47 protein-coding genes and 1 pseudogene are annotated in these 57,671 nt (G+C 64.9%); 20 read left to right on the top strand and 28 right to left on the bottom strand.

Annotated elements, in window-relative coordinates; all coding sequences use genetic code 11:
• The first annotated feature begins 243 nt into the window (after positions 1–243).
• Positions 244–504 carry a hypothetical protein gene (locus BST42_RS17400; protein WP_083120571.1) on the top strand — a complete coding sequence of 87 codons (261 nt, stop codon included), beginning with the start codon at positions 244–246 and terminating at the stop codon, positions 502–504.
• A gap of 6 nt (positions 505–510) precedes the next feature.
• On the opposite strand, the gene BST42_RS17395 is transcribed toward BST42_RS17400, so the two are convergent.
• From BST42_RS17395 to BST42_RS17360, 8 genes are all read right to left on the bottom strand, one after another.
• On the bottom strand, positions 511–1,758 hold the full coding sequence (locus BST42_RS17395) for an arginine deiminase (RefSeq protein ID WP_083120745.1): 1,248 nt from the start codon (positions 1,756–1,758) through the stop codon (positions 511–513).
• An 89-nt stretch (positions 1,759–1,847) separates the two neighbouring features.
• Entirely contained in the window at positions 1,848–2,702 is an 855-nt protein-coding gene (locus BST42_RS17390; RefSeq protein WP_083120570.1) for an SHOCT domain-containing protein, read from the bottom strand.
• Positions 2,703–2,808: 106 nt separating this feature from the next.
• On the bottom strand, positions 2,809–3,108 hold the full coding sequence (locus BST42_RS17385) for a hypothetical protein (protein WP_083120569.1): 300 nt from the start codon (positions 3,106–3,108) through the stop codon (positions 2,809–2,811).
• A gap of 114 nt (positions 3,109–3,222) precedes the next feature.
• Positions 3,223–4,413, bottom strand: a complete 1,191-nt coding sequence (tuf, locus tag BST42_RS17380; RefSeq protein WP_036343471.1) for an elongation factor Tu — start codon at positions 4,411–4,413, stop codon at positions 3,223–3,225.
• A gap of 123 nt (positions 4,414–4,536) precedes the next feature.
• Positions 4,537–6,639 (bottom strand): elongation factor G, encoded by a 2,103-nt coding sequence (fusA, locus tag BST42_RS17375; RefSeq protein ID WP_083120568.1) that lies wholly within the window; start codon positions 6,637–6,639, stop codon positions 4,537–4,539.
• Positions 6,640–6,721: 82 nt separating this feature from the next.
• On the bottom strand, positions 6,722–7,192 hold the full coding sequence (rpsG, locus tag BST42_RS17370; RefSeq protein WP_036343469.1) for a 30S ribosomal protein S7: 471 nt from the start codon (positions 7,190–7,192) through the stop codon (positions 6,722–6,724).
• Positions 7,192–7,566 carry a 30S ribosomal protein S12 gene (gene rpsL, locus BST42_RS17365; protein WP_036343468.1) on the bottom strand — a complete coding sequence of 125 codons (375 nt, stop codon included), beginning with the start codon at positions 7,564–7,566 and terminating at the stop codon, positions 7,192–7,194. Before rpsL ends, rpsG begins: the two co-directional genes overlap by 1 nt.
• A gap of 320 nt (positions 7,567–7,886) precedes the next feature.
• A complete protein-coding gene (locus BST42_RS17360) occupies positions 7,887–8,525 on the bottom strand; it encodes a TetR/AcrR family transcriptional regulator (protein ID WP_083120567.1) in 639 nt (212 codons plus the stop codon).
• A gap of 196 nt (positions 8,526–8,721) precedes the next feature.
• Between BST42_RS17360 and BST42_RS17355 the strand changes: the two genes are divergently transcribed.
• The gene (locus BST42_RS17355; RefSeq protein WP_165760873.1) at positions 8,722–8,832 is read left to right on the top strand and encodes a DUF3060 domain-containing protein; all 111 of its coding nucleotides are present in this window, start codon (positions 8,722–8,724) and stop codon (positions 8,830–8,832) included.
• A 58-nt stretch (positions 8,833–8,890) separates the two neighbouring features.
• Complete coding sequence (locus BST42_RS17350; protein WP_083120744.1) at positions 8,891–9,289, top strand: DUF3060 domain-containing protein; 399 nt, start codon at positions 8,891–8,893, stop codon at positions 9,287–9,289.
• On the opposite strand, the gene BST42_RS17345 is transcribed toward BST42_RS17350, so the two are convergent.
• From BST42_RS17345 to BST42_RS17330, 4 genes are all read right to left on the bottom strand, one after another.
• Complete coding sequence (locus tag BST42_RS17345) at positions 9,286–10,059, bottom strand: crotonase/enoyl-CoA hydratase family protein (RefSeq protein ID WP_083120566.1); 774 nt, start codon at positions 10,057–10,059, stop codon at positions 9,286–9,288. The two genes, BST42_RS17350 and BST42_RS17345, sit on opposite strands and share 4 nt — an antisense overlap.
• Entirely contained in the window at positions 10,056–10,769 is a 714-nt protein-coding gene (locus BST42_RS17340; RefSeq protein WP_083120743.1) for a PaaX family transcriptional regulator C-terminal domain-containing protein, read from the bottom strand. The genes BST42_RS17345 and BST42_RS17340 overlap by 4 nt, the downstream gene beginning before the upstream one ends.
• Before the next feature lie 25 nt (positions 10,770–10,794).
• A complete protein-coding gene (locus BST42_RS17335; RefSeq protein ID WP_237159493.1) occupies positions 10,795–11,685 on the bottom strand; it encodes a crotonase/enoyl-CoA hydratase family protein in 891 nt (296 codons plus the stop codon).
• Between the two features lie 100 nt (positions 11,686–11,785).
• A complete protein-coding gene (locus BST42_RS17330) occupies positions 11,786–13,414 on the bottom strand; it encodes an acyl-CoA dehydrogenase family protein (protein ID WP_083120564.1) in 1,629 nt (542 codons plus the stop codon).
• A gap of 62 nt (positions 13,415–13,476) precedes the next feature.
• Between BST42_RS17330 and BST42_RS17325 the strand changes: the two genes are divergently transcribed.
• Positions 13,477–13,812, top strand: coding sequence for a cupin domain-containing protein (locus BST42_RS17325; RefSeq protein WP_083120563.1), 336 nt, complete (start codon positions 13,477–13,479; stop codon positions 13,810–13,812).
• Positions 13,813–13,845: 33 nt separating this feature from the next.
• On the opposite strand, the pseudogene BST42_RS17320 reads toward BST42_RS17325, so the two are convergent.
• From BST42_RS17320 to BST42_RS17290, 7 genes and pseudogenes are all read right to left on the bottom strand, one after another.
• Positions 13,846–14,684, bottom strand: a pseudogene (locus BST42_RS17320) (extracellular catalytic domain type 1 short-chain-length polyhydroxyalkanoate depolymerase).
• Between the two features lie 2 nt (positions 14,685–14,686).
• A complete protein-coding gene (locus tag BST42_RS17315) occupies positions 14,687–15,439 on the bottom strand; it encodes a deoxyribonuclease IV (protein WP_083120562.1) in 753 nt (250 codons plus the stop codon).
• Between the two features lie 41 nt (positions 15,440–15,480).
• The gene (locus tag BST42_RS17310; protein WP_083120561.1) at positions 15,481–16,128 is read right to left on the bottom strand and encodes a dihydrofolate reductase family protein; all 648 of its coding nucleotides are present in this window, start codon (positions 16,126–16,128) and stop codon (positions 15,481–15,483) included.
• 103 nt (positions 16,129–16,231) lie between these two features.
• On the bottom strand, positions 16,232–17,047 hold the full coding sequence (locus BST42_RS17305; protein ID WP_237159492.1) for a type IV toxin-antitoxin system AbiEi family antitoxin: 816 nt from the start codon (positions 17,045–17,047) through the stop codon (positions 16,232–16,234).
• A gap of 190 nt (positions 17,048–17,237) precedes the next feature.
• Positions 17,238–21,194 (bottom strand): DNA-directed RNA polymerase subunit beta', encoded by a 3,957-nt coding sequence (locus BST42_RS17300; protein WP_083120559.1) that lies wholly within the window; start codon positions 21,192–21,194, stop codon positions 17,238–17,240.
• 48 nt (positions 21,195–21,242) lie between these two features.
• The gene (rpoB, locus tag BST42_RS17295) at positions 21,243–24,749 is read right to left on the bottom strand and encodes a DNA-directed RNA polymerase subunit beta (RefSeq protein WP_110918653.1); all 3,507 of its coding nucleotides are present in this window, start codon (positions 24,747–24,749) and stop codon (positions 21,243–21,245) included.
• A 366-nt stretch (positions 24,750–25,115) separates the two neighbouring features.
• Positions 25,116–27,602: a lipocalin family protein gene (locus BST42_RS17290; RefSeq protein ID WP_110918652.1), complete on the bottom strand. Its 2,487-nt coding sequence runs from the start codon at positions 27,600–27,602 to the stop codon at positions 25,116–25,118.
• Between BST42_RS17290 and BST42_RS29100 the strand changes: the two genes are divergently transcribed.
• Complete coding sequence (locus BST42_RS29100) at positions 27,595–28,029, top strand: hypothetical protein (protein ID WP_110918651.1); 435 nt, start codon at positions 27,595–27,597, stop codon at positions 28,027–28,029. The two genes, BST42_RS17290 and BST42_RS29100, sit on opposite strands and share 8 nt — an antisense overlap.
• A gap of 114 nt (positions 28,030–28,143) precedes the next feature.
• On the opposite strand, the gene BST42_RS17285 is transcribed toward BST42_RS29100, so the two are convergent.
• The 8 genes from BST42_RS17285 to BST42_RS17250 all read right to left on the bottom strand — a co-directional run bounded on the left by BST42_RS17285 (position 28,144) and on the right by BST42_RS17250 (position 39,676).
• A complete protein-coding gene (locus BST42_RS17285; protein ID WP_083120557.1) occupies positions 28,144–30,561 on the bottom strand; it encodes an alpha/beta hydrolase family protein in 2,418 nt (805 codons plus the stop codon).
• Between the two features lie 186 nt (positions 30,562–30,747).
• Positions 30,748–31,770 carry an ABC transporter ATP-binding protein gene (locus BST42_RS17280; RefSeq protein ID WP_083120556.1) on the bottom strand — a complete coding sequence of 341 codons (1,023 nt, stop codon included), beginning with the start codon at positions 31,768–31,770 and terminating at the stop codon, positions 30,748–30,750.
• Between the two features lie 236 nt (positions 31,771–32,006).
• A complete protein-coding gene (rplL, locus tag BST42_RS17275; protein ID WP_083055505.1) occupies positions 32,007–32,396 on the bottom strand; it encodes a 50S ribosomal protein L7/L12 in 390 nt (129 codons plus the stop codon).
• Between the two features lie 34 nt (positions 32,397–32,430).
• Positions 32,431–32,970, bottom strand: coding sequence for a 50S ribosomal protein L10 (gene rplJ, locus BST42_RS17270; protein ID WP_083120555.1), 540 nt, complete (start codon positions 32,968–32,970; stop codon positions 32,431–32,433).
• A 246-nt stretch (positions 32,971–33,216) separates the two neighbouring features.
• The gene (locus BST42_RS17265; protein ID WP_083120554.1) at positions 33,217–34,116 is read right to left on the bottom strand and encodes an ROK family protein; all 900 of its coding nucleotides are present in this window, start codon (positions 34,114–34,116) and stop codon (positions 33,217–33,219) included.
• Entirely contained in the window at positions 34,116–34,721 is a 606-nt protein-coding gene (locus BST42_RS17260) for a DUF7158 domain-containing protein (RefSeq protein WP_083120741.1), read from the bottom strand. Before BST42_RS17260 ends, BST42_RS17265 begins: the two co-directional genes overlap by 1 nt.
• On the bottom strand, positions 34,718–38,881 hold the full coding sequence (locus BST42_RS17255) for a glycoside hydrolase family 38 N-terminal domain-containing protein (protein ID WP_083120553.1): 4,164 nt from the start codon (positions 38,879–38,881) through the stop codon (positions 34,718–34,720). Before BST42_RS17255 ends, BST42_RS17260 begins: the two co-directional genes overlap by 4 nt.
• Positions 38,882–38,908: 27 nt before the next feature.
• Positions 38,909–39,676, bottom strand: a complete 768-nt coding sequence (locus BST42_RS17250; protein WP_083120552.1) for an endonuclease/exonuclease/phosphatase family protein — start codon at positions 39,674–39,676, stop codon at positions 38,909–38,911.
• A 15-nt stretch (positions 39,677–39,691) separates the two neighbouring features.
• Between BST42_RS17250 and BST42_RS17245 the strand changes: the two genes are divergently transcribed.
• The gene (locus BST42_RS17245; protein ID WP_083120551.1) at positions 39,692–40,243 is read left to right on the top strand and encodes a nucleotidyltransferase family protein; all 552 of its coding nucleotides are present in this window, start codon (positions 39,692–39,694) and stop codon (positions 40,241–40,243) included.
• Here BST42_RS17245 and BST42_RS17240 read toward each other — a convergent pair.
• A complete protein-coding gene (locus BST42_RS17240) occupies positions 40,233–41,186 on the bottom strand; it encodes a helix-turn-helix transcriptional regulator (RefSeq protein ID WP_083120550.1) in 954 nt (317 codons plus the stop codon). The genes BST42_RS17245 and BST42_RS17240 overlap by 11 nt on opposite strands.
• Before the next feature lie 61 nt (positions 41,187–41,247).
• On the opposite strand from BST42_RS17240, the gene BST42_RS17235 reads away from it, so the two are divergent.
• The 14 genes from BST42_RS17235 to BST42_RS17175 all read left to right on the top strand — a co-directional run bounded on the left by BST42_RS17235 (position 41,248) and on the right by BST42_RS17175 (position 57,121).
• Positions 41,248–41,757 (top strand): DinB family protein, encoded by a 510-nt coding sequence (locus BST42_RS17235; RefSeq protein WP_083120549.1) that lies wholly within the window; start codon positions 41,248–41,250, stop codon positions 41,755–41,757.
• A gap of 14 nt (positions 41,758–41,771) precedes the next feature.
• Positions 41,772–42,368: a DinB family protein gene (locus tag BST42_RS17230; protein ID WP_083120548.1), complete on the top strand. Its 597-nt coding sequence runs from the start codon at positions 41,772–41,774 to the stop codon at positions 42,366–42,368.
• Positions 42,369–42,449: 81 nt separating this feature from the next.
• Positions 42,450–43,796 (top strand): ABC1 kinase family protein, encoded by a 1,347-nt coding sequence (locus BST42_RS17225; protein ID WP_083120547.1) that lies wholly within the window; start codon positions 42,450–42,452, stop codon positions 43,794–43,796.
• On the top strand, positions 43,796–44,704 hold the full coding sequence (locus BST42_RS17220; RefSeq protein WP_083120546.1) for an alpha/beta fold hydrolase: 909 nt from the start codon (positions 43,796–43,798) through the stop codon (positions 44,702–44,704). Before BST42_RS17225 ends, BST42_RS17220 begins: the two co-directional genes overlap by 1 nt.
• 138 nt (positions 44,705–44,842) lie before the next feature.
• Entirely contained in the window at positions 44,843–45,727 is an 885-nt protein-coding gene (locus tag BST42_RS17215; protein ID WP_083120545.1) for a cyclopropane mycolic acid synthase family methyltransferase, read from the top strand.
• A gap of 138 nt (positions 45,728–45,865) precedes the next feature.
• Positions 45,866–46,759, top strand: a complete 894-nt coding sequence (locus BST42_RS17210; RefSeq protein ID WP_083120544.1) for a cyclopropane mycolic acid synthase family methyltransferase — start codon at positions 45,866–45,868, stop codon at positions 46,757–46,759.
• Positions 46,760–46,822: 63 nt separating this feature from the next.
• On the top strand, positions 46,823–47,881 hold the full coding sequence (locus BST42_RS17205; protein ID WP_083120543.1) for an alpha/beta hydrolase fold domain-containing protein: 1,059 nt from the start codon (positions 46,823–46,825) through the stop codon (positions 47,879–47,881).
• Between the two features lie 162 nt (positions 47,882–48,043).
• Complete coding sequence (locus BST42_RS17200; RefSeq protein ID WP_083120542.1) at positions 48,044–48,508, top strand: hypothetical protein; 465 nt, start codon at positions 48,044–48,046, stop codon at positions 48,506–48,508.
• A 120-nt stretch (positions 48,509–48,628) separates the two neighbouring features.
• Positions 48,629–50,479, top strand: coding sequence for a DUF4012 domain-containing protein (locus BST42_RS17195; protein WP_083120541.1), 1,851 nt, complete (start codon positions 48,629–48,631; stop codon positions 50,477–50,479).
• 132 nt (positions 50,480–50,611) lie between these two features.
• Positions 50,612–52,072 carry a tyrosine-protein kinase domain-containing protein gene (locus BST42_RS17190; RefSeq protein ID WP_083120540.1) on the top strand — a complete coding sequence of 487 codons (1,461 nt, stop codon included), beginning with the start codon at positions 50,612–50,614 and terminating at the stop codon, positions 52,070–52,072.
• A gap of 250 nt (positions 52,073–52,322) precedes the next feature.
• Entirely contained in the window at positions 52,323–52,889 is a 567-nt protein-coding gene (locus BST42_RS17185) for an FkbM family methyltransferase (RefSeq protein WP_165760870.1), read from the top strand.
• An 84-nt stretch (positions 52,890–52,973) separates the two neighbouring features.
• On the top strand, positions 52,974–54,296 hold the full coding sequence (locus tag BST42_RS17180; RefSeq protein ID WP_133057474.1) for an O-antigen ligase family protein: 1,323 nt from the start codon (positions 52,974–52,976) through the stop codon (positions 54,294–54,296).
• Positions 54,297–54,603: 307 nt separating this feature from the next.
• Positions 54,604–55,902 carry a glycosyltransferase family protein gene (locus BST42_RS29380; protein WP_133057473.1) on the top strand — a complete coding sequence of 433 codons (1,299 nt, stop codon included), beginning with the start codon at positions 54,604–54,606 and terminating at the stop codon, positions 55,900–55,902.
• 247 nt (positions 55,903–56,149) lie between these two features.
• Positions 56,150–57,121 (top strand): class I SAM-dependent methyltransferase, encoded by a 972-nt coding sequence (locus tag BST42_RS17175; RefSeq protein ID WP_083120537.1) that lies wholly within the window; start codon positions 56,150–56,152, stop codon positions 57,119–57,121.
• Positions 57,122–57,671: the final 550 nt, after the last annotated feature.

Below are 57,671 nucleotides of genomic sequence, written 5' to 3'. Positions count from 1 at the left end.
TTTCAGTCAGCCCAGGCCAGGCTAGCAAGAGAGTTGGAACGTGTTCTAAATACTTCCCGGCCAGTGGTCGCAAATGTGACGTCGTGTTTGCCCATGACCTCCTCGGGTATTGCTGCTGGACGGGTTCAGAGGCCTTGATTGCCGAGAGACGCAGCGGAATTCGACCGCACCAGCGCAGACCCGATCCACAGCTAGCCCCTAGCCACGGGGTAGTGACATCCCCTACCAACATCAGGGAGAACCATGCCATTGACGACATTGACCATCCGTCGCATCGCACCCGCACTGCTGACCGGCGCGGCTGCCGCGCTCATCGCCGCCCCCATCGCGGCCGCAGCACCGCAGAATGACTGCACTGTTCCGCAGACGTCGACCTCGATGTGTCAGACGTCCGGCGACGTGGCGACGCCGCCCGATCCCGCCGGTGGTGCCGGCAACGCCAACGACCAGAACGGTGCCTACGGACCCAACGGGAACACTCCCCCGGTGGGCGGCAACAACTGACCCGGCTCAGTAGTCGACCGGGTCGCGGACGATCGGGCAGGTCATGCAGTGGCCACCGCCTCGTCCGCGACCCAGTTCGGCACCGACGATCGTGATGACCTCGACGCCGGCCTTGCGTAACAGCGAGTTGGTGTGGGTGTTGCGGTCGTAGGCGAACACCACACCCGGCTCGACGGCCACCAGATTGTTGCCGCTGTCCCACTGCTGGCGCTCGGAGTCATAGGCGGTGCCACCGGTTTCGACCACCCGCAGTGCGCCGAGGCCAAGGGCGTTCGCCACCACTTCCACGAACGGTTTGGTCTCTTCGATGACGTCCAGCCCCGGCGCCGAATCACTGGGCAGCAGCGTGAAAGTCTGGATGTTGTCGACGATTTCGGGATAGATCGTCACCACATCGCGATCGGCGAAGGTGAACACCGTGTCGAGGTGCATCGCGGCGCGCAGTTTCGGCATCCCCGCCACGACGATCCGTTCGGCCGCGCCGCGTTCGAACAGTGTCGCCGCCACCTGGGTGATCGCCTGTCGTGAGGTGCGTTCGCTCATCCCGATCAACACCACGCCGTTGCCTGGCACCAACACGTCGCCACCCTCGATAGTGGCCATCCCCCAAGACTTTTCGGGGTCACCCCACCACACCGTCGATCCGGCGAAATCCGGATGGAACTCATAGATGGCCTTCATCAACAGCGTCTCGTCGTGCCGGGCCGGCCAGAACAGCGGGTTGAGGGTCACACCGGAGTAGATCCAGCAGGTGGTGTCGCGGGTGTACAGCGTATTGGGCAGCGGCGGCATCAGATACTCGGTGATTCCCGCATGCTCGCGGGCCAGGGCACGGTAGCCCCGACCGAGATCGACGGGTAGGTCGCGGGTCGACAGCCCGCCGATCAGGAACTCGGCGAGTCGACGGGCAGGCAACTCGTCGAGGAACGATCTGGTGTCGTCGACCAGTCCCATACCAACCTCGTTGGCGACGATCTTGCGGTCGAGAAGCCAGGTGCGGCCGTCCGGAATCTCCATCGTCTCGGTCAGCAGGTTGTGCAATTCCACCACCGCCACGCCGCGGTCCCGCATCTTGTCTATGAAGTCGAAGTGGTCCCGGCGAGCGTTCTGCACCCACAGCACGTCGTCGAACAGCAGGTCGTCGCAATTGGTCGGGGTCAGCCGCTCGTGGGCCAGGCCGGGTGAGCACACCAGCACCTTGCGCAGCGTTCCCACCTCGGAATGCACGCCGTACGACGCAGATGCAGACGTCACCACATCACTTCCCTTCCCCCAGAGTGCGATTGCGTGATCAGCGCCCCGAGCACGTCGGCCTGCGTCGGTGCTTCGGTCGAGGCCATCAGCTAGAGGTCGGCCAGGATCTGTTGTCGTTTGGCGGTGTATTCAGCCTCGGTGATCGAGCCGGTTGCCCTCAGGGTCTCGAGCTCTTGAAGACGTTGCGCGGTGGACACTTCCGGCATCGGCGGCGGCACGTATGGCGGAGCGGCGGCGGTGGGTTGCGCAACCGGCGGTGGCGTGGCGGCTACCGGTTGCCCGGTGGCGGCCCGCCGGACGACGGCCATCACCTGTTGGCGCACCGCAGGATTGGACCGGATGTCGATGGTGCCATTCATCGGCACGCCGTTGGCGCGCAAGATCTGCATGATCTCCATCAGCGGGCCGGCCTGCCCTCGCAGGTCGTAGGTCTTGTTGTCCTCGGCGAGCGTGAACTGCGCGGGCACCACGCCGGCGATCAAAGCGCTGGCGTTCCAGTCGATTTCGTACTTCTGCGTGCCCGGCTCGACGAGCGCGACCAACTTGTGGGCGTTGAGGATCTGCATGCGGGTCGGGCTCGACGCCATCGTTTCCTGACTGTCGAAACCCTGATAACCGGGCACCTCGAAGTGGAGGTTCACCTTGATCATCTGCTGGTCGTTGACGAACCACGAGGTATCCGAGATACCGGTGATCTGCGCCAGCACCAGAACGCCGCGTTGATTCAACTCTTCGTGCTTGGCCGCCGACTTCATCCCCGAGTTGGTCAACCACAGGGCGGCGAGCACGTCGCCCGCCGTGATCAGCAGGCCGACCCAGAACATCCACCCGATGTAGGGCCGCGCGAACGGCCCGAGGGCGAAGTAGACGATGAGGAAGATCGGACCGACGAGGCCACCGAACAGCAGCACGGTCAGTTGCGCTTTGAGATACCGCCCGAACATTTGGCACACCCCTTTTCGGCCAGCAATGTCGCGATCAGACTAACTCCGCGACCGCCGCTTGGGATCACTTGTCGTGTGTCTGTGAAGATGCTGCCGACAGCCCTGTTCAGGGGGTTTGCAGTAGCTGGTCCAAGGCCGGCAACTGAGGGACCAGATGACTGACGAACACCTCGAGACTGTTCTGGGCCCCGGGGTCTGCCTGCGGCACGGGCCGGACAGGCGCCGGGGACGCCGGGTGGGCGGCCGGCTGGCTGCGCGGCGCCGGGCGCACGTGGTGCACGTCGACGCTGGCCGCGCTGACCATCAGCACCGACGCGACGAGTCCACCGAGCACCACCAGCAGAGCCGCGCCGCCGAACAGGACCGACGGCGGGTATGCCGGCTGCTGAAAATCGTCGTCGTCCATGGCCCCACCCCGCTGTGGATGCCGAAGCCTAGCACCGGCGCGAGAGTGGTTCACCACAAACGAAAGCGGCGCCCACCCGAAGGTGAGCGCCGCTTCGTGCGACTAGTACCTAGATCACTTGATGATCTTGGTGACCCGGCCGGCGCCGACGGTGCGGCCACCTTCACGGATCGCGAACCGCAGGCCCTCGTCCATGGCCACGGGCTGGATCAGCTTGACGGAGATGTCGGTGTTGTCACCGGGCATCACCATCTCGGTGCCCTCGGGGAGGGTCACCACGCCGGTCACGTCCGTGGTACGGAAGTAGAACTGCGGGCGGTAGTTGTTGAAGAACGGCGTGTGCCGGCCGCCCTCGTCCTTGGACAGGATGTAGACGCTGCCCTCGAACTCGGTGTGCGGGGTGGTGGTGCCGGGCTTCACGACGACCTGGCCGCGCTCGACGTCTTCGCGCTTGACGCCACGAACCAGCAGACCGACGTTGTCGCCGGCCTGGCCCTGGTCGAGCAGCTTGCGGAACATTTCCACACCGGTGACCGTGGTCTTGGTGACGGTCGGCTTGATGCCGACGATCTCGACTTCCTCGTTCACGTTGATCACGCCACGCTCGACACGACCGGTGACCACGGTGCCGCGGCCGGTGATCGTGAAGACGTCCTCGACGGGCATCAGGAACGGCTTGTCGGTGTCGCGGACCGGGTCCGGGATCGACTCGTCGACGGCGTCCATCAGATCCTCGACGCTCTTGACCCACTGCGGGTCACCCTCGAGGGCCTTGAGTGCGGACACCTTGATGACCGGGGCTTCCTCGTCGAATTCCTGGGCGGCCAGCAGTTCGCGGACCTCCAGCTCGACGAGCTCCAGGAGCTCCTCGTCGTCGACCATGTCAGCCTTGTTCAGCGCCACCAGGATGTAGGGGACGCCGACCTGGCGGGCGAGCAGCACGTGCTCGCGGGTCTGCGGCATGGGACCGTCGGTGGCGGCGACCACCAGAATCGCGCCGTCCATCTGGGCGGCACCGGTGATCATGTTCTTGATGTAGTCAGCGTGACCGGGGGCGTCAACGTGCGCGTAGTGACGCTTCTCGGTCTGGTACTCCACGTGGGAGATGTTGATGGTGATACCGCGCTGACGCTCCTCGGGCGCATTGTCGATCTGGTCGAATGCGCGCGATTCGTTCAACTCGGGGTACTTGTCGTGCAGAACCTTGGTGATTGCTGCAGTCAGCGTGGTCTTGCCGTGGTCAACGTGACCGATGGTCCCGATGTTGACGTGCGGCTTCGTCCGCTCGAACTTCGCCTTCGCCACTTCTGTGTCCTCCTGGACTTGTTGGTGCTCTTACTTAAGCAGGGTTGATCTTTGCAGTTGTGGTTCTCCGCAACGGCGGCAGGTCAGATTACTGAACGGTACCGATGGGGCCGTTCACTTCGTTCACTGACCCGTCGCCTTCGCGATGATCTCCTTCGACACGTTCGCCGGAACTTCGGCGTACGAGTCGAACACCATGGAGTAGTTGGCCCGGCCCTGGGTCTTCGACCGAAGGTCGCCGACGTAGCCGAACATCTCCGACAGCGGAACCTGCGCCTTGACGACGCGCGCACCGCTGCGCTCTTCCATGGCCTGGATCTGACCACGGCGGGAGTTCAGGTCGCCGATCACGTCACCCATGTAGTCCTCGGGGGTGGTGACCTCGACGGCCATGATCGGTTCCAGGATGACCGGCTGCGCCATGGCGGCAGCCTTCTTCAGGACCTGGGAGCCGGCGATCTTGAAGGCCATTTCCGACGAGTCGACGTCGTGGTACGCACCGTCGAGCAGCACGACCTTCACGTTGACCAGCGGATAGCCGGCCAACACGCCGTACTGCATGGCATCCTGCGCACCGGCATCCACCGAGGGGATGTACTCACGCGGGATGCGGCCACCGGTGACCTTGTTCTCGAACTCGTAGGTCGCACCATCCTCGCCGGTGAACGGCTCGAGGTTGATGAGGACCTTCGCGAACTGGCCGGAACCACCGGTCTGCTTCTTGTGCGTGAACTCGACGTTGGTGGCGGCGCGCTTGATGGTTTCCTTGTAGGCCACCTGCGGCTTGCCGACGTTGGCCTCGACCTTGAATTCGCGGCGCATGCGGTCCACCAGGATGTCCAGGTGAAGCTCGCCCATCCCGCCGATGACGGTCTGGCCGGTCTCCTGATCCAGGTGCACCTTGAAGGTCGGATCCTCTTCGGCGAGCTTCTGGATGGAGAGGCTCAGCTTCTCCTGGTCGCTCTTGGTCTTCGGCTCGATGGCGACCTCGATCACGGGATCGGGGAACGTCATCGACTCCAGCACGATCTGGTTGTTCGGATCGCTCAGGGTGTCACCGGTGGTGGTGTCCTTGAGGCCGATCACCGCGTAGATGTGACCGGCGGACGCCGACTCGACCGGGTTCTCCTTGTTGGAGTGCATCTGGAACAGCTTGCCCAGCCGCTCCTTCTTGCCCTTGGTCGAGTTGATGACCTGGGCGCCGGAGTCGACCTTGCCCGAGTACACCCGGACGTAGGTCAGCTTGCCGAAGAACGGGTGCGTGGCGACCTTGAACGCCAGCCCGGCGAACGGCTCGTCGGCCGACGGCTTGCGCGAGATGATCTCGTCTTCCTTGCCCGGGACGTGGCCTTCGGCGGCCGGAACGTCCAGCGGGGTCGGAAGGTAGTCGATGACCGCGTCGAGCATGGGCTGCACGCCCTTGTTCTTGAACGCGGACCCGCACAACACCGGGTAGCCGGCGCTGGTGACGGTCAGCTTGCGCAGACCGCCCTTGATCTCCTCGATGGTGAGCTCTTCGCCGCCCAGGTACTTCTCCATGAGGTCGTCATCGGTCTCGGCGATGGCCTCGATCATCGCGGTGCGGTATTCCTCGGCCTTTTCCTGCAGATCGGCCGGGATATCGACGACGTCGTACTTCTCGCCGAGCTTCGTCTCGCCGCGCCAGACCTTGGCCTTCATCTCGACCAGGTCGACGACACCCTCGAAGTCACCTTCGGAGCCGATCGGCAGCTGGATCGGAACGACGTTCGCGCCGAGGCGGTCCTTCATGGTCTGCACCGAGAAGTAGAAGTCGGCGCCCAGCTTGTCCATCTTGTTGACGAAGCAGATGCGCGGGACGTCGTACTTGTCGGCCTGACGCCAGACCTGCTCGGACTGCGGCTCGACACCTTCCTTGCCGTCGAAGACGGCGACGGCACCGTCGAGCACGCGCAGCGAACGCTCCACCTCGACGGTGAAGTCGACGTGGCCCGGGGTGTCGATGATGTTGATCTGGTTGTCGTTCCAGAAACAGGTGGTAGCGGCCGAGGTGATGGTGATACCCCGCTCCTGCTCCTGCTCCATCCAGTCCATCGTGGCGGCACCGTCGTGCACCTCACCGATCTTGTACGAGATACCGGTGTAGAAGAGGATGCGCTCGGTCGTTGTCGTCTTGCCGGCATCGATGTGCGCCATGATGCCGATGTTGCGGACCTTGTTCAGGTCGGTGAGCACGTCCTGTGCCACGGCTAAATTCCCACTCTTTCGCTTCTCAATTTGGTGTGGTCATGCGCCGGGAGCCGCCACGCGGTGACCGCCGGCAGTGCAATCACCAGCGGTAGTGCGCGAAGGCCCGGTTCGCCTCGGCCATCTTGTGGGTGTCTTCACGCCGCTTCACGGCTGCACCCAGGCCATTGCTGGCGTCGAGGATCTCGTTCGCCAGCCGCTCGATCATGGTCTTCTCGCGGCGCGCCTTGGAGAAGCTCACCAACCAGCGCAGGGCCAGCGTGGTGGAGCGTTCCGGGCGGACCTCGACGGGCACCTGGTAGGTCGCGCCACCGACACGACGGCTGCGCACCTCGAGGGCGGGCTTGACGTTGTCGAGAGCGCGCTTCAGGGTGATGACCGGATCGGTGCCGGTCTTGTCACGAGCCTGCTCGAGCGCACCATAAACAATGCGTTCTGCCAGCGATTTCTTCCCGTCCAGCAGAACTTTGTTGACCAGCTGGGTGACCAGCTGCGAGCCGTAGACCGGGTCATTGACCAACGGGCGCTTCGGCGCGGGACCCTTGCGCGGCATTAGCTCTTCTCCTTCTTCGCGCCGTAACGGCTACGGGCCTGCTTGCGGTTCTTGACACCCTGGGTGTCAAGCGAGCCGCGGATGATCTTGTAGCGCACGCCGGGGAGGTCCTTCACACGACCGCCGCGGACCAGCACCATCGAGTGCTCCTGGAGGTTGTGGCCCTCACCGGGGATGTAAGCGGTCACCTCGACGCCGGTCGTCAGCTTCACGCGCGCGACCTTGCGAAGTGCCGAGTTCGGCTTCTTCGGGGTGGTCGTGTACACGCGAGTGCACACGCCGCGGCGCTGCGGGCTGCCCTTGAGGGCCGCGGTCTTCACCTTCGCGACCTTGTCGGTGCGACCCTTGCGGACCAGCTGCTGAATGGTTGGCATCTACCGGCTTTCTTCTCTCGTACGTCTTTCGGCGCTTCTCAAGTCTCTGTACTGCTGTTTTCACCCCGCGGCGTACCCCGCTGCCGGGCGTGTCGCACACACCGTGCACCGGTCGAATCCGATGCATACTGGACATGCGAATTGGCCCGGCGTGCGCGCATGCGTCCCCGCAAGCGCCCCTAACGGCCAGGCACGAGCTTCCACGATACCAGGCGCGGCACGCCCCTCCAAACTCGGTGCGCGCCGCCTTACTGCAGGTCAACGCGTGAATGTTGGCGCCGGTTCCCGACAGCACCGATATTCGGGTGCCCGATGTGGGCTCAGCCGTCCGCTTCGTTCCGGCGTGCCATCCCGGCGGCCAGCCGCAGGACCATGTCGGAGAACACGACGTCAGCGTCGACCATGTCCATCACGCCCGTCATCTCCAGCAGGACGAACCCGTGGATCGCCGCCCAGAACTCCAGCGAGGCATAGAACGCGCCGTCGCCGTCCAGGCCGTACGACGCCAGCACCTCGATGACCGGGGCCGCGGCGGCATGCGACGCGGCCGTGAACTCGGGGTCGTCACCCCCCAGCGGCATGCGGGTGAAAGCCGAGTATCGGCCCGGGTGATGGTGGGCGTAACTGCGGTAGGCGCTGGCCATCGCGGTCACGGCATCGTCGCGGGTGCGGCCCTGCCCGGCGGCCGACAGCATCCGCAGGATGTCGTCGACGACATGCATGCGGACGGTGCGACGCAGATCATCCAGGCTGTGGACGTGGTTGTAGAGCGACGGGCCCTTCGTCCCCAACTGGGTGGCCAGGGCGTTGATGGTCAGTCCGTCCCAGCCCTCCCGATCGAGGAAGGTCAGGGCCGCGTTGACGATGACGTCGCGGCTGAGCTTGTTCGACCTCGCCGACGACCGGGTTCCGGGGCGCGGGCGGGCAGCCGCCGACTCCGGTTCCGGCCGAGTTGTCATCGCAAGCCCTTCACTGGTGGATCGACGGAGAACTCTAGTTGAACGACCGGCTGCCCCGTGGGCTCCAACTCGGGTTCGGTGAAAGTAAGACATGTCGGTGAGCTGGGGACACCGCGGTGACGCGTTCATCATGACCTGCGTTGCCGCCCCGGCGAGGGGTATCACCACAACGGTCACATACCCGGTGTAGAACCATATCGCCGCCACGGGATCGTGCTGGGCCGTCATCACGCAGGGCTCGTCGAACACCGTGCTGGCCGATAACGTCGTCTACGACATCACGGCCTCGACCACGGCCGCGGGTTGACAATGACGAACCGGATCGACAGCGTTCCGGCGTAATCGCGAAGGACGGACGAATGCCGATGCACTCCCCCACACTCATCGCTGGGATCAGCGTTCTCGCCGCCATCGCCCTGGCGGGCTGCGGATCCACCAGCAAGGAATCGCCCTCGCCGACGGCAACCGCCGGAGAATCCGGAGCACAGGTAGAGGTGGGCAACACCATCAACTACGGCTCGTTCGGCACGACCGCGGAGATCGACTGCGCCGACGGCAAGTCGCTGAACGTCGGCGGTTCCAACAACACTCTGACGGTCAAGGGGACGTGCGCGTCGGTCAACATCGGCGGCGCGGACAACAAGATCACCTTCGGCACGATCGACAAAGAGCTCTCCGTCGTCGGGCTCAACAACACGATCACTTACAAGGGCGACCCGAAGGTGAACAATCTGGGCTCGGGGAACACGCTCAACAAGTCTTAGGCCTTCTCCCCGTGCCTGCCGGCGCCCTTGGCGAACCGCTGCGCACCGGCAAGGGACTCGGCGGCTACCCGCGACAGGCTGCCGAACTCGAAATCCATGGCATCGGCTTCGGACTGGCCCCACTGGTTGAGCGCCGACGTCCGGTCCGAACGCAGGCACAGCTGCGGAAGCTGAGCCAGTTCGGCGGCCAGTTCCTCGGCGGCCTGGCGGCTCTGCCCTGGCGGCACCACGCGATTCGCCAGGCCGATGGCCAGCGCTTCCTCGGCGCCGACGGCCCGGCCGGTCAGGATCAAGTCCATCGCCCGGCTGTGACCGATGAGCCGAGGCAGGCGCACGGTGCCGCCGTCGATCAGCGGTACCCCCCACCGGCGGCAGAACACCCCGAACACGGCGTCTTCTTCCGCCACCCGCAGGTCACACCACAGCGCCAGTTCCAGGCCACCGGCCACCGCGTAGCCGCTGACCGCGGCGATCACGGGTTTGGACAGTTGCATGCGGCTGGGGCCCATTGGCCCGGGGCCGTCGCGGTGGGTGGGGTTGGTGTCCGGCGTGCCGATGGCCTTGAGATCGGCTCCGGCACAGAAGGTTCCGTTGTCGCCCCAGAGCACGGCCACCGACGCCGACTCGTCGTTGTCGAACTCGTCGAACGCGTTGAACAGAGCCATCGCCGTAGGACCGTTGACGGCGTTGCGGGCCTGTGGACGGTCGAGGATCACCGTTGTGACTTCTCCGTTGCGTTCGACTCTCACCGGATTCCGTTCGTCGGTCATGTCGCCTCCACCAATTGTCCCTCGTCACGCCGCGCGACCAGTTCGGCGGCGAAATCTGCATAGGCCCGCCGCAGCGCAGCACCGGGCCAGCGCGCAGGCAACAATTCTTCCGGCAGCACCGGATCGGTGAGCAGATGACGCACAATCGCGGCCGCGGCACGAAACCGCGCCGGAATGTCCTGCGCCGCAGTCACCTCGTCGAGAAGCCGCTGTCCGGTGACCGCCCAGCCATGCAGATCCCACAGCCGCCCGGTCAGCTCGGCCGGATCGTCATCGCGTGAACGCAGCACCCGCACTCGTTCGGCGATCTCGGCTGGCAGCTCGTCGTCGAGGTTGTCCGGGCGTAACCAGACGCCCTCCCGGATCTCACCGAACCGCTTGATCTGCAGAGTGTTTCGCAGCGCGGCGCGGGCACGGGCATCCATACCCACCGCGGTGATCACCAAGGTGACCCAGTCGCCGTTCCAGTCGCGCATGCGCGGGTAGAGCGCATCGTCCTGGCGGCGCTGGCGGGTCAACAACCGGTCGGACAGTCGATACCCGTCGTCGGAACGCACCAGATCGCCGGCGGCCACCATCCGCGTCAGCGCCACCCGCAGCGTCTGCTCGCGGATACCGAAATCCGATGTCAGTTGCAGCAATTCAGCCGACGTGGCCCACGCGGGGTGTGCGCCGAGCAATACGCTCAGCACCACCGACCGAGCCGTCATCTTCGCCAACGACTGCGGCACGGTGTCAGACCCCCGACGCGCGGCGCCCGTGGTCACCGAACGGTTCGTCGCGGTGGCGGACCGCCTCGCGGAAGCCGTGCTCGCGGGCGTCCGCCACGAACGCGTGCCCCTCCGGGGTGTGCCGGGCGATTCCGTCGAACACTGTGCTGACCATCCGGCTGGTCGCCACACCCTGCTGATACAACGCGGTGTTCATCGCCAGCTTGACCATGATCAACTGGTTCACCGGCACCGCGGCGATGCGCTCGACGAGCCGTTCGGTGCGCTCGTCGAGGTCGGCCGGATCCGGCGCCTCGATGGCCAGGCCCCACTCGGCGGCCTGCGCTCCGGTGATGCAATCCCCGGTCAGCAGAAGGCGTTTGGCCCGCTGATCACCCAGCCGATGCGCCCACAGGCCGGCCGCGGGAACGCCCCACACCCGCGTCGGCGGATAGCCGATCTTGGCGTCGGAGGCGGCGATCACCTGGTCGGCGTGCAGCGCGATATCGGTGCCACCCGCGACGCAATACCCGTGAATCTTCACCACCGTCGGCTTGTCGGCGTGCATCAGGCTGGAGAAGCCGCGCACGAAGCGGCTCATCATCTGATAGTCGATCATCGGGTCCCACGGACGGTCGGCCTTGTGGTTGACCGCCTGCGTCTTGCCGTCGAGCACGGTGCCCTGCCGGTCCCCGCCGCCTGCCGACGACGAGCCGTCGGCGTAGGCACCGAGATCGAAACCGGCGCAGAACCCTTCGCCGCGGCCCGACACCAGGATCACGTGCACCTTCGGATCGAGGTCGGCGCGTTCCACCAGCGCGGCCAACTCCAGCGGCGTCTCGGCGACGATCGCGTTGCCCTTGTCGGGGCGGTTGAAGGTGATGCGGGCAATCCGATCGGTGACCTCGTAGGTCATCGTCTTTAGTTCGGTCACTTCAATTCCCTTCGCGAGCAGACGCAAAGGTAGCCAAAATTGCGGCGTGTCGGAGACTTTTGTGTCTGCTCGCGGGAGGCCGTCATCCCTTCACCAGGCAGCGTTCGATGATCGGCGCCAGGTCGAGCCCGGCCGGCAGCGTCCCGAACGCGCCGCCCCAGTTGCCGCCGACCCGGGAGGCCAGGAACGCCTCAGCGACCGCGGGATGACCGTGGCGGACCAGCAGCGAACCCTGCAGCGCCACCGTGATGTCCTCGGCGATCCTGCGCGCGCGGTACTCGATGCCGTCGAGGTTCTCCAGCTCGGAACGCAAGCCGGCCACGTGCGTGTCCAACCGCGCGTCCGCACCTGCGGTGAGCGCCAGTTCGTCGAAGAGGACGCCGACGCATTCGGGACGGGTTGCCATGGCGCGCAACGTATCCAGTGCACTGACGTTGCCGGAGCCTTCCCAGATGCCCATCAGCGGCGCCTCCCGGTAGAGGCGCGGCATTCCGGACTCCTCGGCATAGCCGTTGCCGCCCAGGCATTCCATCGCCTCGGCGGCGTGCGGGGTGGCACGTTTGCACACCCAGTACTTGGCCGCAGCCAGGCCGATCCTGCGCAGCAAGGTCTCGCGTTCGTCGCCGCGGACGACGGCATCGGTGGCTCCGGCCATCCGCATCGCAACGATGGTGGCGGCCTCGGCCTCGACGGCGAGGTCGGCGATCACGTTGCGCATCAACGGCTGATCGATCAGATAGGCGCCGAACGCCTTGCGGTGCTGAGTGTGGTGCACCGCGCGGGTAAGACCGTTGCGCATGCTGGTGGCACTGCCCAGCGTGCAGTCCAGCCGGGTGAGGTTGACCATCTCGATGATGGTTGGCACGCCGCGGCCTTCCTCGCCGACCAGCCAGGCGACGGCACCGTCGTACTCCACCTCGCTGGAGGCGTTGGCATGGTTGCCGAGCTTGTCCTTCAAGCGCTGCAGGAACATTCGGTTGCGGGTGCCGTCGGGAAGTACGCGCGGCAGCATGAAACAGCTCAGTCCGCCGGGTGCCTGAGCCAGCACCAGGAAGATGTCGCTCATCGCCGCGGAGGTGAACCACTTGTGACCGGTGATGGTGTAACTGCCGTCCCCGTTGGGGACGGCCTGGGTGGTGCCGGCACGGACGTCGGAGCCGCCCTGCTTCTCGGTCATCGACATTCCCGCGGTGATACCGACTTTGGTGGCAGGCACTTTCAGCTCGGGGTCGTATCTCCGGCTGGTCAGCAGCGGCTCGTAGATCGCGGCGAGCTCGGGGTTGTGCCGCAGCGCGGGGACAACGGCGTACGTCATCGAGATCGGGCAGACGTGCCCGGGTTCGGGAGTCCACACCCCCATCTTCGCCGCGCGGACCACATGGGCGCCGGGACGCTCGTCGGCCCACGGCGCAGCGTGCACGCCGTGGGCGATCGCGGTGCGCATCAGCTCGTGATAGGCGGGGTCGTACTCGATCTCGTCGACGCGGTAGCCGTAGCGGTCGTGGGTGTGCAGGATCGGGACGTTCCGATCGGCCAGCTCTCCCCAGCGTTGCGCCTGGGCACTGCCCGCGAGCGCGCCGAGCTCGGTGACCTCGTCCAACCCCCACTGGCCGCCCTCGCGAATGAGGGCCTCGATCAGGACCGGCGAGCTGGCCGGGTTGTGGTCCGTCAGCGGCGGGACCTGATTGATGACGACATGCGTATCCGACATGCCATCACTATTACAGTTCTACGACAATCGCACAAGATTCGTAATATGGCAGGCTGGATGGCGTGAAGCCGAACTCCGTCATCCACGCCGCCACCCAATGGCTCGAACACGAACCGGTGCCTGCCGACCAATCGGTGCGCGGTGAGCCGCACACCGGGACAGCCGAACTCGGAGCGTTCGGCGGCCTCGAGGTCGGAGTGTGGGAGATGACGCCCGGAGTCATGCGCGATATCGAAGCCGACGAACTGTTCGTGGTGCTCTCGGGCGCCGCCACTGTCGAGTTCGACGACGGCACCCCGACGATCACGCTGAGCGCCGGCGACGTGGTGCGGTTGGCCAAGGACACCCCGACCGTGTGGACGGTGACCGAGACGCTGCGAAAGGTGTATCTGGTCTAGGTTCGGCGGGCAGGAGCGAGCCGACCCGGGGAATTACGCGCGCCGGCCCGGGTGCGCGGCGAAGAAGGCCCACATCCGCTCGGTGGCGAACGATGGCCAGTCATGGCCGCCATCGGCCACGGTGATCAACTCGACGCTGCGTCCGCTCGGACAACTGGCGACCGATGTCGTCAGATCCCCGTCGACCGTCGTCGCCGGAGAACCACAATGATCGACGTTGCGCCAGAACGCACTGACCTCTGGCGGTGGCGTCGTCGCGATCGGCATGACGGTCCCGGGTTGGCCGTCATACCGGACCAATCGGTCGGCGGTGCCGTGGATGTGCAGCACCGACGTCGGGCGCGGGGCCGGGCACGCCGCGAGCTGAGTGGCCGCGTCCGGCCCGATAGCCGCGAAAAGGTCGGTGTTGCAGGCCAATTTGTACGCCATGATGCCGCCGTTGCTGATCCCGGCGGCATAGATGCGCGCTGGGTCGATGTCCAGCTTCGCGGAGATGTCATGGACAGCGGCGGTGATGAAGCCGACGTCGTCGACGTTGTCCTTGCTCGCTTGTCCACAACACCCGTCGGCGTTCCACGATCCGCCGACCCCATCGGGATAGGCGACCACGAACTTGGCGGAGTCGGCCTGCCCATCCCAGCCGTACTGCCGCTGCGCCTGTTTCGCGCTGCCGGTCCAGCCGTGCAGCATCACGACCAGCGGCGCCGACTGCGGCAGACCGTCGGGAACGTAGAGCCGGTAGTCGCGGTCGACGCCGCCGACCTGGATCGTGTGCGCACTGACGCACTGACACCTGGCGCGAACCCGGTCGCGGGTGCGCAGGCCGCTACCAGGAACAGCGCGAACAGCAGCGCGACTCCACGGACCCACACGGCTAGCTGAGGTGTTCCCGCAGAAAGGCGATGTCGTCCTTGCGTCCTTCGTCGGCCGTCTCGCAGATCACCGGTGCGTCGGCCGCCTGCACGACCGCGACCAGAAGCTGCGGATCAATCTGTCCGGTACCGAAATTGGCGTGCCGGTCAGCGCCGGACCCCTTGGCATCGCGGGAATCGTTGCAGTGCACCAGGTCGATGCGGCCGGTGATGGCTTTGATCCGCTCGACGGCGTCGATCAGCTCCTCGCCGGCCGCCCAGGCGTGGCAGGTGTCGAGGCAGAACCCGATACCAGTGTCGGCGATGCGCTCCCACAGCCGGGCGATGGTGTCGAAGTGGCGGGCCATCGCATGATCACCGCCTGCGGTGTTCTCCAGATACACCGGCACACTGGTCTCCAGCTGCGCGAGGGCCTTGGCCCAGCGTTCGAAGCCGGCCTCCATGTCGTTGTCGTCGGCGTGACCGCCGTGCACGATCACCGCGGTCGCGTCGATCTCGGCGGCGGCGTCGCACGTGTCCTGCAGGATCTTGCGGGACGGGATGCGCACCCGGTTGTTGGCCGACGCTACGTTGATCAGATACGGCGCATGCACGTAGAGCGGGACCGGCGACACCTTCAGCGTCTCGGCGTCGTCGCGCGGCTTGGGCTTCTTCCAGCTCTGCGGGTTGCCGAGAAAGAACTGCACCGCCTCGGCGCCGTCGGCGGCCGCGGCCGCCAGCGGGTCGTCGCCGTGGACATGGGAACCAATGAGCACGGGTCGAGTCTAGGCGCGCGCACCGACGCCGCGCACAACCGTCATCGCCGCCAGAACAGGTGATGGGTGACCCCACTAGGGCTGGGCACGACCTCGTGGTGGAACCTGTCGTCGAGCTCGTCGGGCGACTCCCACAACCGCGATCCGGCGCCGATCGTCACATCGGCGACCGCGACGTGCAGCGTGTCGATCAGACCGGCGTCGAGGAACTGCCGGACCGTCGTCGCACCCCCGCCGAGCCGGACGTCCTTGCCGCCGGCAGCCGCTTTCGCCTGCTCCGCAACGCGCGCCGGGCTGCCGGAGGTGAAGTGAAACGTCGTCTCCCCCAACGTCAGCGACGGCCGTTCGTGGTGGGTCATGACGAACACCGGTGTGTGGAACGGTGGCTCCTCACCCCACCAGCCCTGCCACTCCGGGTGGTCCTCCCACGGTCCGCGGTACGGACTGAACTTGTTGCGGCCCATGATCTCCGCGCCGATGTTGTTGAAATAGTCACGGGTGAAGTAGTCGTCGAGGCCACGGGTACCGCCCGGGTCGCGCCGGCCCACCCAACTGGCCGTCGCACCCACCCAGGCGAAAAGGGCGGGTTGGTCGGCGTCGCCGAACGGCCGCTGCAGGCATTGATTGAGTCCCGCGCCGAAGCCGTCGCGCGACAGCATGAAGTTGTGGACTCTGAGTAGTTGCGTCACATGTGTGTGGACTCCCGCGGCCGCCCGAACTCATCGCGCTTTTCGGCGCGAGCAGACACAAAAGTCCCCGACACGCCGCGCATGCGGAACCCTTTGTGTCTGCTCAGCCCGCGATGCGAACGGCGTCGATGCAGCTGGCCACCCGCCCGACCAGCTCGCTGGGGTACCGCCGTACATCGTCGACGACGAAGCGCACCAGGGTCCAACCCATATCCTGCAATCTCGCCGTCTTAATGCGGTCGCGCTTCCAGGCTGTCGGATTGGCATGCCATTCCATGCTGTCGTACTCCGCAGCGAGCATCGCCTCGGGCCAGGCGAAGTCGACCCGCCACAGGTCACCACAGCGATCGACGATCTCGTACTGGAGTGTCGATGGCCCAATGCCACCGTCGATGAACACCAGTCGCGCTTCACTTTCCATCGCCGACTCGGAGCGGGCATCGACATACGGCAGCAAGTCCCTGACATTGACGATCCCGCGACGGCCCGCCTGCTCACGCACCGCAGCCGCCAATTCTGCCTGCGTGCAGGCGGTACTTCGTACGGCCGCATCAAGAACCGCGAGCGCTCGCGGCCGCCGTAATGATCGCGCCGTTTCGATGGCGGTCCAGGCCGGTGAGGTGACAAGCCGCCCATGTATCCGCCGTAATGGCGCGCCTATTCGCTGGTGCACCACCAAACCAGCCGTCGGCCGCACTCGAACGCCCGGATCGAGCACATGGATCCGCCTGTCCTTTTCGGTATCGAAGCCATAGAGACCGGCTGCGGTGCTCATGCAAGCGACCATCTTCTTGCCAGTCATGAGGTCAAGTCCCGCCAGCCTGGTGATGGTGTCAGGTTCCGACAGGGCGTAGACGCCGTGCCAAACCCGGATGAGTGCGCCCGCGTTGATGTGGGCGGCCAGCGACTTGCGCGACATCACGCTGAGCAGCTGCCCTGTCGTCGCGAGCCCGCCGTTGGCGGCGAACAGCTCGTTGATGAACACGCCGCGATGCTGCAAGGTGGCCTGGGAGTTGCCAATTCACCGCTGGGGATAACTCGCGACCAGACGCAAATGCCCCCGACACGCCGTGCGTGCGGGGGCCTTTGCGTCTGCTCGCGCAGAGAGGTTAGCGGTAGTCGCTGTAGCCGTAGTCGTCCAACGGCACCGCGGCACCGGTGGCCTGGCCGAAGTCCGGGCTGTAGTACTGATCCTCGTAGGACGGGATCGTGTACGCCGCAGCGCGGGCTTCTTCGGTCGGCTGCACCTGGATGTTGCGGTAGCGGTTGATACCGGTACCGGCCGGGATCAGCTTGCCGATGATCACGTTCTCCTTCAGACCCTGCAGCTTGTCGCTGCGGCAGTTGATCGCCGCATCGGTCAGCACGCGAGTGGTCTCCTGGAACGACGCCGCCGACAGCCACGAGTCGGTGGCCAGCGACGCCTTGGTGATACCCATCAGCACCGGACGGCCGGCCGCGGGCTCGGCGCCCTCGGCAACAACCCGCCGGTTCTCCGACTCGAACTCGCCGCGCTCGGTCAGCGAGCCGGGCAGGAACTCCGTTGCGCCCGAATCGATGATCGTGACGCGCCGCAGCATCTGCCGGACGATGACCTCGATGTGCTTGTCGTGGATCGACACACCCTGCGCCCGGTAGACCTCCTGGACTTCCTTGACCAGGTGGATCTGCACCTTGCGCGGACCCTCGATACGCAGCACCTCGTGCGGGTCGGCCGAGCCCTCGAGGAGCTGCTGGCCCACCTCGACGTGGTCACCGTTGACCAGCAGTCGCTCGGAACCGTCGTCGTGCTTGAACACCTTCAACCGCTGACGCTTGGAGAGCTTGTCGTACACGACCTCCTCGCTCCCGTCGTCGGGAACGATGGTGATCTTGTAGAACTTGTCGGTCTCCTCCAGCTGGACCCGCCCTGCCACATCGGCGATCGGTGCGCGGTTCCGCGGAATACGCGCCTCGAACAGCTCCTGCACGCGGGGCAGACCACCGACGATGTCGGCGCCACCGGTAACACCACCCTGGTGGAAGGTGCGCATGGTCAGCTGCGTGCCGGGCTCACCGATGGACTGCGCGGCCACGATGCCGACGGCCTCGCCGATGTCCACCAGCTTGCCGGTGGCCATCGAACGGCCGTAGCACATCGCGCACACACCCGAGGCGCTGGTGCAGGTGAGCACCGAGCGGACCTTGACCGAGGTGATGCCGGCCTCCAGCAGTGCGTCGATCGCCGGGTCGCCGAGATCGTGTCCGGCGTTGACGACGACGTTGCCGGCCGCGTCGACCGCGTCTGCGGCCAGCGTGCGGGCGTACGCCGAGGTCTCGACGTGCGGATCCCGGATCAGGCTGCCGTCGGCCTGGAGCTCGGCCAGGTCGACCAGGATGCCGCGCTCAGTGCCGCAGTCGTGCTCACGCACGATCACGTCCTGGGACACGTCCACCAGACGACGGGTCAGGTAACCCGAGTCGGCGGTACGAAGTGCGGTGTCCGCCAGACCCTTTCGGGCGCCGTGGGTGTTGATGAAGTACTCCAGCACCGTCAGGCCCTCGCGGAACGAAGACTTGATCGGCCGCGGGATGAACTCACCCTTCGGGTTGGTCACCAGACCCTTCATGCCGGCCAGCGTCCGGGTCTGGGTGAAGTTACCCGTCGCACCGGAATCCACGATCGTGATGATCGGGTTGTCGTTGGGGTAGTGCGCCCGCAACGCGTTACCGACCTCTTCGGTGGCTTCCTTCCACAGCTCGACAAGCGCGTCGTTGCGCTCCTGCTTGTTGAGCGCGCCGCGCTGGTATTTCTTCTCGATCCCGTCGGCTTCGGCCTCGTAACGCTCGAGGATCTCCTGCTTCTCCGGCGGCACGATGACGTCCGCCATCGACACCGTGACACCCGAACGGGTGGCCCAGTGGAAACCGGCATCCTTGAGCTTGTCGACGGTCTGCGCGACCACGATCATCGGGTAGCGCTCGGCCAGATCGTTGATGATCCGGGCCTGGACCTTCTTGTGCATCTGCTCGTTGACGAACGGATACCCCTGCGGCAGAAGCTCATTGAAGAGCACCCGGCCCAGCGTGGTCTCGGCGGTCCAGGCATTGCCCGGGCGCCAGCCGTTCTCACCGAACAGCTCGTTCTCGACCTCGTGCGGCGGACGCAGCTGCGTCAGGCGCACCTTGATCTGAGCGCGAACGCTCAATGCACCGCGGTCCATCGCCATGATCGCCTCGGCCGGCGAGCTGTACACACCGGTTTCCGGAGCATCCTTGGCGGCAGCCGTGTACTCACCCTTTTCGCCGGCGATCAGCGTGGTCAGGAAGTACAGACCGGTGACCATGTCCAGACGCGGCATGGCCAGCGGCTTGCCGGATGCCGGCGACAGGATGTTGTTGCTCGACAGCATGAGGATGCGGGCCTCGGCCTGCGCCTCGGCGCTCAGCGGCAGGTGAACTGCCATCTGGTCGCCGTCGAAGTCGGCGTTGAACGCCTCACAGACCAGCGGGTGCAGCTGGATGGCCTTGCCTTCCACCAGCTGCGGCTCGAAGGCCTGGATACCGAGGCGGTGCAGTGTGGGTGCACGGTTCAGCAGCACCGGGTGCTCGGAGATGACCTCTTCGAGGACATCCCACACCTGGGGACGCTGACGCTCGACCATCCGCTTGGCGCTCTTGATGTTCTGCGCGTGGTTGAGATCGACCAGACGCTTCATCACGAACGGCTTGAACAGCTCCAGGGCCATCAGCTTCGGCAGACCACACTGGTGCAGCTTGAGCTGCGGGCCGACCACGATGACCGAACGGCCCGAGTAGTCGACGCGCTTACCGAGCAGGTTCTGACGGAAACGGCCCTGCTTGCCCTTGAGCAGATCGGACAGCGACTTGAGCGGACGGTTGCCGGGTCCCGTGACGGGCCGGCCACGACGGCCGTTGTCGAACAGCGCGTCGACCGACTCCTGCAGCATCCGCTTCTCGTTGTTGACGATGATCTCGGGCGCGCCGAGGTCGATCAGTCGCTTCAACCGGTTGTTGCGGTTGATCACGCGGCGGTACAGGTCGTTGAGGTCGGAGGTCGCGAAGCGGCCACCGTCGAGCTGGACCATCGGGCGCAGCTCCGGCGGGATCACCGGCACCGCGTCGAGGACCATGCCCATCGGCGAGTTGCCCGACTGCTGGAACGCGGCAACCACCTTCAGGCGCTTGAGGGCGCGAAGCTTCTTCTGCCCCTTGCCGTTACGGATGGTGTCGCGCAGGCTCTCGGCCTCGGCGTCGATGTCGAAGGTCTCGATGAGCTTCTGGATCGACTCCGCACCCATCGAGCCCTGGAAGTACTCGCCGTAGCGGTCGACCAGCTCGCGGTACAGGTTCTCGTCGACGATGAGCTGCTTGACGGCCAGCTTGGTGAAGGTCGTCCAGATCTCGTCGAGCCGGTCCAGCTCACGCTGGGCCCGGTCGCGCAGCTGACGCATCTCACGCTCGCCGCCGTCGCGCACCTTGCGGCGCACGTCGGACTTGGCACCCTCGGCCTCGAGCTCGGCCAGATCGGCCTCGAGCTTCTGGGCGCGGGCCTCCAGGTCGGAGTCACGCTGATCGGCGACAGCCTTCTTCTCGACCTCCATCTCGGCTTCGAGAGTGGAGAGCTCGTTGTGGCGCATCTCGTCGTCGACCGCGGTGATCACGTAGGCGGCGAAGTAGATGATCTTCTCGAGATCCTTCGGCGCCAGATCCAGCAGATAACCCAAGCGCGACGGAACGCCCTTGAAGTACCAGATGTGCGTGACGGGTGCGGCCAGCTCGATGTGGCCCATCCGCTCGCGGCGCACCTTGGCGCGAGTGACCTCGACGCCGCAGCGCTCGCAGATGATGCCCTTGAAGCGGACGCGCTTGTACTTGCCGCAGTAGCACTCCCAGTCGCGAGTCGGTCCGAAGATCTTCTCGCAGAACAGGCCGTCCTTCTCTGGCTTGAGCGTGCGGTAGTTGATGGTCTCCGGCTTCTTGACCTCACCGAAGGACCAGGTGCGGATGTCGTCCGCGGTCGCAAGACCGATACGGAGTTCATCGAAGAAGTTGACGTCTAGCACGTAACTCCCTTTCCCCTTTCGGGACTAGAAAATTTCAAGCGGAGCGATCTACGCAAGGTCTTCAACAGAGGCAGATTCGTTGCGGGACAGGTTGATTCCGAGGTTCGCGGCAGCCCGCTCCAAGTCCTCGTCGTCACCGTCACGCATCTCGATTGCCGCGCCGTCCGAAGACAGCACCTCAACGTTCAAGCACAGCGACTGCAGCTCCTTGAGCAGCACCTTGAACGACTCCGGAATGCCCGGCTCGGGGATGTTCTCGCCCTTGACGATCGCCTCGTAGACCTTGACGCGGCCGACGGTGTCGTCGGACTTGATGGTCAAGAGCTCCTGCAGCGTGTACGCCGCGCCGTAGGCCTGCATGGCCCAGCACTCCATCTCGCCGAACCGCTGACCACCGAACTGCGCCTTACCACCGAGCGGCTGCTGGGTGATCATCGAGTACGGACCGGTCGAGCGGGCGTGGATCTTGTCATCCACCAGGTGGTGCAGCTTGAGGATGTACATGTAGCCGACCGTCACCGGGTACGGGAACGGTTCGCCGCTGCGGCCGTCGTACAGCACGGCCTTGCCGTCACCGTTGACGAGAACCTCGCCGTCACGGTTGGGCAGCGTCGAGCTCAGCAGACCCTGCAGCTCCTCTTCGCGAGCACCGTCGAACACCGGCGTCGAGACGATGCTGTTCGGCTCCGACGAGAGCATGTCCTGCGGCAGGTTGGCAGCCCACTCGGGCGTCCCGCCGACCACATCGATGTTCCAGCCGGCCTTGGCCACCCACCCGAGGTGGGTTTCCAGGATCTGGCCGATGTTCATACGACGCGGCACACCGTGGGTGTTCAGGATGATGTCCACCGGGGTGCCGTCCGGAAGGAACGGCATGTCCTCGACGGGCAGGATCTTGCCGATGACGCCCTTGTTGCCGTGGCGTCCGGCGAGCTTGTCGCCGTCGGAGATCTTGCGCTTCTGGGCCACGTAGACGCGGACCAGCTCGTTGACACCTGCGGGCAGCTCGTCGTCGTCCTCGCGGGAGAACACCCGGATGCCGATGACCTTGCCGGACTCACCGTGCGGCACCTTCAGCGACGTGTCGCGGACCTCGCGCGCCTTCTCACCGAAGATCGCGCGGAGCAGCCGCTCCTCCGGGGTCAGCTCGGTCTCACCCTTCGGGGTGACCTTGCCGACCAGGATGTCGCCGTCGCGGACCTCGGCGCCGATGCGGATGATGCCGCGCTCGTCGAGATCGGCCAGCACCTCATCGGAGACGTTCGGGATATCCCGGGTGATCTCCTCGGCGCCCAGCTTGGTGTCGCGGGCATCGATCTCGTGCTCTTCGATGTGAATCGAGGTGAGCACGTCCTCCTCAACCAGACGGTTGGAGAGGATGATCGCGTCCTCGTAGTTGTGACCCTCCCACGGCATGACGGCGACGAGCAGGTTCTTGCCCAGCGCCATCTCACCGTTCTCGGTGCACGGACCGTCGGCGAGCACCTGGCCCGACTCGACGCGCTGCCCGGCGTCCACGATCGGACGCTGGTTGGCGCACGTGCCGTGGTTGGAGCGGGCGAACTTGCGCATCCGGTAGGTGTGCCGCGTGCCGTCGTCAGCCATCACGGTGATGTAGTCGGCGGAGACTTCCTCGACCACACCGGCCTTCTCGGTGACGATGACATCGCCGGCGTCGATGGCCGCACGCAGCTCCATACCGGTGCCCACCAGCGGTGCCTCGCTGCGCACCAGCGGAACCGCCTGGCGCTGCATGTTGGCACCCATCAGGGCACGGTTGGCGTCGTCGTGCTCAAGGAACGGGATCATCGCCGTCGCGACCGACACCATCTGGCGCGGCGAGACGTCCATGAAGTCGACCTCGGTGGCGTCGACGTACTCGACCTCGCCGCCCTTACGGCGAACCAGCACGCGGGGCTCGCTGAAGCGCCCGTCTTCGGCGGTCGGCGAGTTGGCCTGCGCCACGACGTGGCGGTCCTCCTCGTCCGCGGTCAGGTAATGGATCTCGTCGGTGACCTTGCCGCCCTCGACCTTGCGGTAGGGCGTCTCGATGAAGCCGAACGGGTTCACCCGTGCGTACACCGACAGCGAACCGATCAGACCGATGTTCGGACCCTCAGGGGTCTCGATCGGGCACATCCGGCCGTAGTGGCTGGAGTGCACGTCGCGGACCTCGAGGCCGGCGCGCTCACGGGACAGACCACCCGGGCCCAGCGCCGACAGGCGGCGCTTGTGGGTCAGACCCGACAGCGGGTTGTTCTGGTCCATGAACTGCGACAGCTGGCTGGTGCCGAAGAACTCCTTGATCGCCGCCACGACGGGACGAATGTTGATCAGGGTCTGCGGCGTGATCGCCTCGACGTCCTGCGTGGTCATCCGCTCGCGGACGACACGCTCCATGCGGGACAGGCCGACCCGGATCTGGTTCTGGATCAGCTCGCCGACGGTGCGCAGACGACGGTTACCGAAGTGATCGATGTCGTCGACTTCGACCGGTACTTCAACACCGCCCGGCGCCGTCATGACCGTCTGGCCCTCGTGCAAACGCACCAGGTACTCGATGGTCGCGACGATGTCCTCTTCGGTCAGCGTCGAACTGGTGATCGGCTGGCCGGCGTTGAGGCCCAGCTTCTTGTTGACCTTGTAGCGGCCCACCCGGGCCAGGTCGTAGCGCTTGTCCTTGAAGAACAGGTTCTCCAGCAGGGTCTGCGCGGACTCCTTGGTCGGCGGCTCGCCCGGGCGCAGCTTCCGGTAGATGTCCAGCAGCGCCTCGTCGGTGCCTGCGGTGTTGTCCTTCTCCAGCGTCGACATCATGATCTCGGAGAAGCCGAAGCGCTCCCGGATCTGCTCGTTGGTCCAACCGAGCGCCTTGAGCAGCACGGTGACCGGCTGACGGCGCTTGCGGTCGATACGCACACCCACGGTGTCGCGCTTGTCGACGTCGAACTCCAGCCACGCACCGCGACCGGGGATCACCTTGACGCTGTGCAGCGTCTTCTCGGTGGACTTGTCGATGGTGTCGTCGAAGTACACACCCGGCGACCGGACCAGCTGGCTCACCACGACACGCTCGGTGCCGTTGATGATGAAGGTGCCCTTCTCGGTCATCATCGGGAAGTCACCCATGAAGACCGTCTGGCTCTTGATCTCGCCGGTGTTGTTGTTGATGAACTCGGCCGTGACGAACAGCGGGGCCGCGTACGTCATGTCCTTGTCTTTGCACTCGTCGACCGGAGCCTTGACCTCGTCGAAACGCGGGTCGGAGAAGCTCAGCGACATCGAGCCGGAGAAGTCCTCGATCGGCGACAGCTCGGTGAGCACCTCTTCGAGGCCACCCACCGGGTTGACGTCACCGCGAGCTTCTGCGATCGCGCGCCAGCGCGGCGAGCCGATCAGCCACTCGAACGACTCCGTTTGGACGTCGAGCAGGCCGGGTACTTCTAGCGGCTCGCGCAGCTTCGCGAAGGAAATTCGTTTTGGTGCTCCGGGAACGGAGTTAGAAGTAGTAGTCGTTTTGCTCTGGCTAGAGACTGCCAAGATGCATCCTTCCAGCACCTAATGCGACAGACCGGTGTCACCCGGGAGGTCGCGATATCTGCGTCGGTTCGGCTGGCCTACTCGAGGCCCGGCCTTTCACCGGACGCACGCGACATGCAAACAGGTCTCGAGCTGGAATGTCGTAACTCAGACTTGAGGACCGGTGGTGTCAGGTGCAGGTTGAGGTGGGCAGGAGGCAGCCAGCGCAACGTCCAACAATAGCGGAAGACGGCGCATTCCTCAACAAGCTCATGCCGGGCGGGCTGGCGCTGGCTGGCGATCTAGCTACCCATGCACACATGCTGGTGAACAGACTGACCCGTTTGCGCCTTTCCGTCAAGGGATAACGCGGCGTTTGGTGTGGAAAATTGCCGGTTGGACCACCTACACGCCGACCGTCGACGGGTACTGGCGCGTCCGGGTGATTGGCCCCCACACCCCGAGTTGCCGGGCCCGGGTCACCAGCGCGCTGTACTCGTCGCTCGGGACGGACTGTTCCCGGGTGAGGATGTAGCCGGAGAATCCGGTCGGATCGCTGACGATCACCCATTGGTAGGCGGGGTCGTAGTCGAGGATCCAGTAGTTGCCGGGCTCGGCGGTGTTCGGCGTCTGGTTGAAGAAGGCGACGTCCAGGCGGGTGTTGAAGCCGGCGTTGACCGACACCGCGGTCCCGGTGATTTGACTCGCCGGGCCGTTGGGTCCGATGTAGTTGCCGGAGTTCTGCACCCGGACCGAGCCGTCGGCGTTGAGCGTGTACACCGCTTTGGTGTTGACCAGCCCCCACGCGAACGGCAGCTTCACGCTGCCCTGCTCGTACCAGGGCTGGCCGTCTGCGTACCGGGCGACGTCGACCGGCGGCGGTGCGGGCAGCGTGGCCGCCCCGGCCTCACCCATGACGATCGGCTGGTTGGGGACGTAGGTGCCGTCGTTGGGGCTGCCGTAGATGCCGTACAGCGGATCGGTCGGGCCGTGGCCTGCGTAGATGTCGTTGATCCAGCCGGAGGCGAACGTCCGCACCGCCGTCTTGCCGCCGCGCGGGGACGGGTTGACGATGATCGTGCTGAGCAGTTCGCCGAGCAGCCCGAAGGGGTTGTTGCCGGCGATGACGTCGGTGTGTGAGCCGTTGTCGATCTGCACGCCGTAGAACTGATTGCCGTAGAAGGCCTGCATCAGTTCGGTGGCCACCCCGTAGGCGTTCCAGCGCTGCGGCGGCGCGGCGATCTGGTAGTCCGGGATTCCGGCGCCGGCCAGTGCGGTCAGCGAGTCGGTGAACAGCGGATCGCGCGAGACACCGTCGAACATCACCACGCCGAGCAGGTTGTCGACCTGGTCGGTCTGCGTGATCAGGGCGCCGACGGCGGTGGCGAAGTTGCCGCCGGCGGAATGCCCGGTGAGCAGGAACTTCTCCGGCAGGGTGCCGCTGAGACCGGCAGCGTTGGCGCTGATGTTCAGCGCCGACCGGCTGCCCTGGAACATGCCGGCGACCGCCTCCCGCATCTGTTCGCCGCCGAGGTAGCACCCCGGGCACAAGGGGGTGTTGAACCAGAATATGTCCGGCACCACCACGATGCTGTTCGTCTCCTGGGCCAGCTGCTGAGCCGCGGTGCCGTACCAGTCGTTGAAGCCGAGGAACCCGTGCTGCAGCCAGATCACGCCGTTGGCGGCGACGGTGCCGTCGGCCTGCGTCGGGAAGTACCAGTTGGCCGGGGCGGCGTAGCCGTTCGGGCCGCACGGGATGTTCAGCACCGACGATCCGAACCGGACTCCGGTGACGCCATTGCCGACCGAGACGACGGGATTGTTGGGGTCTAGCCCGTTGTCACCGCTGTTGACCGGCGCCGGCAACTGAGCGCCGAAAAGCCTGGCGACCGTGTCGACCAACCCTTTGACGAGCTTGTCGACCGGTCCGAGTTGGTTGGCCTCCGCGGCGGGCAGCCCGACCGCGGCCGTGGGTCCCATGATGATCTGCTGGTTGGCTGCCGGATAGAAGCCGTACTGCGGCGCCTCGGGGGTGGCACCTGCGTACATGTCGTTGATCCAGCCGTTGCTCAGCGTGTAGACGGCCGCGGTGTTTCCGGCGGGGACCCGCTTGGTCACCAACTGCAGCACCACGTTGAACAGCGGATTGACGCCCAGCATGGAGTCGACGTGCGACCCGTTTTGCAGGACGACGCCGATGAACGTGCCGGGAAGCGTCGCCGCCAGGACGTTGGTGGTCGCGCCGAACAGGTTCCAGCTCTGCGCCGGAGCGGCGATCTGGTAGATCGGCTTGTCCGCGGCGGCCAGGTCGGCGACCTGGCCGGCGAACGATCCGGTCAGGGCGCCGTTGGACACGCCGTCGAACATCAGCACGCCCACCAGATCGGACGGGTCGTACTGGGCGTCGGCGCCGCCCAGGTAGTCGTCGGCGACCGCGGTGGCAAAGCCACCCCCTGCCGAGTGGCCGGCCAGGACGAAGCGCTCCGGGAGTGCCACGCCGGTGAAGCCGGCCGCGGTGGCGCTGCTCAGCAGCGTGGCGCGGTCCGGTCCGAGCAGGGCTGCCGCGTCCTGCTGGGTCACCTCACAGGTGAGGCAGCCGCCCGAGAACGTCATCGGGATGGAGGACAGCGTCGGTGCCACCACGATGCTGTTGGTCTGCTGCGCCAGGTCCTTGGCCAGCGCCGAGTAAAAGGTGTTGGTCGCCCCGAAGCCGTGCTGCAGCCAGATGACGCCCTGAGCGTCGACGCTGCCGTCGGCCTGGGTCGGGAAGTACCAGTCGGCGGCGACGGTCTTCCCGATGAACGCCCCGGGAAGGTCCAACCGGGAATGGCCGACGAGCACACCGGTCACGCCGTTGGTCGGCGCAACCGGCAGTGTGGTCGCTGTGGTCACCGGAGCGCTCGGCGCGGTGGTGGCGGCCGGGATGTTGGTGCGCGGCACCGCCCCCAGGTTGGCGAGCACGCTGAGCGCCGCGCTGGCCCGAAGATCGGATGCCGGTGCCGACGGTGAGGTGGCCAGCGACCGCATCCCGGCCCGACGTGAGGTGGCGACGCCGGCGGTGACGGTCGTCGGCGCGACCGTCGCGGCGGCCGTGGGACCGGTTTTCTGCGCGGCGAGCGACGAGCGTGCCGACCGCGTGGATGACGACGGCGTGGCCGTCCGCTTGCTCGCGCCCGTCGACTTGCCCGGGGCCGAGGACGACGTGTTCGACGTCTTCGAACCGGCGCTGTCGTCGCTGTCGGCGTGTGCCACAGCGGACCCGGACAGCAAGGCCGCACCCAGCCCCACCACTACCGCGCCGGTGCCCAACAAGACCTGACGTTGCGTCATCGCTGACCTGCCTCCCCGAAATTGACGATTCGGCAAAAGTTACTCAGTGCCAGCCCTTTTCGGGCTCGAAATTCGATCCGCGGGCCGGGACGTCATCGATTCGTCAGGCGGCGATCGAGCGGGCCGCGGCGGCGGCGGGCTGGGTCGGCAAGACGATGGCGGCGGTGGGCCCCATGACGATGGGCTGGCCGGCCGAACCGTAGAGCCCGTACTGCGGGGAGTCCGGTCCGGCGCCGACGTAGAAGTCGTTGATCCAGCCGGCCGCCAGCGTGTGCACGGCGGAGGCGTTGCCGGGGGCGGACGGCCTGACGAAGATGGCGGCGAAGAAGTCGAAGAACGGGTCGGACCCGATCACCGAATCGGTGTGCGAACCCTTGACCAGTTCGACACCGACGAACTGATCCGGCCGGTCGGCGATCAGTTGCGTGGTGGTGCGGCCGAACGCATTCCACGGCTGCGGTGGTGCGGCGATCGTGTACACCGGGATGCCGTCGAGGGTGGCCAGCGCGTCGGTGAGACCGTCGCCGTTGGCGACGCCGTCGAACATCACCACACCGAGTAGATGGTTGGGGTCGCCGGGCGCGAGGGACGTGATGTAGTCACTGCCCGCGGCAACGGCCAGTCCCCCGCCCGCGGAATGCCCGGAGAGCGTGAAGTCGTCCGGGAGCGTCCCTTGATAGCCGGCGTTGGCGGCGCTGATGGTCAGTGCGGCACGCCCGCCGAGGAACAGGTCGGCGACACCCTGCTGCATCGCGGGGTTGTTGATCGTGCAGGTGGGGCAGCCGAACGGGGCGAAGGAGGGCAGCGTGGTCGCGACCACGATGCTGTTGGTCTGCTGCGCCAGCGACCGGGCCAGCACGGTATAGAAGGACTTGGTGGCCAGGAATCCGTGCTGCAGATAGATGATCCCGTTGGCCTGCACCGTGCCGTCGGCCTGCGTCGGGAAGTACCAGTCGGCCGGTGCGTTGTAGGTCCGCGAACCCACTGCGATGGTCAGGGTCGTGTTGCCGGTGCGCACCCCGGTCACCCCGTTGGGGGTCGGTGCGGTCACGGCCGGGCCTGCCCCCGCCGGGGTGACCGTGGCTGTGCTCGGTGAACCGCCAAAGAACAGCGGCATCACCAGGTCGGTCCACTTCTTCATCAGCTTCTCGAGCGGGCCGAGCCGGCTGGCCAGCGGGGTGGGCAGCACGACCGCGGAGGCATTGCCCAGGATGATCGGTTGCCCGGCGGCGCCGTAGATGCCGTACTGCGGGTCGGTGGGGCCGGCCCCGGCGTAGAGGTCGTTGATCCAGCCGCTGCTGAGGGTGTTGACCGCGGAGGTGTTTCCGGACGGCGAGCGCTTGGTGACCAGCTGGGCGAAGAAATCGACCAGCGGGTTGCTGCCGAGCATCGCGTCGACGTGTGAGCCGTTGACCAGCACCACTCCGTCGAATTGGTCGGGCCGCAGCGCCAGGAGTTGGTCGGTCGTGGAGCCGAAGGTATTCCACATCTGGGCCGGCGCCGCCAACTGATAGACCGGAATATCGCGGGTGTCCAGGCTGGCGATGGCCTGCGGCAGGGTGCCGTTCATGGTGACGCCGTCGTACATCACCACCCCGAGCAGGTGGTTCTCGTCGGTCGGCGCCAGCGCGTCGACGTAGTAGCCGCCGACCGACGTGGACCACCCGCCGCCTGCGGAATGCCCGGCGAGGATGAAGTCCTGCGGCAGGGTGCCCTCATACCCGGCCTGGCTTGCGCTGATGGTCAAGGCCGACCGGTCGCCGAGGAACATCGTCGCGGCGGCTTTCTGCATCGGGACGCCATAGAGCGTGCAGCCGCGGCAGGCCAGTTGCGGGAACGACGGCAGCGTCGGCGCCACCACGATCGAGTTGGTGTTCTTGGCGAGCTGGGTGGCCAGCTCGGAGTAGAACGCTTTGTCGGCGAGGAATCCGTGCTGCAGCCAGATGACGCCGTTGGCCTGCACCGTCCCGTCGGCCTGCGTCGGGAGGTACCAGTCGGCGGGTGCGTTGAATCCGCCGTTGACCGGGATCGTCAGCGTCGAGTGACCGACCTTGACCCCGGTGACGCCGTTGGTCGCAGGCGGAGTGACGACCGCGGCCTCGGCGACGCTCGACGCGGCCGCGGGACGGGCGCTGGTGCCGGTGGCCGGCTGCGCCGTGGTGGCGGATGCCCCGTGCGGTGGTGCGACGCCGAGTTCGGACAGCACGCTGGTCAACAGTTTCGCCACTGGGCGCGGGGTGGTCTGACGGCCGGCCGCGGCCTTGGGTGGGGCGGCCTTGACCGCGGGCTTCGCGGTGCGGGGGCCGGAGACGACGGCGGCGACCGCGGTGCGGTTCTTGACGGTTGCGACGGTGGAGGACTTGGTCGGCGACGCCGACGTCTGCGAGGTGGATGCGCCACCCGAATGGTCGGGGTTCCCGCCGGTGTCGGCGGCGGCGGTGGCAGTGCCGGTCAGTAAGCCTGCGCCGATCCCGGCGAAGACGGCGACCGCCCACCACCAGACCCGCCGGTCGCGTAGCACCTCGTTGCCTCCTCCTGCGCGAACGCGCCAAACGCTAACCCAGCACATCGCCGCACAAAGGCGAATTGGCTAAAGCGTCATTTCCTGACGACGCCCCAATTGCCGGCGCCGATTCGGAAGCTCGCCCGAAAAGCGAAAAGCCCCAACCGATTTCGGTTGAGGCTCTTGCCTGATAGTTAGCTTAGGTCAGTTGCCGTCTTCGCCGGCGAAGGTGTGCGACCGCAGCTTGTGGGTGCCGTCGAGGTCGTCGCGAATGGCTTCCTGGGCGGCCGGGGGCAGGGTGTGCAGGATCTGGCGTACCCGCTCCTGGCGGCGGCGGACGGCGTCGCGTTCCGGGATGCCCGGGGTGACCGTCAGCTGCGGCGGCACGCCTTCGATCTCTTCGACACCGCCGTCGTGGTGGCCGGCGTCGACCATGGCCTGCTCTTCGGCCATCGTCGCCTCGTCCTTTTCCTCCGACATGCCGATCGGGCCGATCCGGCGGCCGTTGAGGAACTGGCGCACCACCGGCTCTTCGGAGGTCAGCAGCACCTCGCGAGGACCGAACATCACCAGATGCTTGCGGAACAGCATGCCGATGTTGTCGGGCACCGTACGGGCGATGTTGATGTTGTGCGTCACGATCAGGATCGTGGCGTCGATCTGCGCGTTGATGTCGATCAGCAGCTGGCTCAGGTACGCGGTGCGGACCGGGTCCAGACCGGAGTCGGGCTCGTCGCAGAGAATGATCTGCGGGTCGAGCACCAGTGAGCGGGCCAGGCCGGCACGCTTGCGCATACCGCCGGAGATCTCACCGGGGAACTTGTTCTCGTCGCCGCCCAAGCCGACCATGTCGAGCTTTTCCATGACGATCTGGCGGATTTCGCTTTCCTTCTTCTTCGTGTGCTCACGAAGAGGGAAGGCGGTGTTGTCGAACAGGTTCATCGAGCCGAACAGCGCGCCGTCCTGGAACATGACGCCGAACAACGTGCGGATCTCGTAGAGCTCCTTGGCCGAGCACTCGATGATGTTGGTGCCGTCGACGATGATCTTGCCGCGCTCGGGGCGCAGCAGACCGATCAACGACTTCAAGAACACAGATTTACCGGTACCCGACGGACCCAGCAGCACGCTGACCTCACCGGCGGGGATGTCGAGGGTCACGTCTTCCCAAATTCGCTGGGAACCGAATGACTTAGTCAGCCCCTCGACCTGAATAGCAATACCCACGCCAGATCCTTCCGCCCACACCGGTCAGCCACCGCCGCGATGGCCTGTGGTTTGAGTCACTGTAGCGCACGGTCCCGTCGTGCCACTCGGGTTGTGTCACTACGGTTATTGACGCTCCTAAAACTGTGATCGTCCCGTTCGGCCCACCACCGAGCCGTTGCGGTAACTGCACAAATGCGTCTTACAACGAGAAGGCCCCCGGACGAATCCGGGGGCCTCCTTCGGTGATACCGAAATTACTTGACGGTGACCGTCGCGCCGGCGGCCTCGAGCTTGGCCTTGGCGTCGTCGGCGGCCTCCTTGTTGACCTTCTCGAGCAGCGGCTTGGGGGCGCCGTCGACGAGGTCCTTGGCTTCCTTGAGGCCCAGGCCGGAGACGATCTCACGGACGACCTTGATGACGCCGATCTTCTTGTCGCCGGCACCCTCGAGGATGACGTCGAATTCCGACTGCTCCTCGGCGGCCTCGGCCGGGGCACCACCGGCGGGGCCGGCGGCCGCGACGGCGACCGGGGCGGCGGCGGTGACGTCGAAGGTCTCCTCGAACTGCTTCACGAACTCAGAGAGCTCGAGCAGGGTCATTTCCTTGAACGCGTCGAGCAGTTCGTCGGTGGACAGCTTTGCCATGGTGATTCCTATCTATCTGTGGGTGGGGTTTGAGTTATGCGGAAGGTTCTGCGGAACCCTCTGCGGCCTTCTTCTCTTGCAGAGCTGCGGCCAGGCGCGCGATCTGGGACGCGGGCGCCACGAACAGCGCCGCGGCCTGGGACTGCTTCGCCTTCATTGCGCCGGCCAGCTTGGACAGCAGCACCTCGCGCGACTCGAGATCGGCGATGCGCTCGACCTCGGAGACGGTCAGTGCGCGACCGTCCATGTAGCCGCCCTTGATGACCAGTGCCTTGTTCTCCTTGGCGAACTTCTTGATCGCCTTGGCGGCGTCAACGGGCTCGCCCTGGATGAACGCGATGGCGGTCGGACCGGCGAAGAGTTCGTCGAGACCCTCGACACCCGCCTCGGACGCCGCCCGCTTCACCAAGGTGTTCTTGGCAACGGTGTAACTGGCTCCGGCACCCAGCGACCTACGCAGCTCGGCAAGGTTGGACACCGTCAGGCCGCGGTACTCGGTGACGACGGTGGCCGTCGCCTCCTTGAACTTCTCGGCGATGTCGGCGACCGCGGTGGCCTTTTCAGGCTTAGCCATGCTTGCCTCCTCGTGATGGTTGGGACGTCCACCAACCGACGAACGAGAAGGGCACAAGAATCACAAACGCCCCGACACAGGACTGGTCGGGGCGCACAGATAAATACTGTTACCTCGTCCTCCTGCGTGGGCCGCCCGGGAATCCGGGACCTTCAACCGATTGCTCGGTGACCGACGGTCTTCGGTGGAACTGAGCAAGGATAGCGTGCGCTCGCCGGATCAGCCAAAACGCCCGCCTGCGGCTGGTCAGCCCCGCAGCAGCGCGGCCGCGCCGACCAGGCCCGCCTCCCCGCCCAGTGCGGCGGGAACCACCTGTAGCCCGGACAGGAACTCCAACCCGGCGAACGTGCGCAACTCTTCGTGCAGCGGATCGAACAGAACCGACCCGGCCTTGGCCACTCCACCACCGAGAACGACGAGGTCCAGGTCGCAAACGGCGCCCACCGAGGCGATCATCGCGGCAATGGCGCGGGCGCCACGGCGAAATGCCGCCAGGGCCACCTCGTTTCCGGACGCCGCGGCGTCGGCCAGTTCCTTGGCGTCGGCACCATCCCAGCCCTGCGACCGGGCCCACTGCGCCAGATGCGGTCCGCTGGCGATCGCTTCCACGCAACCGCGGCCGCCGCAGGTGCACGGTGGTCCGTCGGTGTCGACGACGACGTGGCCGACGTGACCGGCGTTGCCGGTGCGCCCGTGATACGGCGCGCCGTCGAGGATCAGTCCGCCGCCGATCCCGGTGGACACCACCATGCCGAGCAGGAACGCCGCGCCTTGGCCGGCACCGCGCCAGTGCTCACCCAGCGCCATGCACAGCCCGTCGCCGCCGAGCCGGACCGGCACCCCTGGGACTGCCGCGACCACACGTTCGACGACCGGAAAGTCACGCCAAGCTGGGATGTTGATGGGGCTGATGGTTCCGTCGGGCAGGTGAATCGGGCCTGCGGAGGAGATGCCGACACCGGCGACCGGGCCGTCGGCCTCGGCGAGCGCGTCGGCGATGGCGCGAGCGGCCGCCGCCCACACCTGATCGGGATCGTCGGAGTGCGGGGTGGGCTGCCGGGCCTCGTACCGCAGGCTGCCGTCGGCGTCGACAAGGCCGGCGGCGATCTTCGTGCCGCCGATGTCGACTGCGAGCGTCGTGACCATCAGTGTTTATGGGTGTTGTCGGGCTGGCGCGGGTCGCCGGGGTGTTCGTAGCCGGGGGCCAGCCACACCAGATCGGCGTGCCGCTGGCCGAGCCACATCCGGAAGTGGCGCCGCCGGGCTGCACCGAGCAGCAGCGCCGCGATCAGCGGGCGCACGTCGGTCAGCTCGGGCTCACTGGCCACCCGCCAACCCCCGGTGCCGGCGAAGCGCAAGAACCGCCGCGGATTTCGGGCGTGAAAGTCCGTCACCGCGGCGTCGTCGACCTCGACGCCGTCGGTGATGTGCGCGAAGACCGCCCGGGCGATGGGTGTCGCCAGGACCGCGGCGGCGACGCTGCCGATCTCCAGTCTTGCGGTGGAGTCGGGCAGCAGGTCGTCCTCGTCGGGCGTCGAGTCGGTCACGCTCACCCCCAGCGCTTCGGCTTCGCGGGCCACCAGCTTCTCGGCGACCAGCAGTTGGGTGAGCCAGCGCCGCAGCTGGCGTCCTTCACTCGTGTGCGGCCGGGGCAGCGCCACGACTTGGGGTGTGGCGCGCAGTGCGGCTTCTCGGTCGTCGACCTCACCGACCTCGACATCCACCCCGGCGACGGTGGCGGCCAGGCTCATCGGACCGTCACCGCCACCGTCGGTGTGTAGAGCAATCGGCCCGCGCACCCGATGCGGACCACCGCCCACCACTGCCCGGGTGGCGTCCACGGCGGCGGTGCGATGTCGAAGGCGACCTCGACCTCGGACCTCGCCGCGACGACGGCGCCCCGCGCCGCGGGCCCGATCCACTCCCAGGTCCCCCACGGGCTGATCAGGTGGGCTTCCAGCGACAGGTCGGTGTGCGCGGCGCTGCGCACGGTGACGGCGAGGCGGGCCCGCTCCCCCGCGGCGACGACGATGTCGGATGGTTCGCCGACCAGGTGCACCAGCGTGCCGGGGAGACCGACCGAGACCACGCAGACGTCTTCGACGGGTTGTTGCCACGCCGCGGGCACGTCCCCGGACACGGTGAGCTGTGCGCGAATGGGGTAGTCGCCGGGCTGCGCATCCCGCGGTGCGGTCACGGCGATCTCGGCTTCCCGGTGATGCCCGGTGGTCAGTTCGAAGGGCAGTACGTCGGGTTCGACGCTCCAGCCGCGCGGCCAGCGCAGCCGCACCTGCCCGGCCAGGGTGGCGTCGCTGCAGTCGCTGGCGGCGGTCAGCCGCAGCCGCACGTGCTGACCGGCCTCGACGGTGACGGCTTCGGGGTGCAGATGCGCGACGGCAGGCAGGCCGCCCAGTGGGGCCGGGCCGCGGTTGTGCAGCCAGTAGCGGGCGTACAACGGCTGCGCGTTCTCGGTGTCGGGTGCCAGCGCGGCATTGTCGGCGTCCAGCACGGCGTGGACGTCCAGGCGGGCCAGCAGGGTCGCGATCTGGTAGCCGTGCACCCGCAGCGGTGCCGTCTCGGAGCTACGGGGGGCTTCCAACAGGTCGGCCGGCACCACCGCCGAGACTGCACCCACCCCGGATGAGAGCGCGACTTCGACTGTCGTACCCCGAGTTTCGACCAGCCGGATGGTGACGTCCTCGGGGTCGACGGCCGCGGAACTTCCGGTGGCGGTCGGATTGCCCCCGATCTTGAGCGCGGCAAGGTGGACCGCGCCGGCCGGTTCGACGCGCAGCAGTGAGCCGTCGGCGGCGAGCATCTCCACCCCGTCATCGGCCACCACACACACCAGCGGATGCGCGAACTCGGCACTGCGAGAGGGCATCTCGCAGGAACGCCAATCCCCTGCGCCGGATACCAGTGCGAAGTCGAAGGTGTGCGTCCAATGCTGCAGCTGGAAGTTGGACCCATCAGGGGCGGTGCGCCGCGGCGGGTCGATCCACACCCCGGAGGGCCAGCCGGTGCACGACCGCATCAGCGAACTGTGCAGCGTCTGGTCGGGCTCGACGGCGAAACCCGGCACGCCGCGGTTGAGCAGGGCGACGGTGCGCGACTCGAACTCACCGAGGCCGGACGGCGCGTCCTGACTGACGTCGATCTGGGCGTCGCCGAGGTCGTCGACGACGGCGGCGACGGCGCCCTCTCCGGCGACGATGAGCACCGGTAACGCGAGCACGCCGCGCAGGTCGGCATCGGGCTGCCATACCGCCGTCAGCGGCTCAGTCGCCGGGACCCACACCCGCTCCTGTCCGGATTGCGAAAGCTGTTGGCGCAGTTCGGCGATGTAGGCGGGATCCGCGGCGGCGAGCACGGCGGCGGTAAATGCGTTGTCCTCGGGGCCGCCCAGCGCGATCCGGGCGTCCGGCAGGTTGGAGTCGACGTCGAGGTGCCCGTAGCGCGGGTGTCCGGCAGCACTGCAGGTAGCCGTCACCCCGGCGCGCACCAGGGCGACCATCAGCTCCCGAGCCTCGGAGGTGCCCTCGGTGGGCACGACCACCTCGGCCACTGACACGGCCCGCACGTCAGAGCCGACCTGTATGCAGGCCGCCGACGACAAGCCGAACCAGCCTTGCGCCGGATTATCCAGTGTCCATGGGTGTTTGGCGGAGTCGACAGCGCGATCCTCCCCGGTCGCGTGGTCGTGCAGCAGCCCGAACCCGCGTCCGATCACGGCGTCACCGACCTCGCTGACCGGCAACGCACCGGGCACCGGACAGGGCCAGCGCAGCCGCACCAGCCGGTCGGCTCCGGTGAACTCGTCGATGGTGGTGCTGGTGTCCACCCGGTCGATGTCGTGCCAGAGGGTCAGCACCTGGGTGTAGCGCAGCAGCTCGCCGATCCGGCCGGTCACGACGAGCCGCTCACCGAGTGGGCTGCGATAGGCCTGCACCGAATCCGCAACGGCTGCAGACGAACACGTCACCACGCCGGTCGGCAGCAGATGCCACGGCCCCTCCCCCGCCTGTGGGTGCGCCGGATACTCCTCGTAGACGGCCAGTTCGTTGCCGACGCGTCCCTGCGCGATCAGGTCACGGCCGGTCGACACCTCCACCAGCGACACCACGGCGCCCCCGCGAGCCGGGTCGACCCGCAACCGGTGGTGGGCGTTGGCGATCTCGACTCCGTCGACGGCGCTCCACCCGGTCGGCTCGTGGGTGGCCACCAACCGATAGCTGCGCCAGCCGAGGGAATCGACGGCGTCGGCCCGAAAGCTCACCAGGTGGCCGTCGTCGGAGACCACGGCGGGGTGCGACACCCCCGCGGAGTCCACCACCACAACTCCGGTATCGACCGGCGTCGTCAGCCGGGCCGTCACGATATCGGTTCGCTTGTGCGCCAATGGATTCCACACGACCATCGAGCCGGACTCGGGCGCGACGGCACGCGACAACAGTTCCAGCGCCGCCGATCTTGCGGTCGAGCCGAGTTCCCACGCGTCGCGCCAGCTTGTCAGCAGGTCGAGGTACACCTGGTCGGATTCCGAGCCGGTGATGCCGTCATGGTGGGCTCCGTAGGCCAGTTGCACCCAGGCCTTGGCCAGGGCGGCTTCCGGATAACGGGCACCGGAGAGCAGCGCCGCGAACACCGCGAACCGCTCGGCGCCCAGCACCGCATCCTCGGCGGCGCGGTTGGCCTGCTTGGTGTCGATGTACGACACGTCCTTGCCGGTGTAGATCGGGTTCATGTCCCGGGTCTGCGGTGACGGCGTCACCCCGCGCTGCACAGTCTCCGCGCGCACGGCGGCGAAGAATTCCGACGGCAGGGCGCACACGAACCGCGGCCAGGTGTAGCGGGCGTTCCAGTCGCGGTGGATCTCGGTGACCCACGCATTGGGCGGGGTGTAGTCGGTGCCGACCGGCAGCAGCACATTGCGGGTCAGCGCCACCGATTTCAGTTCGGCGAACAGGTGATAGGTGGCGTTCTCGGCGTCGGCGAGCGTCGCCGCGGAGTCCATCCACCAGCCGGCCGAGTAGTGCGCAGGCATGTAATGCGTCAGCAGCCCGAGTCCCGACGGCGCGATCCACTCGAACTCACTCGGGAACTGCATGCGCCGGGGGTCGCCGTCGGCCGCCATCGGCCCCCACTGGTGGTGCGGTCCGCGCGCCCACGAACTGGAGGTCAAGCCGGCGTCGGCGGCCATGCCGGGGAATTGCGGATCGTGCCCGAACACGTCGAGCTGCCAGGCGGTCGCGGGGTCGGCACCCAGCACATCGCGCTGGTATCCGGCGCCGTGCACGAAGTTTCGGATTGCGGTCTCCGCGCCGACCAGGTTGGTGTTCGGCTCGTTGTAGGTCCCGCCCATCACCTCCACCCGCGCGTCGGCGATGAACCGGCGCAAATCGGCACGGTCTTCCGGGTGGGTGTCGAAATAGGGCTTGAGATAGTCGACTTCGGCGAGCACGAACTTGTAATCCGAGTCGCGACGGGCCATTTCGAGGTGGGCGGCGACCAAGGCGAATCCGTTGTTCTGCCGGGCTCGTCCCGGCGGATTCTCGGTCCACACGCTGGTGTAGGCGGCCTGGGTGTTCCACCACACCGGGTCGTAGTGGAAGTGGCTGACCATGTACATGGTCCAGCCAGGTTCGGCGACGGTGAGCTGAAACGGGAATTCGGCATCCTCGCCGACCGCGCGGGCGTTGCGAAGTTCGCCGGGCTCCGGCCGCTCGATCCGGACCGGAACCTCCGCCACCCCGTCACCGCGCGGCACCGCAACATCGTCCGAGCGCACGCCGTCGCCGAATATCCGCACGGTGCCGGCGTCGGCCTCGCTGTAGCCGACGCGAACCAACTGAAGCGGCGCATCGGGCGGTCCGACGAAGAGTTCCGTCGACTCCGCGGAGGTTATCCGCACGCCAGCAATCTACGGCCCCGCTAACGGTCAGCGGAGCGACACGTCGATCACGAGCGGGCGATGGTCCGAGATGGGCAGTACGGGCGTGCCCGCCTCGGTGGCCACCAGACCGTCGTGGTCGGTGAGGATGTGGTCGAGCTGACGGTCCGGGCAGTGCAACGGAAACGTCGGCGCGCTGGCCAGCGAACGCAGACCGGTCTGCCGGCTCGGTGAGGCCCCCGCCATGTTGAGGTCCCCCATCAGCACCCGCGGACCCGGCAGGCCCTTCAGATCACGAGTGAGCCGACGCAGCTGGACGCGGTTCCATCCCGGCACGAACGACAGATGCGTGTTGGCAACGGTCATCACCCCGAGCGGGGTGTCCAGCTGAGCGAGCATCGCCGCTCGCGGCTCCTCGTGAACGATCTGCACCCGGTTGGGGCCGGGCAGATACATCGGGAAGCGAGCCGGAATCCGGGGCAGCCGCAGCACTTGCCAGGAGATCGCCGGATAGCGCGACAACAGCGCGATGCCGTAGCCCGCCGTCCCCGGTTGCTCGCTGCCGGTGGCGGCCATCCAGGTCGCGCCCGGCGTGCCGGAGATCGCGGCGACGAATCGGTGCGCGACGGCGCCCATCGCCGCGGCCGCGATCGCCGTGAGGTCGGCGAGCGACGAGCGCGGCTGATCGATGTCGACTTCCTGCAGGGCCAACACATCGGGGTTCAGCCGGTGAATGCACTCGGACAACCGCTCCAGATTGACCTGCCCGTCATCCAAGCTGCGGCCGTGCAAGATGTTGAAGGTGGCCATCCGCATGGGTACCAGGTACCCGTGCAGGCCCGAAACGAAGACCTTCGATCGGCATTGCGTCGCGCAGCGGCCGCGATGAAGGCCGACGGTCCGGACTTCGCGCTGGCAGGCAGCTATGCGCTCTGGGCCTACGGCGGCCCGGAACCAGTGCACGACGTCGACTTCGTGGTCGCCGAATCCGAGGTCGAAGTCGCGGCGAAGAGTCTCGCCGGCGCAGGCTTCACGATCGACCGCCCACCGGAGGATTGGTTGTTCAAGGCGAGTGTCGACGGCGACTTCGTCATCGATGTCCTGCACCGTCTCAACGGGGTCCCGGTCGATGCGGCGACGCTCGAGGCCGCGGTCTCTCTTGACGTCCTGGCGGTCCCGATGCGGGTGCTTCCCCCTACCTATGTGATCACCGAGAAACTGTGTTCCCTGAATGAGCACCACTGCGATTTCGCGTCGCTGCTGCCTGCCGTGCGAGCGGTGCGTGAACTCATCGACTGGGACAGCGTGCGAACCGATACCGCGGACAACGATTTCGCCGTCGCTTTCCTGATGCTCACCGAACGGCTCGGTATCACCGCCTGACGGCCGCGGCAAGCAACGCCGACATCGCTCGCGCTCCGTCGGCGACCTCGTCGGGTTCGAGGATGTCGAACGCGATACCGGGCATCGCCAGATACAGCACCAACGCCGCGGGGTTGTCGGCACCGGTGACGACGATGCAGGTGCTGGGACCGTCGTCCTCGATGGTTACCGTCGTCGGCGAGAAGTGCTGTTCCATAACGCTTTTCGCGGCCTGGTAGCGCACCCTGGCGACGTGACGGTAGGGCGAGGTGGTGATGGCGCGGCGGACGTAGGTGGCGGCGTCGGGTGCTTCCCGCGCGCTGAACGTACTTCCCGTCGCGTGAACCTGGGCCATCCGATCCAGCCGCAGGCTGCGCCAATCGTCGCGGTCGCGGTCATAGGCCAGCAGGTACCACCGCCGTCCGGTGGTCACCAGCTGGTAGGGCTCGAGGCGCCGGGTGGTCGGAGCGCCGGCCCGGTCGACGTAGTCGACGCCGACGTGTTCAGAGTCCCGACAGGCCCGCGCCAGCGTCATCAGCACCTCGGGATCCACTGGCGACTCGGCCTGGGGGGTCAGCGTGACGGTCGCATCGTGCACGGCGGCGACCTGCGAACGCAGCCGGCTTGGCATCACCTGGTCGAGCTTGGTCAACGCCCGCAGCGCCGCCTCGCCCACACCGGCCACGCTGCCACCGGCTGCCAACCGCAGGCAGACGGCCATGGCGACGGCCTCATCGGAATCCAGCAGCAGCGGAGGCAGCGCGGCCCCCGCACCGAGTTGGTAGCCACCGCCGTGGCCGGTACTGGCGTGGACGGGATAACCGAGGTCACGTAACCGCTCGACGTCGCGGCGGACACTGCGGGCGGTCACCCCGAGCCGCTCGGCCAGTTCCGCACCGGACCACACCCGGCGCGATTGCAACAGGCCAAGGAGCTGCAGCACCCGGCTCGTCGTCGCAGACATGGCTCCAGTCTGGCGCAATTTGCGGACAGAAACTGTCCGCAAAGCATGAAAGCCTGCAGATATGACGTGGACTGACCAACTGGCCGACCAGCTCGACTGGCACTTCAGCAATGCGCTGCGGCCCCGTCTGGAGGGGCTGACCGACGACGAGTACTTCTGGGAACCGGTCGCCGACTGCTGGACGGTGCACGCAGACGGCGCCATTGACTTCGCCTACCCACCGCCACAGCCGGAGCCGGTCACCACGATCGCGTGGCGGTTGGCGCACGTCATCGTCGGCGTTCTCGCGATGCGCAATCACTCGCACTTCGGCGGCCCGGCCGCCGACTATCAGAGCTGGCCCTACGCCACCGACGCCGACACCGCGCTGGCCCAACTCGACGACTCCTACGCACGCTGGATCACCGGCGTGCGGGGGTTGTCCGATGACCATCTCACCCGTCCGTGCGGGCCGGCTGAAGGCCCGTACGCCGAGTACGCGCTATCCGAACTGATCTTGCACATCAATCGCGAGGTCATCCATCACGGCGCTGAAATCGCTTGCCTCCGAGATCTTTACGCTCACAGATGAGAAAGAGGACCGCCATGCCCACCCTCGCCCCACCCGTCCGCGATGAACGTCACGCGCTGCGCGAGTTCCTCGCCTACCACCAGAGCGCGTTCGTCGCGGTCGCGTACGGCCTCACCGACGAGCAGGCCCGATCGACGCCCACCGTCAGCTCGCTGTCGCTCGGCGGGCTGATCAAACACGTGACCGGGGTGCAGCAGTCCTGGATGCAGCGGGTGGCGGCGGCTCCGGGCGAACCGCGCGCCGATGACCGTCCGTTCGAGGAACGCGCGCAGGAATACCAGGACCAATACCTGATGCGGCCCGATGAGACGCTGGCTCAGCTCATCGAGGCGATGACAGTCCAGAATGCCGAGTCGCTGCGGCTGGTCGAAACCGCCGATCTGGACGCCGCGGTGCCGGTGCCGCGCGACGCACCGTGGTTCCCGGATGACGTCGCGGCCTGGTCGGTGCGGTGGGTATTCGGGCACCTCATCGGCGAGCTGGCCCGGCACGCCGGCCACGCCGACATCATCCGCGAATCCATCGATGGCGCAACGATGTACGAGCTCGTCGCGGCGGCAGAAGGCATGGCACCCCAGCCGTGGCTGACCCCGTGGGCGCCCAAAACGTGAGTTGACCCACTGTTGTGACCGGCATCGCTGCGGCGCTACACAGTTGGTGGTAGGGATGGCAGATTTGGCAGACTGGCAAGAATGAATTCGACCAAACACCGCGAAGTAGCCAAGCTCGATCGCGTTCCGTTGCCGGTCGAGGCTGCCCGCATCGGCACAACCGGGTGGCAGCTCACCCGCACCGGCGCACGCGTGCTCACCAAACTGCCCGGACGTGGCCGCTGGCAGGACAAGGTCATCAAGCAGATCCCGCAGACCTTCTCCGACCTCGGACCCACCTACGTGAAGTTCGGTCAGATCATCGCGTCCAGCCCCGGTGCCTTCGGTGAGAATCTGAGCCGGGAGTTCCGCGGCCTGCTGGATTCGGTACCGCCCGCGGACACCGCCGAGGTGCACAAGCTGCTACAGCAGGAGCTCGGCGGTGACCCGGCGAAACTCTTCGCGAAGTTCGACGAGCAGCCATTCGCCTCGGCCTCGATCGCCCAGGTGCATTTCGCGACGCTGCACACCGGCGAGGAGGTCGTGGTCAAGATCCAGCGGCCCGGTATACGCCGGCGGGTGGCCGCCGACCTGCAGATCCTGAAGCGCTTCGCCCAGCTCGTCGAGTTGGCCAAGCTGGGCCGGCGCTTGTCGGCGCAGGACGTGGTGGCCGACTTCTCCGACAACCTCGCCGAAGAGCTCGACTTCCGCATCGAGGCGCAGTCGATGGAGGCGTGGGTCTCGGGCCTGCACGGCTCCCCGCTGGGCCGCAACATCCGGGTTCCGCAGGTGCACTGGGAATTCACCAGCGAGCGGGTGCTGACCATGGAACGCGTGCACGGCGTGCGTATCGATGACGTCAAGGAGATCCGCAAGAAGGGGTTCGACGGCACCGACCTGGTCAAGGCGCTGCTGTTCTCCACGTTCGAGGGCGGCCTTCGCCACGGCCTGTTCCACGGTGACCTGCACGCCGGCAACCTGCTGGTCGACGACGACGGCCGGATCGTGTTCCTGGATTTCGGGATCATGGGTCGTATCGATCCCCGGACCCGCTGGCTGCTGCGCGAGCTCGTCTACGCACTGCTGGTCAAGAAGGACCATGCCGCCGCGGGCAAGATCGTGGTGCTGCTGGGTGCGGTGGGCACCACCAAGCCTGAGAAGGAGGCCGCCAAGGATCTAGAAGAGTTCGCGGCCCCTCTCACGCTGAAGACGCTCGGCGACATGTCCTACGCCGAGATCGGCAAGCAGCTCTCCACGCTGGCCGACGCCTATGACGTCAAGCTGCCGCGCGAGTTGGTGCTGATCGGCAAGCAGTTCCTGTATGTCGAGCGGTACATGAAACTGCTGGCACCCAAGTGGCAGATGATGAACGATCCGCAGTTCGGCGGATACTTCGCCAACTTCATGGTCGAGGTCAGCCGCGAGCACCAGAGTGACGTCGAGGTCTGATGGAAATCCGCACCGGCACGGCCAAAGTCGCCGACGACATCGAGCTGTACTACGAGGAGATGGGCAACACCGGCGACCCGGCAGTGTTGCTGATCATGGGACTCGGCGCTCAGCTTCTGTTGTGGCGCAACGGTTTCTGCGAGAAGCTGGTCGACCAGGGCTATCGGGTGATCCGCTACGACAACCGCGATGTCGGGCTGTCCACCAAGCTGCACGGTCAACGGGCCGGCGGCGGGCTGGTGCCCAAGCTGGCGAAGTCCTATGTCGGGCGGCCCAGTTCGTCGGTGTACACGCTGGAGGATATGGCCGATGACGCCGCGGCGTTGCTCGATCACCTCGGGGTCGAGCAGGCTCACGTCGTCGGCGCCTCGATGGGCGGGATGATCGCGCAGATCTTCGCGGCACGGTACAGCCGGCGGACGAAAGCGTTGGGAATCATCTTCTCGTCCAACAACTCTGCGTTCCTTCCTCCCCCTGCGCCTCGGTCGCTGCTGTCGTTGATCACCGGCCCGCCACCGAATGCGCCGCGCGACGTGATCGTCGAAAACGTGGTTCGGGTCGGCAAGATTTTGGGCAGCCCCGGCTATCCGGTTCCCGACGAGCAGGCACGCGCCAATGCCATCGAGGCCTACGACCGGTCGCACTATCCGCAAGGGATCGCGCGGCATTTCGCCGCGATACTCGGCAGCGGCAGCCTGAAGCGTTACGACCGCCAGATCAGCGCACCCACCGTCGTCATCCACGGCCGCGCCGACAAGCTGATGCGTCCGTCGGGCGGCCGTTCGATCGCGTCGGCGATCCCCAACGCACGCCTGGTGCTTTTCGACGGCATGGCGCATGACCTGCCCGAAGCCCTCTGGGACGACATCGCAGGCGAGCTCAAAACCACATTTGCCGAGGTCAGCTAGGTAATGACGGTTATCTTTCGGAATCGTCTGCTCCCAGCCTGACCGGCTAGCATCGGTGTGCACAGCGGTGATCGCCCGTCCCTACGGGGGGGATTTGTGGTTGCTGCCTAAAGCATTCAATGCGAAAGGCACACCGACATGGCCAAACGGCTGAAACCTCACTTTGAAGACGTACAGGCGCACTACGACCTGTCCGATGATTTCTTCCGGCTCTTCCTCGACCCCACGCAGACGTACAGCTGCGCATATTTCGAGAAGGACGACTACACCCTCGAGCAGGCGCAGATCGCGAAGATCGACCTGGCCCTGGGCAAGCTCGGCCTGCAGCCGGGGATGACGTTGCTGGACGTTGGTTGTGGTTGGGGCGCAACGATGTTGCGGGCGCTGGAGAAGCACGACGTCAACGTCATCGGACTGACTCTGTCGAAGAACCAGCGCGATCATGTCGAGCAGCTTTTCGCCGAGTCCGGCAGCCCGCGGGACAAGCGCATCGAGCTCATGGGCTGGGAGGAGTTCGACGAGCCCGTCGACCGGATCGTGTCGATCGGCGCCTTCGAGCATTTCGGGTTCGATCGTTACGACGACTTCTTCGCGATGGCGTATCGGGTGCTGCCCCCCGACGGGGTGATGCTGTTGCACACCATCACCTCGTTCACCGTGGATCAGATGGCCGAGAAGAAGATCCCGTTGACGTTCGAGCTGGCGCGCTTCGCGAAGTTCATGATGACCGAGATCTTCCCGGGCGGGCGGCTGCCGTCTGTCGAAAAGGTCGAGGAGTATTCGGCCAGGGCAGGCTTCACCCTCACCCGGGTGCAGTCGCTACAGCCGCACTATGCGCGCACCCTCGATTGCTGGTCGGCCGCTTTGGAAGCCAACCGCGACAAGGCCATCGAGGTGCAATCCGAGGAGGTCTACGAGCGCTACATGAAGTACCTCACCGGCTGCGCCCGCGGATTCCGGGTAGGGTACATCGACGTTGACCAGTTCACGCTTGAGAAGCAGGCGAAAGAAACGCCCGGTTAGGGCGCTGTTTGGCCGCCGCTTCGGTGGGCCGAGACGGTATGGTCCAGATCACAAAGTGCATACTGGTGCGCGCGCAAAAATCACGTGCGGGGGCCGTGATGCAGGCAGATAAGCAGAATCAGGAAGGCTGTAACTCTCATGCCCGAGGCAACTGAAACCAAGGACATGCGGCCCCATTTCGAGGACATCCAGGCTCACTACGACCTCTCGGATGACTTCTTCGGGTTGTTCCAGGATCCCACCCGCAAGTACAGCTGCGCGTACTTCACCGGGCCCAACGTCACCCTCTCCGAGGCGCAGATCGCCAACGTCGATCAGCATCTGGACGCCCTCGACCTCAAGCCGGGGATGACGCTGCTCGAGGTGGGCTGCGGCTGGGGTCTGACGTTGCAGCGCGCAATGGAGAAGTACGACGTCAACGTCATCGGACTGACGTTGTCCAAGAATCAGAAGGCCTACTGCGATCAGCTGCTGGCGAAGGTGGACAGCGAGCGGACGTTCGACGTGCGGCTGGAGGGCTGGGAGCAGTTCCACTCGCCCGTCGACCGGATCGTGTCGATCGAGGCGTTCGAACACTTCGGCTTCGAGCGCTACGACGACTTCTTCAAGAATTCGTTCGACATCCTGCCCGAGGACGGCCGGATGACCGTGCAGAGCAGCTGTGGGTACCACCCGTACGATCTGCAGGCTCGCGGCAAGAAGCTGACGTTCGAACTGGCCCGGTTCGCGAAGTTCATCGGCGAGGTGATCTTCCCGGGCGGGCGCATCCCGAGCACTCAGATGATGGTGGACCACGGCGAGAAGGCCGGGTTCGTCGTCCCCCCGCCGCTGTCGCTGCGCAACCACTACATCAAGACCCTCGGTATCTGGGCGGCGCGCCTCGAGCAGCACAAGGACGAGGCGATCGCGGCAGCCGGTGAAGAGAGCTACAACAACTACATGCGGTACTTGACCGGTTGCCAGTACTACTTCGTCGACGAGCAGCTCGACGTCAGCCTCGTCACGTACCTCAAGCCGGGCGCCGCCGCCTAGCAGGCATTTCTCCCTCGGCGAATAGCCGATTACAGCCCATGAGCCCGAGATAATCTCGGGCTCATGGCTGTTGGGCGGCTCGCTGATCCGAAGTGCACCCTTGGTACCGATCCGCGATCGGATCCCCGGATGGTGGCGGCGCTCGCCCCGCTCGGGTTGGCTGACGTACTTCCGGACGCGCCGCTGACCATCGAATCTCCGTTGGCAGATCGGCTGGCGTATGCCGCGGCCGCCGAGGAGGCGGTCGGCGGCGTGATCTCGATGCTGGCTTCGGCGGCCCCGTCGCCGGCCGGCGTCACCACCACCACCGTGACCATCCCCGGCGACGGCCACGAGATGACGCTGTTCGTCAGCAGGCCGGATCGCGCCGACGGTCCCCTTCCGGCAGTGGTGCATCTCCACGGCGGCGCAATGGCGATCGCCAGCGCCGCGGACGCCGGGTACCGGCACATCAGGGAGAGCATGGCCGCCACCGGCCTGGTGGTGGTCGGCGTGGAGTTCCGCAACTCCGGCGGCCGCCTCGGCGCACACCCGTACCCGGCCGGGCTGAACGACTGCGCGGCCGCGACCCGGTGGGTGCACGCCAATGCCGCGGACCTCGGCGTGAGCCGGTTGATCGTGTGCGGCGAGTCCGGCGGCGGGAACCTGACGCTGACCGTCGTCCACAAGGCCAAGCGCGAAGGTTGGCTCGACGAGATCGCCGGGGCCTACGCCCACTGCCCCTACATCTCCAACCGCTGGCTCGACTACCCCGAGGACCTGCCGTCGCTGCGGGAGAACGACGGATATTTCATCAGTTGTCAGCAGGCCGCGCTGCTGGGCTCGATCTACGATCCCGGCATGACCCACGCCGGGGATCCCACCTGTTGGGCCGGTGCGGCCACCGACGAGGATCTCGCCGGTTTACCCCCGCACGTGATCTCGGTGAACGAACTCGATCCGCTGCGCGACGAAGGCCTCCTCTATTACCGACGGCTGCTGTCCGCCGGCGTTCCTACCGTGGGTCGCGTCGTCGCAGGTACGTGCCACGGCGGCGACCTGCTGTTTCCGGCGACGATGCCCGACGTTTTCGCGGCCTCGGTGCGCGATGTGAGTGGCTTCGCATGGTCGGTGGCGGGTTGACTGTCGCAGCGCGCTTCGCGGACCCCGATCAAGGTCTTTCACCTGGAAAAAGACTGACGACCTACTTGGCATTTCCGGTTGACAGCACCCACGTGGTATGGGAGTCTTTGCTTAATTTCTTAGGCAATACCTCAGGAATAAACAAGACATAGGGGGGTTTCAATGACCACTGCATCCAAGTTCGCAGGTCTCTCGACCAAACTTCAGGTGAGCACTGCGGCTGTGGCTGTCGCCGCTGCTGCCGCCATCACGCCGGCTGTCGCGCATGCGGCGCCGAGCCTGGCTCCGTTCTCCGAGAATGTCGGGAACTCTGCTGAGCTCCTCATCGACTCGCCGGTCATCTCCAAGGCTGCCGTGTCGGCCACTCCTGGCAGCAACAAGAAGGCAGCCGCCAACGAGACGCCATCCCAGGTCATCCAGACCTTCATCTCGGGCTTCGTGCTTGCGGCCCAGAACGGCGTCAAGGCCGTCACCCAGTATTTCGGTACGTTCGTCTACGGTGGGCTCGCCTTCACCGGCCTGGCGTTCAACGCCTTTGGGCTCACCCAGATCGGCAACGGGTTCATCAACGCGTCGAACAACGTCGCCGCTGCGATCAAGATCGGCCCGTACGCGACCTCCTCGTAACCAATCGTAAAAACGACTCGTCAGTTGTTGCCCAACAGCAGCTGGCGGGTCGTTTTTTGTTGGCCAATTCGCCGCGGTCGGGATCAGTGCCGACTGCACCGGAGTATGGGGACTAACTGAGTGAAATTCTTCTCGCGGCGGCGGATCGATGAAGATCCGGCTGATTCTCATGTAGACCTGATCGATGACGACGATGAGACCCCTTGGTACCGGCGACGCAACGTCGCTTGGCCGGTCCTTGGAGTGCTCATCGTCGTCATTCTGTTTGGTGGCTGGCTTGGGCTCCGAGCGTACGAGGCGAAGACGAGCCTCGAGCAAGCGCGCACTAGTGCGCAACAAGCCAAAGACGCACTGCTGCAAGGAAACACCGCTGACGCATCACGGTTGGCTGCTGACGCGCAATCTCATGCGCAGTCAGCACGCAACGCGACGCACTCCGTGCCGTGGAACGTCATGTCCGTCGTTCCGTGGTTGGGCAGCCCGTTCAAAACCGGTCAGCAAATCTCAGATGTCGTGCTCGGTTTGGCCGCCGAGGTGTTGAAGCCCACCGCCGATGCCGGCACAACTGTGGCGCCAGGCCAACTGCTCGCCAACGGTCGGCTCGATGTCCAAGCATTGCGTCGAGAAGAACCCGTCTTGAGCAAGATCGCAGCTGACGCAACGCGGCTCGACGCTGAGGCCAAGGCCATCTCAGCGCCGGCGTATTTCTCCGTCATTGGTGAGGCGCGATCACAACTGCAGTCACAGACCTCCAACATTGCCGGCCTGCTGGAAAACACCGCTCTTGCGGCAAAGCTGGCACCGTCGATGTTGGGCGCCGACGGCCCACGCTCCTATTTCATGGGCTTCCAGACGAATGCTGAGGCGCGCGGTACCGGAGGGTTGCTGGGCGGTTTCGGGATCCTCCGGTTCGACGACGGCAAGCCGAGCGTGGATTCTATGGGGCCGAACACCGATTTCAACAAGCCTTTCACACCGTTCTCGGTTAACCCAGAGTTCGACGAGCAGTACGGGTTCACCAATCCCACTACTGACTTCCGTAATAGCAACCAGAGCTCTCACTTCCCTTACACAGCGCAGATTTGGAAGGCGATGTGGGCTCAACAATCAGGTATGAACGTTGATGGAGTAATCGCGATTGATCCCATCGCCTTGAGTTACATTCTCGATGCGACCGGTCCGGTCACTATGCCTGATGGCGAGATAATCACGAAAGACAACGTCGTCGAACTTACCGAGTCGACGGTCTACAGCCGCTTCCCCGATCCCAATGACCAAAGCGGACGTAAACGCTTCTTGCAGGCGATTGCTACCGAAGTGGTCAAGAAGGTCACGGTGCCTATCGAGTCGCCGCGCAAGCTGCTTGATGCATTGGGAAGAGCAGTAAGTGAGCGCCGAATCTCGGTGTGGAGCTCGTCACCCACCGACCAAGCGCTTTTAGAGAAAACCCCGCTTGCTCACGAAATTCCGGATGATCCTGCGCCATACGCCGAAGTCGTCATCAACAACCTCGGCGGCAACAAGATGGACTACTACCTGAAGCGAGAGATCGAATACGTAGCTGATGGATGCGATGGCGACAATCGCAAGTCAACCGTGACAATCCGGCTAACCAACACACTCAAGGATGTGGCTGGCCTGCCGGAATATGTGGTGGGGCGGCTGGGCTTCTATCCCGAGGTCGCAGGGACAATCCCGCCGGGCACGATGCTCACCTCGGTCCGGCTCCTCACGACTAAGGGAGCGGACGTGCTCAGCGTGCTCGCAAACGGGAAAAGAACCCGCGTATTCGGATCAACGGAGCGCGGCCACCCAAGCTTTGAGTCTCAAGTAGCCATACCTCCGGGTAATACCGTGGAATTAATATTCCGGCTCACCGAACCGACGTCTCCAGGCCAAGCACGAGTACCGGTTCAGCCCTTGGTTGACGCTGCCAAAATGAAAGTCTCGGTGCCGAGCTGTGCGCACTGACCCGCATAGCCGCAGCCTGCAGTGTTTGAGAAACGTTGCCATTGCACGCTCACCAGAGCCTCGGAAATCTGCGAAGGTATGCTTCCCCGGCAAGGGGCGATGAAGCATTCAAACAGGGGGTAAGGGGTCGCATTGAATCTTCGGGACGTCGCAAAACTGCTGCGCACTCGTTGGATCACCGTGGGCGTAACGGCAATGGTCGTGGTCTTGGGAGCCGTCGCGTACACGTTGCTGACCACGCCGCTCTATCAGGCTTCGACGAGGCTTTTCGTCTCTGCCACCTCGGGCGGCTCATCAGTGTCTGACCTGTACCAGGGAAATCTCTTCTCTCAACAAAGAGTCTTGTCTTATGCCGAGCTACTCAACGGCGAAACTGTCGCGCAGAGGACGATTGACAAACTGGGGCTCGACATGAGCGCGGAAACTCTACGCAGCAGGATCAAAGCGACTGCGAAGCCTGACACAGTCCTCATCGACGTGGAGGTGCTCGACGAGTCTCCCGTCCGAGCTCGCGATATCGCTAACACTTTGTCTGACGAATTCGTCGGCTTGGTGAACGAATTAGAGACACCAAAGGCCGGCGACCAACCCAACGCCCGCGTCGTAGTGGAACAACGAGCCTCGATACCGAGCAAGCCAGTGGTACCGAATCCAGTTCGGAACATTGCACTAGGCCTTGGATTGGGCTTGTTGGTAGGCGTGGGTCTCGCTGTTCTACGCGATTTGCTCGACAACACGGTTAAAAGCCCAGAGTCACTTGAGGACATCACCGACAGCAGCATCGTAGGCCACATCCCAACCGATAAGGGATTACGAAAAACGCCAGCAATATCTTTCGCTACCGACAATTCCGCAGCGGCCGAGGCGTTCCGCAAACTGCGCACCAACCTGCAGTTTCTATCGGTAGACAATCCCCCGCGCCTTATAGTCGTAACCAGCTCATCACCAGGAGAGGGTAAGAGCACGACATCCATCAATATCGCACTGGCGTTGGCTGAGGCAGACCATAATGTGCTGCTTGTCGATGGCGACCTTCGACGCCCATCTTTGGCGAAATATCTTGACCTGGTCGGCCAGGTAGGTTTCAGCAGCGTTCTGAGTGGCGCAGCCACGCTCGACGACGTATTACAACCGACCAAGTTTCCACGACTAACCGTTCTCACAGCCGGGGAAATCCCGCCAAACCCCAGCGAGCTTCTTGGATCGTTGTCCGCGAGAAAGCTGCTCAACGAACTTCGTGCCAGGTTCGACTATGTCATTGTCGACTCGTCCCCCTTACTTGCAGTCACTGATGGAGCCGTCCTGGCAGCCGGCGCGGATGGCGCGCTCGTTGTGGCTCGATTTGGAGAAACCAAGCGCGACCAACTCGCACACGCCGTAGGGACCCTAAAGGACGTCGATGCATCGTTACTCGGGGCTGTCTTTACGATGATGCCAACGCGCGGAAGTGGCTCCTACAGCTATAACTATTACTCTCACGGTCAAACTTACGGCGACTCCACGCCAGGGAAACAGTCGGACAAATCTTCCTCACCTCGTCACAAGGTCGACTCATCAGCCACAGAGTTTCATAAAGAAAGCCGGCCGAAATGACATGGCGGGCCCCAGGGTCTGTGATGTCGAGACTAGGCGACCTTCCAACGACAAGTTTTGGATGACAGACGTGGGGAAAAAGCGAGCACCGATTAGCTATGTTGCGCGCACAGCTGTGAAACGGGCGTCGGGACGACTTGGATTCGAGATTCGCCGAGCTAACACGTTGCAAACTGCACCAATAGGAGATATGCGGAGCACGCTTGTGGGCCTCCGCGATCGAGGACTAGCGCCGACCACGGTCCTCGACGTGGGCGCGAACCGTGGCGATTGGACGAAACTCGCCCGGGATATCTTCCCGGCAGCAACTTACGTCATGCTCGAACCGCAGCTTGAGATGGCACCGTATCTCGACGCCGTCGGTGAGCCATGGCATGGGGTAGCCGCGGGCAGCGAGAACGGCACGCTGGAATTGACAATCTGGCCCGATTTAGTGGGATCCTCATTCTTGAAACCCGATGGTGCGGACTATCCAACGAGACCGGTCAAGATTGTTACCATCAACCACCTCATCGCTCGAGAGAATTACGCGATCCCAGAGCTCGTGAAACTCGACATTCAAGGTTTCGAACTTGAAGCCCTCCGGGGCGCCACGCAGCTTTTCGGCGTCACGGAGGCATTCATCGTCGAAGTATCCCTGTTTTCCTTTGGCGGCCACCCCATTCTGCGAGAAGTTGTGGAGTTCATGGGTGAACGCGGTTACGAGACTTACGACATCGCCGGTGCGCTCCGTCGACCATCAGATGGCGCACTCGGAAACCTTGATCTGTGTTTCGCGCGCGTCGATGGTGCGTTGCGGGAATCAAATAGTTGGTGAGACTCTGGTGCGGGCATGCAAGGCGGTGGAGCTCTCGGTCCGTGTGAGGCGCGATGGGACCTCCGAAAGGCATATTAGAGAGCAATGACAGCAGTTGCGTTACCGACCGCACGCCTCCGCACCGACGCGGGATTGGGCTTCGTTATCGGGCTGAACCTTTGCCTGGCCGGGATATACGCAAATTTCGCGGTTAGCGTCGGTAATTATCCGTACCCTGGCGTAGCTGTCTTAATTGGAGCCGCTTTCCTGATCCCACACATGACACCGCACGCACGAAGCCTGAAGTGGCTGGGCTTAATTTTCACTTTCCTCGTTTTGTCGTTCGCAACAGGCGGGAGAGAAGTCAACGACTCCCTTGGCCGCATGACTTCCTTGCTACAGATAATTGCGGCGCTCGGGTGCGCTCACATCCTCCTGTGCGCCATGAATTACCCTAAGACTGTGCGTAGGGCGTTATTTCTCTGGACAATGTTCATCGTAGTCGGCGTTGTTCTGGAATCTACATTCCCGCCTTTTCGCGATCTGAGCGACGCGTTCCGGCACGCGGCATTCGAAGGACGCTTCATTTACGAGAATGACGCAAGAGATATACAACAATATGGTTTCGTGCGGCCCAAACTATTTACCCGAGAACCTGCGCACGTAGCGATGGCGTTCATGACCTTCGCACCGGGGTGGTACGTCCTATCGCCATTCCGCAGGCGGTTTGTGCTGCTTCTGATATGCACCTTCCTCGTCGCGCTTTTCCTGGGAAGCCCGATTGTGCTCCTAGTGCCACCCCTCGCGTGGTTTCTCGATCGGATGCTTGCCCAGCGCGCGATGTCAGGTGTCGTTGCAGCAGGGCTTCCGGTCCTTGCAATCGTCGGCTTCACGCTTACCCAGGTGTTCTCAACAAGGTTTGCGAATATTCTCAGCGGTAAAGATGGGAGTTTTTTTGTTCGCTTCCAGGGACCCTACGAGGTGGCAATAAAGACTATCGAGCAATTTCCAATTTTGGGAGTCGGGGTTGGCCACAAAGAGGCGCTCTACAAGGAAGTGCAGGACGTTTACACCCACTACTATCAGTTTAATACGTCATGGGTTTACCACAATTATCTTTATGCTCTCAATAATGCCTTCGCGAACTCGTTATCATATTTTGGCCTCGTCGGCGCCGTAGTCTTCTATTTCTTGGTTGCGAAATGGGCCAAGGGATTCGGAATTGGACCGTGGGTTTCACTCCCGGTCATCCTTCTTTTGCTTCAGTTTGACGGGGCGCTGGAAGCCATCAAGATGTGGGGTTCCATAGCAGTTGTACTGAGCGCTTATGCGATGGCAAGAACCGCGTCTCCACGTTGCCCACAGCCGGGTGGTCCGTCAGAAAATTCCTCAGCAGTCCGGTTCCACCGGCCCGACGGTAAGAATTAGTGCGCTGCCCATTACGCCGCATCGACTGGTTTCTAAGACTGCCGCGATGGCTAGCCCCTGACACATCTGCTCCTGCTCGGGCTGCGAGGCCATCGCCGATATCCACCTTCTACGCTGCGAAGACGGCTTAATACGTGCCTTGCCCGTCCGAGACCGTCAAGCTGTTCCTCACGTAGGTCACTCGTTCCCGCAGCCTCCATTTCAGTTATGACGAATACTTTCCTTAATGGTGCCAAGCAGCGGTGCCAATCGTTCCGACGGGGAACGGACGAAGTCGGATCGGAGCTACAAGAGGGAGGTTCCAAACGTGTATGAACCCCGGAAGCAAGCCCCACAGGTTGCACGAGATCTGCCGCCTAACGCAAGCGCGTCCGATGCCTACGGCATCCCAAGCGCGGGAAAAGCCATGCCAGATGCGCTTGAGGTGTGCGGAGCGCCTCGCGATAACGTTCAATTTGCCGCCAACGCACCGCGAGTCGTCTTCATAGGTCCGGAGCGCACGGACGCCCGGTGCGCCAAACGAATTGCTGCTCTTCACGATCAAGGCTGGAAGGTCATCGGCTGCACCTTTTATCGCGACCGAGGGGAACCCCATCAACCAGCCGCTTGGGACAACATTCACCTAGGTACTACCTATGACCGCCGACACGTCCATCGTGTGTGGGCCGTTATTCGCGCACTAGGGATCATCTTGAAGAATCGCGATCGGCTACTAGAGGTAAACGTCCTCTATGCCATTAATTTCGACAACGCCCTCCTCGCTCTCTTCGTGAGGCTAGTCTGCTTTCGGCGTGTCTCGCTTGTGGTGGAAATTGCTGACATTCAACCAGTGATGACCGGCACCGGAATCGTTTCACGTTTTCTCCGATCTCTCGAGCGCTTCGTCCTCAGGCGCTCCAAGCTCCTGGTAACGACCTCTCCAGCGTTTTTACGCCGTTACTTCGAGCCCGTGCAAAGGTTCCGCGGTTCCGTCGTCCTATTGGAGAACAAGGTATATCCTTCCGCTGCGCTTGCCGCCGCCAGGAAGCCTCGCATCGGTCCTGTGAACAACCGACACTGGACCATCGGTTACTTTGGCTCGTACCGGTGCGAGCGAAGCATCGCGCTCATCTGCCGACTTGCCGGAGAGTTTCCTGACAAGCTCTCTTTCGTCCTCCACGGAGTGCCTACCAGCCTAGATTCTGATTATTTTCATAAGAGCGTACGTCGATACCCCAACATCCGGTATTGCGGTCCTTATCGCTATCCAGACGATCTGCCGGCCATGTACTCCAGCGTCGATTTCAACTGGTGCTTTGACTTCTCTGCGACTGGAGGAAATTCCACCTGGCTACTACCCAACCGAATTTATGAGGGCGGCCTATTTCACTGCCCGGCACTGGCGTTAGCCGGCACGGAAACCGCAGCATGGTTGCGATCGCACGGTCTCGGACGGGAATTCGAGGAGGACTTGTTTGAGAGTTTGAAGGAATTCTTCAATACACTCACGGTAGGCGCTTGGGAGGCAATGCGTGAGCGGTGCGAAGAAGCACCGGATGGTTTGTTCACTGCCGAGGAAGATTATCGGAATTGGAGCGCACGGATTGAACTGCTAGCCAACGAATAGTTGCGCGGTGCGCTTACGATTCAATTGTCGCGAAACCCGTTGCCAGGAATCAGTCCACCGACGCCGAGCCACGCCCCACAAACTGACTGTGCCGCCAATTTATACCACCCGCGGGCCTGGCAACGTCGGGAAGCAACGAGATCTCAACCGCTGGGCCGACCAGATTGCTTGCCCCCGTCCTATGCAAACGGTCCCAATTGCGTAGCATCTCGAGCATGGTTCGCCTGCCTTGTGTCGCGGTACGCGCATGAAGAATCTCGCCCGCAACGTTCTGCCGGACTTCGTCATCGACGTGCTTGACCGGCTCATGTTTAACCTGCGGCGCTTGCGAATCCGCGGCGCCCAATGGTTCTTCGGCCTCTTCGGTTATAACGTCGCGAAGAAGGCCGACTACTACTCCGTCCTGCCTGACCTGTTCGAGATCGAAGCCACCCGCGAACGCTGGGATCGTCCCAGCGCCCTTGCAGGCTTGAACATCGATGTGGCGGTGCTCGAGAAGAACCTCAGCGCACTCGCCGATCGCTGGGAGACCGAGTTTGCTCGCGTCACTGGCGACTACGCAGACAACACTCGAACTGGGTTCGGCCCGGGATATCCGCAGTTCGACGCCAGAACTCTTTACTACATGCTGAGGGAGCACAAGCCGCAGCGTTATCTCGAGATCGGCTCGGGCCTGTCGACCTACTACGCAAGCCTTGCGGCCGCACAGAACGCGGCGGAAGGCTCGCCGCTACAAATTACGTGCGTGGAGCCCTACCCATTCGACGCACTACAGACGCTCGACATCTTCGAGTTGGTCAAAGGGTTCGTGCAAGATGTTCCGCTAGAGCGGTTCTCTTCGCTCGAGGCCGGGGACGTTCTCTTCATTGACTCCACACACGCGCTGAAGATCGACAGTGACGTCGCATTCCTGTTCATGGAGGCGCTCCCCTTGGTCAAGCCGGGAGTGTACGTGCATATCCACGACGTTCACTTTCCATACAACGGGCCGTTCCCGGCCGATACGTGGCTCTTCGGCGAGCGGTGGCCCGTTTTCTGGCAGGAGGCGATGGTGGTGCAGGCGTTCCTGGCCTTCAACGACTCTTTCGAAGTGCTGCTCTCGACCCCAATGGTGAGACATTTCAACGAGCAGTTTCTAACCGGACGTTTCGCGGACTATAGGCCCTTAAGCCAAGACGAGAACCCCCCTTCATCGTTGTGGTTGCGCAGGGCTCGCTGAGTGCTGGATTCGGGATGGATCGCAACTCGCGCAGTTAGGAAGCATCGGATTCCGGGGATCCCTTTTCCCGCTATGTGATGTCGGTGAGCGGAGGGGCGCCGAGCCACATTTTGGCGCTCGTACCACCGAATCAGTATCGAACTGCTCTAAGAATGGCTCGTGCGGCTAATGAGATATCGAGCGTCCCTAGCTAGCTCAGAGAACTATCGAAATGGAGGGTCTTCCGCAACCCCTCAGAAATTGTGTGCGGCCGAGCTCAGAGAATTATCGATAGATGCAAAGACCGCAATGAGTGGCTGCAACCGGCAAGCGCCATTTCAGTAGGACATCCATTTCGCAGCACACGCAGAGTCGGCTACCACAGCAGCAGTGAGCCGAAGGGGGGGGGGGGGGGGGGGGGGGGGGGGGGGGGGGGGGGGGGGGGGGGGGGGGCGGGGGGGGGGGGGGGGGCGGGGGGGGGGGGGGGGGGGGGGGGGGGGGCGGGGGGGGGGGGGGGGGGGGGGGGGGGGGGGGGGGGGGGGGGGGGGGGGGGGGGGGGGGGGGGGGGGGG

This window comes from Mycolicibacterium rhodesiae (genome assembly GCF_002086695.1).
GTDB lineage: Bacteria > Actinomycetota > Actinomycetes > Mycobacteriales > Mycobacteriaceae > Mycobacterium > Mycobacterium rhodesiae.
The sequence above is the reverse complement of the archived record's forward strand: the minus strand, read 5'-3'. Positions and strand labels throughout refer to the sequence as shown.

What these genes read in the sequence shown, in the direction of transcription:
- BST42_RS17250 (WP_083120552.1), bottom strand. Translation starts at nt 39,676, where the DNA reads ATGCGGATGGCCACCTTCAACATCTTGCACGGCCGCAGCTTGGATGAC.
- rpsG (WP_036343469.1), bottom strand. Translation starts at nt 7,192, where the DNA reads ATGCCGCGCAAGGGTCCCGCGCCGAAGCGCCCGTTGGTCAATGACCCG.
- BST42_RS17225 (WP_083120547.1), top strand. Translation starts at nt 42,450, where the DNA reads ATGAATTCGACCAAACACCGCGAAGTAGCCAAGCTCGATCGCGTTCCG.
- BST42_RS17350 (WP_083120744.1), top strand. Translation starts at nt 8,891, where the DNA reads ATGCACTCCCCCACACTCATCGCTGGGATCAGCGTTCTCGCCGCCATC.
- rplL (WP_083055505.1), bottom strand. Translation starts at nt 32,396, where the DNA reads ATGGCAAAGCTGTCCACCGACGAACTGCTCGACGCGTTCAAGGAAATG.
- BST42_RS17260 (WP_083120741.1), bottom strand. Translation starts at nt 34,721, where the DNA reads ATGAGCCTGGCCGCCACCGTCGCCGGGGTGGATGTCGAGGTCGGTGAG.
- BST42_RS17345 (WP_083120566.1), bottom strand. Translation starts at nt 10,059, where the DNA reads ATGACCGACGAACGGAATCCGGTGAGAGTCGAACGCAACGGAGAAGTC.
- BST42_RS17360 (WP_083120567.1), bottom strand. Translation starts at nt 8,525, where the DNA reads ATGACAACTCGGCCGGAACCGGAGTCGGCGGCTGCCCGCCCGCGCCCC.
- BST42_RS17330 (WP_083120564.1), bottom strand. Translation starts at nt 13,414, where the DNA reads ATGTCGGATACGCATGTCGTCATCAATCAGGTCCCGCCGCTGACGGAC.
- BST42_RS17180 (WP_133057474.1), top strand. Translation starts at nt 52,974, where the DNA reads ATGACAGCAGTTGCGTTACCGACCGCACGCCTCCGCACCGACGCGGGA.
- rpsL (WP_036343468.1), bottom strand. Translation starts at nt 7,566, where the DNA reads ATGCCAACCATTCAGCAGCTGGTCCGCAAGGGTCGCACCGACAAGGTC.
- BST42_RS17215 (WP_083120545.1), top strand. Translation starts at nt 44,843, where the DNA reads ATGGCCAAACGGCTGAAACCTCACTTTGAAGACGTACAGGCGCACTAC.
- BST42_RS17340 (WP_083120743.1), bottom strand. Translation starts at nt 10,769, where the DNA reads ATGACGGCTCGGTCGGTGGTGCTGAGCGTATTGCTCGGCGCACACCCC.
- rplJ (WP_083120555.1), bottom strand. Translation starts at nt 32,970, where the DNA reads ATGGCTAAGCCTGAAAAGGCCACCGCGGTCGCCGACATCGCCGAGAAG.
- BST42_RS17385 (WP_083120569.1), bottom strand. Translation starts at nt 3,108, where the DNA reads ATGGACGACGACGATTTTCAGCAGCCGGCATACCCGCCGTCGGTCCTG.
- BST42_RS17220 (WP_083120546.1), top strand. Translation starts at nt 43,796, where the DNA reads ATGGAAATCCGCACCGGCACGGCCAAAGTCGCCGACGACATCGAGCTG.
- BST42_RS17240 (WP_083120550.1), bottom strand. Translation starts at nt 41,186, where the DNA reads ATGTCTGCGACGACGAGCCGGGTGCTGCAGCTCCTTGGCCTGTTGCAA.
- BST42_RS17205 (WP_083120543.1), top strand. Translation starts at nt 46,823, where the DNA reads ATGGCTGTTGGGCGGCTCGCTGATCCGAAGTGCACCCTTGGTACCGAT.
- BST42_RS17305 (WP_237159492.1), bottom strand. Translation starts at nt 17,047, where the DNA reads ATGTCGCGCAAGTCGCTGGCCGCCCACATCAACGCGGGCGCACTCATC.
- BST42_RS17390 (WP_083120570.1), bottom strand. Translation starts at nt 2,702, where the DNA reads ATGTTCGGGCGGTATCTCAAAGCGCAACTGACCGTGCTGCTGTTCGGT.
- BST42_RS17235 (WP_083120549.1), top strand. Translation starts at nt 41,248, where the DNA reads ATGACGTGGACTGACCAACTGGCCGACCAGCTCGACTGGCACTTCAGC.
- BST42_RS17230 (WP_083120548.1), top strand. Translation starts at nt 41,772, where the DNA reads ATGCCCACCCTCGCCCCACCCGTCCGCGATGAACGTCACGCGCTGCGC.
- BST42_RS17400 (WP_083120571.1), top strand. Translation starts at nt 244, where the DNA reads ATGCCATTGACGACATTGACCATCCGTCGCATCGCACCCGCACTGCTG.
- BST42_RS17335 (WP_237159493.1), bottom strand. Translation starts at nt 11,685, where the DNA reads ATGACCTACGAGGTCACCGATCGGATTGCCCGCATCACCTTCAACCGC.
- BST42_RS17200 (WP_083120542.1), top strand. Translation starts at nt 48,044, where the DNA reads ATGACCACTGCATCCAAGTTCGCAGGTCTCTCGACCAAACTTCAGGTG.
- BST42_RS17210 (WP_083120544.1), top strand. Translation starts at nt 45,866, where the DNA reads ATGCCCGAGGCAACTGAAACCAAGGACATGCGGCCCCATTTCGAGGAC.
- BST42_RS17175 (WP_083120537.1), top strand. Translation starts at nt 56,150, where the DNA reads ATGAAGAATCTCGCCCGCAACGTTCTGCCGGACTTCGTCATCGACGTG.
- BST42_RS17265 (WP_083120554.1), bottom strand. Translation starts at nt 34,116, where the DNA reads ATGGTCACGACGCTCGCAGTCGACATCGGCGGCACGAAGATCGCCGCC.